This is a genomic window from Methanosarcina sp. KYL-1 (assembly GCF_024372725.1).
Taxonomy (GTDB): Archaea; Halobacteriota; Methanosarcinia; order Methanosarcinales; family Methanosarcinaceae; genus Methanosarcina.
Map to the genome: position 1 here is coordinate 57,672 of NZ_VOUA01000009.1, position 45,617 is coordinate 103,288.

Annotated in this window: 40 protein-coding genes (1 of these 40 only partly in view); 19 read left to right on the plus strand and 21 right to left on the minus strand. The window is 48.7% G+C overall.

The features are described 5' to 3' along the window. The 4 genes from FTO70_RS08525 to FTO70_RS08540 form a co-directional block, all read left to right on the plus strand. Positions 1–174 carry the end of a pirin-like bicupin family protein gene (locus FTO70_RS08525; RefSeq protein WP_255335326.1) on the plus strand. 591 nt of this gene lie to the left of the window's left edge, so the window shows 174 of its 765 coding nt (coding positions 592–765); its start codon lies off the left edge, out of view; the stop codon is at positions 172–174. A 27-nt stretch (positions 175–201) separates the two neighbouring features. Beyond that, complete coding sequence (locus tag FTO70_RS08530; RefSeq protein ID WP_255335327.1) at positions 202–369, plus strand: hypothetical protein; 168 nt, start codon at positions 202–204, stop codon at positions 367–369. Positions 370–548: 179 nt separating this feature from the next. Further along, positions 549–731 (plus strand): hypothetical protein, encoded by a 183-nt coding sequence (locus FTO70_RS08535; RefSeq protein ID WP_255335328.1) that lies wholly within the window; start codon positions 549–551, stop codon positions 729–731. 834 nt (positions 732–1,565) lie between these two features. After that, positions 1,566–2,984: a tripartite tricarboxylate transporter permease gene (locus FTO70_RS08540; protein WP_255335329.1), complete on the plus strand. Its 1,419-nt coding sequence runs from the start codon at positions 1,566–1,568 to the stop codon at positions 2,982–2,984. A gap of 22 nt (positions 2,985–3,006) precedes the next feature. Here the strand turns inward: FTO70_RS08540 and FTO70_RS08545 are convergent, their stop codons facing one another. Beyond that, on the minus strand, positions 3,007–3,729 hold the full coding sequence (locus tag FTO70_RS08545; protein ID WP_255335330.1) for a DUF169 domain-containing protein: 723 nt from the start codon (positions 3,727–3,729) through the stop codon (positions 3,007–3,009). Positions 3,730–4,152: 423 nt separating this feature from the next. Between FTO70_RS08545 and FTO70_RS08550 the strand changes: the two genes are divergently transcribed. From FTO70_RS08550 to FTO70_RS08560, 3 genes are all read left to right on the plus strand, one after another. Next, a complete protein-coding gene (locus FTO70_RS08550) occupies positions 4,153–4,671 on the plus strand; it encodes a PASTA domain-containing protein (RefSeq protein ID WP_255335331.1) in 519 nt (172 codons plus the stop codon). A gap of 329 nt (positions 4,672–5,000) precedes the next feature. Beyond that, entirely contained in the window at positions 5,001–6,212 is a 1,212-nt protein-coding gene (locus FTO70_RS08555) for a tetratricopeptide repeat protein (protein ID WP_255335332.1), read from the plus strand. 318 nt (positions 6,213–6,530) lie between these two features. Beyond that, positions 6,531–7,106 carry a tetratricopeptide repeat protein gene (locus tag FTO70_RS08560; RefSeq protein ID WP_255335333.1) on the plus strand — a complete coding sequence of 192 codons (576 nt, stop codon included), beginning with the start codon at positions 6,531–6,533 and terminating at the stop codon, positions 7,104–7,106. Between the two features lie 39 nt (positions 7,107–7,145). On the opposite strand, the gene FTO70_RS08565 is transcribed toward FTO70_RS08560, so the two are convergent. Continuing rightward, positions 7,146–7,871: a carbon monoxide dehydrogenase accessory protein CooC gene (locus FTO70_RS08565; protein WP_255335366.1), complete on the minus strand. Its 726-nt coding sequence runs from the start codon at positions 7,869–7,871 to the stop codon at positions 7,146–7,148. Here FTO70_RS08565 and FTO70_RS08570 point away from each other — a divergent pair. Then, positions 7,810–7,944: a hypothetical protein gene (locus tag FTO70_RS08570; RefSeq protein ID WP_255335334.1), complete on the plus strand. Its 135-nt coding sequence runs from the start codon at positions 7,810–7,812 to the stop codon at positions 7,942–7,944. The two genes, FTO70_RS08565 and FTO70_RS08570, sit on opposite strands and share 62 nt — an antisense overlap. A 247-nt stretch (positions 7,945–8,191) precedes the next feature. Here FTO70_RS08570 and FTO70_RS08575 read toward each other — a convergent pair whose 3' ends face one another. Continuing rightward, complete coding sequence (locus tag FTO70_RS08575; RefSeq protein ID WP_255335335.1) at positions 8,192–9,814, minus strand: asparagine synthetase B; 1,623 nt, start codon at positions 9,812–9,814, stop codon at positions 8,192–8,194. Positions 9,815–10,678: 864 nt separating this feature from the next. Beyond that, the gene (locus FTO70_RS08580; RefSeq protein WP_255335336.1) at positions 10,679–10,909 is read right to left on the minus strand and encodes a hypothetical protein; all 231 of its coding nucleotides are present in this window, start codon (positions 10,907–10,909) and stop codon (positions 10,679–10,681) included. 480 nt (positions 10,910–11,389) lie between these two features. Here FTO70_RS08580 and purS point away from each other — a divergent pair, with 480 nt between their 5' ends. Together purS and purQ are read left to right on the plus strand one after the other, a co-directional pair. Further along, a complete protein-coding gene (purS, locus tag FTO70_RS08585; protein ID WP_255335337.1) occupies positions 11,390–11,641 on the plus strand; it encodes a phosphoribosylformylglycinamidine synthase subunit PurS in 252 nt (83 codons plus the stop codon). 85 nt (positions 11,642–11,726) lie between these two features. Beyond that, positions 11,727–12,425: a phosphoribosylformylglycinamidine synthase I gene (gene purQ, locus FTO70_RS08590; RefSeq protein WP_255335338.1), complete on the plus strand. Its 699-nt coding sequence runs from the start codon at positions 11,727–11,729 to the stop codon at positions 12,423–12,425. A 143-nt stretch (positions 12,426–12,568) separates the two neighbouring features. On the opposite strand, the gene FTO70_RS08595 is transcribed toward purQ, so the two are convergent. Beyond that, positions 12,569–13,420, minus strand: coding sequence for a DUF6544 family protein (locus FTO70_RS08595; protein WP_255335339.1), 852 nt, complete (start codon positions 13,418–13,420; stop codon positions 12,569–12,571). Between the two features lie 478 nt (positions 13,421–13,898). On the opposite strand from FTO70_RS08595, the gene FTO70_RS08600 reads away from it, so the two are divergent. Then, positions 13,899–16,670 (plus strand): S8 family serine peptidase, encoded by a 2,772-nt coding sequence (locus FTO70_RS08600; protein WP_255335340.1) that lies wholly within the window; start codon positions 13,899–13,901, stop codon positions 16,668–16,670. A gap of 239 nt (positions 16,671–16,909) precedes the next feature. Here FTO70_RS08600 and rnhB read toward each other — a convergent pair whose 3' ends face one another. Both rnhB and FTO70_RS08610 read right to left on the minus strand, forming a co-directional pair. After that, complete coding sequence (gene rnhB / locus FTO70_RS08605; protein ID WP_255335341.1) at positions 16,910–17,572, minus strand: ribonuclease HII; 663 nt, start codon at positions 17,570–17,572, stop codon at positions 16,910–16,912. Continuing rightward, the gene (locus FTO70_RS08610) at positions 17,569–17,802 is read right to left on the minus strand and encodes a hypothetical protein (RefSeq protein WP_255335342.1); all 234 of its coding nucleotides are present in this window, start codon (positions 17,800–17,802) and stop codon (positions 17,569–17,571) included. The genes rnhB and FTO70_RS08610 overlap by 4 nt, the downstream gene beginning before the upstream one ends. On the opposite strand from FTO70_RS08610, the gene pheT reads away from it, so the two are divergent. Beyond that, positions 17,801–19,429: a phenylalanine--tRNA ligase subunit beta gene (gene pheT / locus FTO70_RS08615; RefSeq protein WP_255335343.1), complete on the plus strand. Its 1,629-nt coding sequence runs from the start codon at positions 17,801–17,803 to the stop codon at positions 19,427–19,429. The two genes, FTO70_RS08610 and pheT, sit on opposite strands and share 2 nt — an antisense overlap. 122 nt (positions 19,430–19,551) lie before the next feature. On the opposite strand, the gene FTO70_RS08620 is transcribed toward pheT, so the two are convergent. After that, positions 19,552–20,178: a restriction endonuclease gene (locus tag FTO70_RS08620; protein WP_255335344.1), complete on the minus strand. Its 627-nt coding sequence runs from the start codon at positions 20,176–20,178 to the stop codon at positions 19,552–19,554. Positions 20,179–20,329: 151 nt separating this feature from the next. Here FTO70_RS08620 and FTO70_RS08625 point away from each other — a divergent pair, with 151 nt between their 5' ends. Then, a complete protein-coding gene (locus FTO70_RS08625) occupies positions 20,330–21,364 on the plus strand; it encodes a DUF429 domain-containing protein (protein WP_255335345.1) in 1,035 nt (344 codons plus the stop codon). A gap of 86 nt (positions 21,365–21,450) precedes the next feature. On the opposite strand, the gene FTO70_RS08630 is transcribed toward FTO70_RS08625, so the two are convergent. Continuing rightward, the gene (locus FTO70_RS08630) at positions 21,451–22,260 is read right to left on the minus strand and encodes a winged helix-turn-helix domain-containing protein (RefSeq protein ID WP_255335346.1); all 810 of its coding nucleotides are present in this window, start codon (positions 22,258–22,260) and stop codon (positions 21,451–21,453) included. Positions 22,261–22,713: 453 nt separating this feature from the next. Here FTO70_RS08630 and FTO70_RS08635 point away from each other — a divergent pair, with 453 nt between their 5' ends. After that, positions 22,714–23,424, plus strand: a complete 711-nt coding sequence (locus FTO70_RS08635; RefSeq protein WP_255335347.1) for a formylglycine-generating enzyme family protein — start codon at positions 22,714–22,716, stop codon at positions 23,422–23,424. Positions 23,425–24,150: 726 nt separating this feature from the next. Here the strand turns inward: FTO70_RS08635 and FTO70_RS08640 are convergent. The 4 genes from FTO70_RS08640 to FTO70_RS08655 all read right to left on the minus strand — a co-directional run bounded on the left by FTO70_RS08640 (position 24,151) and on the right by FTO70_RS08655 (position 28,589). Then, positions 24,151–25,140: an MBL fold metallo-hydrolase gene (locus FTO70_RS08640; protein ID WP_255335348.1), complete on the minus strand. Its 990-nt coding sequence runs from the start codon at positions 25,138–25,140 to the stop codon at positions 24,151–24,153. A 916-nt stretch (positions 25,141–26,056) separates the two neighbouring features. Further along, on the minus strand, positions 26,057–26,653 hold the full coding sequence (locus FTO70_RS08645) for a DUF998 domain-containing protein (RefSeq protein WP_255335349.1): 597 nt from the start codon (positions 26,651–26,653) through the stop codon (positions 26,057–26,059). 205 nt (positions 26,654–26,858) lie between these two features. Then, the gene (locus tag FTO70_RS08650; RefSeq protein WP_255335350.1) at positions 26,859–27,065 is read right to left on the minus strand and encodes a hypothetical protein; all 207 of its coding nucleotides are present in this window, start codon (positions 27,063–27,065) and stop codon (positions 26,859–26,861) included. Positions 27,066–27,107: 42 nt separating this feature from the next. Next, the gene (locus FTO70_RS08655) at positions 27,108–28,589 is read right to left on the minus strand and encodes an ATP-binding protein (protein WP_255335351.1); all 1,482 of its coding nucleotides are present in this window, start codon (positions 28,587–28,589) and stop codon (positions 27,108–27,110) included. Between the two features lie 730 nt (positions 28,590–29,319). On the opposite strand from FTO70_RS08655, the gene FTO70_RS08660 reads away from it, so the two are divergent. Further along, complete coding sequence (locus tag FTO70_RS08660) at positions 29,320–30,798, plus strand: tetratricopeptide repeat protein (RefSeq protein ID WP_255335352.1); 1,479 nt, start codon at positions 29,320–29,322, stop codon at positions 30,796–30,798. Between the two features lie 608 nt (positions 30,799–31,406). On the opposite strand, the gene FTO70_RS08665 is transcribed toward FTO70_RS08660, so the two are convergent. From FTO70_RS08665 to FTO70_RS08675, 3 genes are all read right to left on the minus strand, one after another. Continuing rightward, positions 31,407–32,705 (minus strand): TIGR00341 family protein, encoded by a 1,299-nt coding sequence (locus tag FTO70_RS08665; RefSeq protein ID WP_255335353.1) that lies wholly within the window; start codon positions 32,703–32,705, stop codon positions 31,407–31,409. Positions 32,706–33,097: 392 nt separating this feature from the next. Further along, entirely contained in the window at positions 33,098–34,396 is a 1,299-nt protein-coding gene (locus FTO70_RS08670; RefSeq protein ID WP_255335354.1) for a TIGR00341 family protein, read from the minus strand. Between the two features lie 590 nt (positions 34,397–34,986). After that, positions 34,987–35,814 carry a winged helix-turn-helix domain-containing protein gene (locus tag FTO70_RS08675; RefSeq protein WP_255335367.1) on the minus strand — a complete coding sequence of 276 codons (828 nt, stop codon included), beginning with the start codon at positions 35,812–35,814 and terminating at the stop codon, positions 34,987–34,989. Positions 35,815–36,410: 596 nt separating this feature from the next. On the opposite strand from FTO70_RS08675, the gene FTO70_RS08680 reads away from it, so the two are divergent. Both FTO70_RS08680 and FTO70_RS08685 read left to right on the plus strand, forming a co-directional pair. Beyond that, positions 36,411–36,602 carry a CxxC-x17-CxxC domain-containing protein gene (locus FTO70_RS08680; protein WP_255335355.1) on the plus strand — a complete coding sequence of 64 codons (192 nt, stop codon included), beginning with the start codon at positions 36,411–36,413 and terminating at the stop codon, positions 36,600–36,602. Positions 36,603–37,316: 714 nt separating this feature from the next. Beyond that, positions 37,317–37,463 carry a hypothetical protein gene (locus FTO70_RS08685; RefSeq protein WP_255335356.1) on the plus strand — a complete coding sequence of 49 codons (147 nt, stop codon included), beginning with the start codon at positions 37,317–37,319 and terminating at the stop codon, positions 37,461–37,463. Between the two features lie 498 nt (positions 37,464–37,961). Here the strand turns inward: FTO70_RS08685 and FTO70_RS08690 are convergent, their stop codons facing one another. Beyond that, entirely contained in the window at positions 37,962–39,917 is a 1,956-nt protein-coding gene (locus tag FTO70_RS08690; protein ID WP_255335357.1) for a DUF790 family protein, read from the minus strand. Further along, a complete protein-coding gene (locus FTO70_RS08695; RefSeq protein WP_255335358.1) occupies positions 39,871–41,298 on the minus strand; it encodes a DEAD/DEAH box helicase in 1,428 nt (475 codons plus the stop codon). Before FTO70_RS08695 ends, FTO70_RS08690 begins: the two co-directional genes overlap by 47 nt. A 445-nt stretch (positions 41,299–41,743) precedes the next feature. On the opposite strand from FTO70_RS08695, the gene FTO70_RS08700 reads away from it, so the two are divergent. Both FTO70_RS08700 and FTO70_RS08705 read left to right on the plus strand, forming a co-directional pair. Further along, positions 41,744–42,394: an HD domain-containing protein gene (locus FTO70_RS08700; RefSeq protein WP_255335359.1), complete on the plus strand. Its 651-nt coding sequence runs from the start codon at positions 41,744–41,746 to the stop codon at positions 42,392–42,394. 111 nt (positions 42,395–42,505) lie between these two features. Continuing rightward, on the plus strand, positions 42,506–43,192 hold the full coding sequence (locus FTO70_RS08705; protein WP_255335360.1) for a 2,3-diphosphoglycerate-dependent phosphoglycerate mutase: 687 nt from the start codon (positions 42,506–42,508) through the stop codon (positions 43,190–43,192). 112 nt (positions 43,193–43,304) lie between these two features. Here FTO70_RS08705 and FTO70_RS08710 read toward each other — a convergent pair whose 3' ends face one another. The 3 genes from FTO70_RS08710 to FTO70_RS08720 form a co-directional block, all read right to left on the minus strand. Continuing rightward, positions 43,305–43,931, minus strand: coding sequence for a SagB/ThcOx family dehydrogenase (locus tag FTO70_RS08710; RefSeq protein ID WP_255335361.1), 627 nt, complete (start codon positions 43,929–43,931; stop codon positions 43,305–43,307). Positions 43,932–43,980: 49 nt separating this feature from the next. After that, entirely contained in the window at positions 43,981–44,283 is a 303-nt protein-coding gene (locus FTO70_RS08715; RefSeq protein WP_255335362.1) for an iron-sulfur cluster assembly protein, read from the minus strand. 137 nt (positions 44,284–44,420) lie between these two features. Continuing rightward, the gene (locus tag FTO70_RS08720; protein ID WP_369694351.1) at positions 44,421–44,810 is read right to left on the minus strand and encodes a metal-sulfur cluster assembly factor; all 390 of its coding nucleotides are present in this window, start codon (positions 44,808–44,810) and stop codon (positions 44,421–44,423) included. Positions 44,811–45,617: the final 807 nt, after the last annotated feature.

Consider the following 45,617-nt stretch of genomic DNA (forward strand, 5'->3'; position numbering starts at 1 on the left):
GGGCAAAGGCTCAAGAAAGGAGACCAGGCCCGGACCGACCTGGAAAAGACTCTCCACCTTGAAGCGGTTGGTCCCGGGACGGCTTTTGCGGAATTTGTTTTGCTTGACCTCCCTTCCTGCAAAGGAATGGGATACGGATACGACGAAAAAATACTGAAAAGCGCCGGAAAATAAGTCGATAAACGATGAACCCCGGGTCTTGTGGCCAGGAGTAAAGAGCCGGCTTCTGCAAAAAAATTGGGGGAAAATAAGGTGAAAAGAGGTAGAAATGAGAATAAAAAAGAAAGCAGGGGTAGAAGTGAAATAATCTTTGAAGTAAGAAAGGGTAGAAGTGCAAAGAAAGCTGGCTTGAGAAGCGTGCAGAAATGATGAACGAGTAGAAGTGAGAAGATAAACGACTAGAAGTGAGAAGCGTGCAGAAGTGCAATGAAAAACCGGATTGTGCACAGAATAGAAGTGAGAAAAGGTAGAAGTGAGAGAAAATAGAGAGGGATTTGTTTCTCACTTCTACAGTTGCTTTTGATGTTTTTGCGGAAGCCTGGGGAGGAATGGCAAAACCTCGTATCCCGGTTTCTGCATGTGAAGCCCCTGTCAGATCGGTGATTGAGGAATGGCATAACCTCATAGGCACCTTCCGGGGGTGGGCTTCTGATGTTTATGGAGGGCAGCAGGCAAGGATGGCGAACCTCAAACCACTGCTCTTTTGTTTTTCCACTAAATGCTACTCATGAACCCCATTCAAAACTAGCATTTAGAACTGCATATAATACATCATTTGTAAAATATATAACATAAATGGAATTGATTTTTCTTTTTCGTTGTTGTGATAAGCAGCCTTCAAAATTTTCAAGCGGCTTATCTGATAAGTAAACTCAAATTTAGTGCCCGAATTTCTCCTATTATTTAAATGTTTTCCTGTTGGTGGCATCCGAGCCTTAAAATGCCTTGATTTCAAATGGGAAACTTTTTATGCTATTATGGTTGCCGGGCATATCGGATTTTCCGTCCCATTCAATTTTACTTAAGTTACCTTATCTCTCTTACATACCCTTTTACATTTTCTTTTAAATTCTCTCCTATATCCCCTTTCCCTTTCTTTCCCTTTCCTGCATATAAGCTACACTTTTTTTGGAATTTATGTTAATTATTTAGCCCACATATCTTTAAAATATTAAGACTCTTCTTAAAAAACATATTAATAGTTTCAAATAGAATAACTTGTTATTATTTATAAAACACTTTCGTAAATATGTTCTACCCGGGGGCCTGCACAAAAAGTTTTGCAGGAATATTTCGCTGCGCGGTCAGAGTGGGATGCGGCAACCTTAAACTGAGGCCGGACTTAAAGTGTGGGCTTAAAGTGTGGGCTTAAAGTGTGGGCTTAAAGTGTGGACTTGACGGGTCCGGGTTTTGGGGCACGGGCGCTTCAGGTGGTGAAGGGGGTTCTGCAACCCTGTCTTTACGCCCGGTTACGGAATGTGGGTGAAAACCGGAAAAACAGGAGCCTTATTCCTTCAGCGGGAACAATAGTCCTGGGAGGGGGCCTTTTCAGGGGGGGCAGTCTAATGGCAGAAATCTCTTTACTCTTGCTCATCTTCGCTATTTTCGGAGGCTACCTGCTGGGCATATTTTCCGGGCTCCTGCCGGGCATCCACACAAATAATTTTGCCCTTGCCCTTGTCGCCCTTGCCCCTTTCCTGGCTGAGCGGGGCATTTCTCCTTTTTATATTGCCCTTATCATCCTTTCCAATGCTGTTGCACACACCTTCCATGACATAATCCCTTCTGTGTTTCTGGGGGCTCCGGACGGGGACACAGCCCTGGCCGTCCTGCCGGGACACAGGCTCCTGCTCGAAGGCGCAGGTGCGGAAGCCGTCCGCCTTTCAGCTCTGGGGAGTGCGGGCTCGGTGGTGGCATCCCTTGTCTTTGTGCTGCCTTTCTCCCTCTTTTTCGGGGCAGTGTATCCTTTTCTCGAACAGTACATGGCCTGGGTCCTGCTCACAATCGTCTTTTTAATGCTGGCCACTGAAAAAGGGGAACAGGTCAAGGGGCAGGGCTCGCTTGCGAAGTACAGGTACAGGGCTTTTGCCCTGCTTCTCTTTTTGATGACCGGGGCCCTGGGGCTCTTTGCTTTTTCCAGGGAAGCTTTCCTGGTCCCGGTAATCAGTTTCGGGACGGCTTCCGTGCTCCTGCCCCTCTTAAGCGGGCTCTTCGGAGCCTCCCAGCTTGTAATCAGCCTGTTCACGGGCTCGGAAATGCCAGAAGAATCCGTCACCGGGCTGCAGCTTTCTCAAAAAAGGATCGTGAGAGGGGTCCTTACTGGCAGCGCCGCCGGCTCCCTCGTAGCCTGGCTGCCGGGAGTCTCCTCTGCGATTGCCGCTCTCCTGGCAGGGCTTTTCGTAAAGGGTGATTTCGATAAAAATGGCCTGGAAAAGAGAAAGGACGGGGAAAAAGAAAATGGGAAGGAAACAGGAGAGGGCGGGCCCGGGGAGAGCAGGACCTTTCTTTATTCGGACCCTGAGGCCGACCCCGAAACGCTGGAAAGCTCAAAGGAGTTTATCGTCTCGGTCTCAGGGGTGAACACCTCAAACGCCATTTTCGGGCTGGTAGCCCTCCTGGTGATAGGAAAGACCCGAAGCGGGGCAATGGCTGCGGTAAATGAGATCCTTGGTCCGGAGTCCTTTGATTTTCCGTCCCTGCTGCTTTTCTTTTCCGCTATCCTGCTGACCTCCCTGCTTTCTTACTTCTCCACGGTCTGGATCGGAAACAACGCCCACCGCCTGCTCAGGAAGCTCGATTATGCAAAACTCTGTGCTTGCGTCCTCTTCGGGCTTGCATTGATGGTTTTTCTTTTCACAGGGCTCTTCGGGCTCTTCATCTTCATAATCTCCACCCCCATTGGCATGCTTCCGTCTTTCATGAAAGTCCGGAAGTCCCATGCCATGGGAGTCATCCTGCTGCCTGTAATTCTGTATTTCCTGTGAAGGACCCGGATTTTTCTGTTCTTTATGCGTGTGCCGGGGCTTTTCCGGCAATCGACCTGAGCCCTTCCACCAGGGTTTTGAGCAGTTTTGCGGGGATCCCGACCGTCAGTTCCGAGTCCTGGATGCCGGTATGTTTCCTGCTCCCGGTGCAGCCCACGGTTATCCCTATCTTTCCGCTCAGGTAGGGCTCGGCAACGGCATCGGAACAGAGGCTCTGTTTGCCTGCGAACTCGGCTTCAACCCTGCCTCCTTCATTATAGAGAATGGCCTGGGTCAGGAGCATCACCTGTTTCGGGGAGCAGATGATAACCACCACATCCGGCATGAAACTCGCACTTTCGAGGGGAGCGTAAATGGCTGACAGAATGGACTCGGCTTCCAGCATGGGGACTCTTTCAAGGGTTTTTTTGGAGGCTTCCAGGGTCTTGAAGTGTTTCAGCTTTTCATGGTAGAACTCTCCGCTTGCAAGTTTCGGGGGCATGTGCCCGAGCCCCAGGGCCGCTGCTCCTCCCTTGCAGGTCTGGTCATCAAGAAGGGTGTAAAATTCTTCTTTCGTATTGCGCACTCGGTCCACCATCTGGCAGTGTTTCATCCCCTCTTCGATCCTCTGCACTCCCGCAGGGATTTCTTCATCTTTCGGGACAAGGGCAACTGCCACAGGAGATGTTTCCAGTTTCAGTAATTCGATAATTTCCTTTCCGTACCCGTTTATCTCTTCAATCTGCTCAGGACTGGCTTTTTCCATATGAATCACCTCTAAGTCGAATAACTCCTCATTTAAGTTTAATTTCCTGAAGTCGCATTTAATATGTAGTCTGAGGCTAATGATTTAAATAGAATTCAGAAAAACGGGTTCTTTTTTCATTTTCGCATTTCAGGAAACCTGTTTCAGTCCTTTCCTGCGAAACTTCCTTACTGGTGGTGAAAAATATAAAACTTAAAATGTATTGGGTTATTAAAGACTGCTAAAAACACTGGATTGAAGTTCAAATACACTGGATTGAAGTCTAAATGTACGGGATTGAAGTGGTACATTAACGAAGGTACATGGAACAAAAACAAAAGGGTTGAATAAAAGGCAGGACTATTGATTAAATCAATATTAAATAAAAACTGAAGATCAAATCGAGATTTTAGCAGAAAGATATCAAAAAGGGGTTGCAGGACTATGGAAACACAGCTTGAACAGCGTTTAAAGGAGCTCAGGGCCGAATACGAATCAGGGCAGAATATCCTCAACGACATTGAGAATAAGCTTATCGAACTTGAAAACAGGAAAACGAACCTGAAAGAAACCCTCCTTCGGATCAGCGGGGCAATCGATCTCCTGAAGGAGATCCTGGGCGAGGGAGAATGTGTCACAGATGAACCTGTCGGGCAGGCTGAGGAAAAAGCCGTATCTCAGGCGTCGGTAGAAATTGTAGAGGTCCCGAATCTGATAAGGAAAACTCTTAAAGAGGCCGAGGTGCTTCTGGGCGAAGCCGGGCTTGAGGTAGGGAATATCAGCGAAAAGACCGGGATCTTCCCTATCGGGATCCGGTTCGGTGATATACTCCGCCAGGACCCGAAACCCCAGGCCAGGGTAGCCGCCGGCTCCCCTGTGGACCTTGTTATCGCGGTGAAGGGAGAATCAAAGCTCAATCCGGACGAAGGCTCGATGTGTAACCGCTTTTTCGACCGCGACTGAGCTGCGGTTTAATCGGATCGGCCTTTGAAGCCGGGCTTAAGAGCAGTGTTACCAGGAAAAGAAGGAAAATAAATAACCGGAATCTCATGTGAGGGCCTACCTTCCGGAAATACCTGCCTGCAGAGCCTCATAATCTGGCCACTAATCTGGCCACTAATCTGGTCCCGGAGTCTGGCCATGAATCTGGCCATGAATCTGGCCATGAATCTGGCCATGAATCTGGCTACGAATCAGGAAATAGAATCCAGGTGCGAATCAGGAAATGGAATCCGGGTGCGAATCAGGAAATAGAATTAGAAAAAGTGTGAATTTGATCCGCAGGGAATTTTATGGACGCTATGGAAGATAATCCGACGGATAAAATCAGCAGGTACCGGGCTGAACTTCTGGAACGCTGCAGGGCAGCCCTTTCAGCTTTTAACGCACTGAACCGGGCAAAAAGCCCCGCAGCCTTCCGGCTCTGCCTGCAGAAATTTCTCGGGGAATTTGAGGGCATTTCAACGGTTCTCTGGAGCAGGAGCAACAGGAAAAACCGAAAAGAACTCCGGTCAGTTCTTTACATAACAGATGACTCTCCCTTCAACCCGTCTACTTTTGGCCCTGGTTTTGCATCAGGACTGGAGAAGGTGCTCAAAGAAGAAGCAAAAGACGGGGAAGAAGACCCAGACAGGTCCAAAACTTCAGAGCCCGCCCCTTCAGCCCTTGCGTACAGTCCCTGTTCAAAAGTTCTTACTGTCAACGGGAAGCAGTATGAAGTCCTGCCCTTATTCCTGGCCGTCCGGAACCTCTATGCCACTCTCCCTCTTTACGGGGAGTTGAAGAGCTGCACGGAAAGGCTTGAGAAAGACCCTGAAGATGCTACCGCCCTCTTCCAGAAGGCTGTGCTGCTCTACAAAGCCACAAGGCATGAAGATGCCCTGCAGCTTACGGAAAGCTTGCTGGGAATTGCTCCTGAGGATTACAGGGTCTGGTACAACAGGGGTGTGATCCTCTCGGAAATGGGCCGGCTTGAGGACGCCCTTGAGGCGTATGACAGGACAATAGAACTCGACCCGTCCTTTCAGGTTGCAGGAGACAATAAAGGAGTTGTCCTGGCGAAGCTTGGCAGGTATGAAGAAGCCCTGGAAACCTACGAAAAAACTCTCCGGAAAAACCCGAAGTATGCCGAAGCCTGGGCCGGGAAAGGTTCGGTCCTGTCCGCCCTTGACAGGAAAGAAGAGGCCCTTGAAGCTTACAACTCGGCCCTTGAAATCAGGCCGGAATACCTGGAAGCCCTCGCCTGCAAAGGGAGCCTGCTGTCCAGGCTTGGCAGCTTCGAAGCTGCCCTTGAAGCATATGACCTGTCTCTCCGGCTCGCACCCGCAGAGCCCGGGCTCTGGCATAGCAGGGGGCTTGTCCTTTCCGAACTGCAAAAATATGAAGAAGCCCTTCAAAGCTGTAACAGGGCCCTGGAACTAAGTCCGGGTTTTGCCCCCGCGCTTGAATGTAAAGTCAGGGTCCTTTCCGAAATCAGCCGGAAGAAAACTCAGGTTCGGAAGTAAGCTCAGGTTTGGAAGTAAGCTCCTTTCGGTAAGCTTCCTTGACAGACTTTAATTCAATCTTCCCGTCCATGTATATGTGGAATGAGTTGTATTCAATAAACGTAGAACCGGTAAGAGTATATTTATCTGAAAACAGAATTGCTGAATATCGTTCTTCTGATCTCGTTCTTATATTACCCATGTATGTGAAACGGAAAAATTTCGGAATGCAAAACAAATTTTTAAATATAAAATTCTGGATAACAGATTCCGGATTGCGGAAAAAAAAGTTTGAGAAAGGGCCCCGATAAACCTGTACAGGGAACAAGAGGATTTCAAATGACAGAGGAAAACTCCAGCAAAGAAATATCTCAGTTAGAAGCTAAGGAGCAGGACGCCGGAGGAGAAGCGAAGGCGAAAAAGAATCTAGAGGAGCTCCTGAAAGCAGCAGGCGAAAGTAACGATTACGCCGAAAAGCTCAGGCTGTATGACGAAGCCCTGGCCCTTGACCCCGGATATCTGGATGCCTGGCTACAGAAGGGTTTTGCCCTTGACAGGATGGGGAGGTCCGAAGAAGCCATCGCCTGCTACGACATGGCGCTTGAGGTTGACCCGGAGAACTTCGGGATCTGGTGCCTCAAAGGCTTTGCTCTCAACAACTTAAAAGAATTTGAAAAAGCCGTGGAGTGCTATGAAGAAGTCCTTAAATCCAACTCCGAGGACGTTTTTGCCTGGTACCAGAAGGGCACTTCTTTAGAAAACATGGGTAGATACGGGGATGCGATGAAATGCTATGACATCGCCCTTGAAATTGACCCCACTGATGCTCTTATAAGAGAGAAGAGAATGAAACTGCTCGCAATCATCTATAAAAAAGGAAGTTTAACAGACTCTGAGGATAACAAATTGAATTGATTTAAAGGAGTGTGACCGGAATGTCCCGGTCCTTTTACCTTATTTTTTGGCTCCTTCCCCTTCTTTCCTTATCTCTTCAACGATTACCATCAGTTTTTCCTTGATTTCCTTGATGGCTTCTACGGCTTCACCGCCCACGTCAATGGGAGCCCGCTTTTCCAGGTCTGCCTGCATGAGCTGGAGGTCAAAGGGAATTTCCCCGAGGACCGGGATGCCAAGCTCTTCGAGTTTCTGGTTGACTTTCCCGGACCCGCCTTTATTGATAACAGCAGTGAGGCGTGTGACTCCTATTTCGGAAGAGAGCCTTTTTATCCTCTCGGCCGTTTCAAGGGATCTTGCCCCGGGCTCCACGACCACGATCATCAGGTCCATCCCGCGGGTGGTGCCTCTTCCAAGGTGTTCGATCCCGGCTTCCATGTCCAGGATCACGGCACTCTTTTCCCTGAGCATCAGGTGCCTGAGGAGGGCCCGAAGGAAGGCCGAGGCCGGGCACATGCACCCGCTTCCTCCCTTATCCACCGTGCCCATGACAAGCATCCTGACCCCATCAGGCCCGATGACCCCGTATTTGCCGGCGATGTCATCGACTTTGGGGTTGTAGATAAAGGCCCCGCCTTCGGCTCCGGCCCTTTCCTGGATCAGGTCCTTGTAATCGGTCAGGGGCCTCGGGGGGTTTTCTACCCCGAGGGAGGATGCCAGGTTCATGTCCGGGTCCGCATCAATTGCCAGTACTTCGTACCCGTCCCTTGCAAGCAGCCTTGCCAGGGTGCCTGAAAGGGTTGTCTTTCCAACGCCGCCTTTTCCGGTAATTGCTATTTTTATAACGAATTCCCCCTGAGAATTTGATTATAAATATAATACAATAATTTCTTTTTCTGGATATAACTATTAAACTGTTTATACTTATTCATTTGTGCCCGGCTTTTGCTTAATATCTAAAAAAGTTCATTTTTAAAAGTTGGCTTTAAAATCCAGTCTTTATTTATCCTTCACAGGTCTTATCACGAGTCTTTAGCCTCACAAGTCTTTAGCCTTCACAGGTCTTTAGCCTTCACAAGTCTTTAACCTTCACAGGTCTTTAGCCTTCATGAGTCATCATAACTGCCTTTTTCCTCCGCAGCTAGAAAATCAAACCCCTGTTCTCCTGCGACCCGCTGCAGGTATTTTTCGATGTGGTTTCCTTCCTTTTTCGAAAAACCGGCATCTCTGGCGAGCCTGTCAAGCACCTTCTGGACCCCGGTCCCGTATTGCATCGCCTTTTTCTCCTTCTCGAGGAGTTCTCTGGGGAGCAGCCCTTCGGCTGCCTTTCGCAGGACGTATTTCCTGGTGTACCCGCAGGCTGTTTTCAGGACCTTGAGTTCCGGGCTGATCGCAAGCCCCGTTTTTATGACTTCCTTATCCAGGAAAGGCACCCTGAGTTCCACGGCGTTTGCCATGGTGACCATATCGTCCCTTTCCAGGTTGATCCTTGAGATTTTTTCAATATCGGAGTAAATCTCCCGGTCGAGCACATCCGGTCCCTGTTCCAGAAAGCTCTCGTGCCGCCTGTATCCCCCGAAAAGTTCGTCTGCGCCCTGCCCTGTAAGAAGGACCCTCTTCCCATTCTCACTTGCGGTTTTTGCGACGATGTAAAGGGGAAGCCCTATGGCAATTTTCATCGGGTCCGCGGACTCGGTTGCGTAAATGACATGAGGGACTGCAGCTTCTATTTCTTCGGGCGAAAGGAAATGGACAAACAGGGAGTCTTTCATCCCGATCGCTTCGGCTGCGTACTCTGCCTGGGCAATGTCGTGGGAGCCGGGAAGGCCCACCGCATAGAGGGTCACCTCCGGGTTTATGCACTTTGCAAGGGCTGCAACAAAAACGCTGTCTATCCCGCCTGAAAATGCAATTCCTGCCCCTGATGTAAGCCTGAGCTCCACAGCCTTTTCGAGGGCTGCCCTCAAACATGAAGCAGCTTCTTCCTCCCCTGAAATCCGTTTACCCGGCGGCCTGATTTTAAGGGACTTTACTACTGTTTCCCCGGTTTTCGTGTTAAAACCCAGGACAGTTCCCGGGGGGAAAGCCTCGGTCTCAGGTCCAGTTTCAGGTCCAGTTTCAGGTCCGGCTTCAATCCCTCTCCCTAAAACTGCGAGGGCTTTTTTCTCGGAGGCGAAGTAGATTTGAGGTTTTTCCTTTTCTCCCCCATCTTCTGCTCCCTCTTCTTCCCTTTTTTTTTCTTCCTCTTTTTCTTCCTCTTTTTCTTCCTCTTTTTCCTCTTCTACTCCCTTCCTTATGCTGTAAAAAAGAGGTTTAACTCCCACCGGGTCCCGGGCAAGCACCAGTTCGTCGCCGCAGGTATATGCCAGGGCATAGTCCCCGTTTACGCGGGAAAGCACAGAGAAAACGGAATCTACAGGTGTTTTTCCTTCCTTTATCCGGGCCTCGATCATGGAAAAAAGCACTTCCGTGTCGGAATCTGTTTTGATGCCGTTTTCGGATGCCAGGTCCCTGAAATTAAATACCTCCCCATTGAGCACGAGCGCCCCCTTTCTCACCAGGGGCTGGGGCATATCCCCGGTAATTTTCAGCAGGGTGTTTCCTATGCTTATGTTTCCGGAACTATAGGTCCCACAGGCATCAGGTCCCCTGTGCCCCAGGATTGCAAGCATTTTTTTCACATTTGATTCCCTGTCAGGGATCCCGGCAGCTCCGGCTATTCCGCACATGGTCACACCTTTTTCGTTTCGATTCGGGTTATACAGGTTATCTATCCCTATTTATTATTTTGCCATTTTTGGAGTCAGGCCCGTTAATTAAGAACCCCTCCACATCCGGGACATGGGAAACTTGCTTTCCGCTTCAAGCTGCCCAGCCCGCGTTTTTGCTTCCAATAATCTGTTTCTCCGGGGTTCCTGTAAGATCGAGCCCTGAAGATCTTACCCGGTACACTCACCGGTTGCGCGGGCGCAACCGGCCCTTTCTTTAAATTTGGAAAAAAGCATAAATTATTCGGACTTGAAATTTGGGCCACGTCCTTGAGTTATTGATCAAATCTGAAAAAACGGGCACATAGCAGGCATATTAGCCGTTAATTTCCATACTTGAAATCCATTCCTCTGCTTACGAGTTTCAGTAAATGACCATGAAACCGAAATTCTTTTCGGCAATATCCTCTGGAAGACTGCATAGAGACTGTTATACTATCACGAAACACTATCTTTAAACGCGGAACTGCTGGTTTTGTAGCTTTTGATTTCCTCTTAGGGCTGCGTAGAGGCTGTGTATCCAAAGTTTCTTTTTTCAGGACTTCATGAAAAGGCCGGATACTTCGTATCCGGTGAGAACGCGGGGTTCTGCACGGTTTAAAATAAAAACGGAATCCCGGCTAAGCAGCTATAACTGTGAAAACAAAGGTTATCGGTGGATCTAATTAATCCTCTTAAAACCAGGGTTGTGATCCGGTCTTCAGCAGAAGTGAATGACTTTAAAAAAGAGAACAGTTCGTTTTTAAGCTTCGGACTCTGAATTTCGGGTTACAAATTTTCTGTCCTTAATTGACTTTCAAGCTTACCTGATCCTTTGAGCTTTTCTCATCCTCCTGACTCTTCCCGCACTAGCTCTACGGCATACAGGGGGTCTCCCTGCAGGGCTGCAAAGGGGTTCCTTGCGCTTTTTTCGTCGCCGAGCCAGATTGAGTTCGCACAGTAGAGGCAGCAGCAGCGTGTAGAATAAAGGTTGTTTACGGGTTTGTATTCCGTGCAGCAACTGCTGCCTCTCAGGATTCCGTGTTTACAGAGGACGAGTTGTCTTGTCAGGTGCAAATCCTATTCCATACTATCCTGTTTATAATCCAGGCTATCCGGTTCTTTGAAGTACAGAATTTCACCCCAATTATAAATTGGGTTTATATACTTTTAAAACTTTCTGAATTTGTACTTTAATTATATAATTACCTAGTTCGGGTTCATGGGGGCAGAAGGAGCAAAACAGGAAGCATCAGGCATTCAGGCTTTGAGGAATACATATATTGGCCCCGGCAAAGGAAGCTTTTTATGTGTGCTCTCCGATATACGCAACGTTTTTAAGCATCTTATATTTATTATTGTGCAGACCGGTAATTGTTTACCTGCAAAGTTTCCTTGACCGCGCATTGATCGAGCATCAGGTCCTCTAAGGGCAGGTAAATATCCAGTTAATTTGAAAATCCAGTAATTTAAAAATCCAGTTAATCTGAATATCCGATTAATTACCTGATTTAAAGATCCGATTGATTAATTGATCCAAAATAGAGGCTTACAGAGATGCAGTACCAGGCAACAGTAAGAATCGAACAGAAAGCAGGCATGCTTGACCCTGAAGGCACCACCGCAAAAAGGGCACTCGGACACCTTGGCTACGAAGTCAGCAGCGTAAAGACCGCAAAGCTGTACGAAATCGTTCTCGAGGCCGAATCCGCCGAAGTTGCGGAGAAGAAAGTCGATGAGATGTGCCAGAAGCTTATCGCAAACCCCATCATCCACAACTACACAATCGGGCTCAAGGAGCTTAACTGAGCAGGCTTTTGAGCGGATGTACGGCGGGATAAGGGACTGAAACGCTGAGAAGGCTTAACAGGCTGAAGAAAATCGAGGGATAAAAATGAAGATTGCCATTATTCAGTTCGGGGGCACAAACTGCGACTTAGACGTGCTTCACGTCTTAACGGAGGTCGTAGGTGTGGACGCCGAAACTGTCTGGTACAAGCAGGAAACCCTGGACGGTTTTGACGGGGTTGTGGTTCCTGGTGGTTTTTCCTATGGGGACTACCTCAGGGCAGGGGCCATTGCCGCCCGCACTCCGATCATGGACTCCGTAAAGAAGCTTGCAGCCGAAGGAAAACCCGTGCTCGGGATCTGCAACGGCTTCCAGGTGCTCACCGAAGCCCGGCTCCTTGAAGGGGCCCTGACCACCAACCAGTACCCGAAGTTCAGGTGCCACGGGACCTGCCTCAGGGTCGAGACAAAAGACACGCCCTTTACCTCGAAGTTCAGGAAAGGCGAGGTCATAAGGATGCCGATTGCCCATATGGAAGGCCAGTTCTACGCCGAAGAAGCCGTCCTGGCAGAACTTGACGAAAACGAGCAGGTCGTCTTCCGCTACGTGGACGAAAACGGAAAAGTAACGGACGAAGCCAACCCCAACGGCTCCCTGGAAAACATCGCAGGGATCGTAAACACGAACAGGAACGTCTTCGGGCTCATGCCCCACCCGGAAAGGGCCTCCGAAGCCATCCTCGGCTCCGACGACGGGCGCAGGCTCTTTGAGTCCATGGCAGACTACATCACCGGGAATTTCTGAAAACTGCAGAGAATTTTTGAAAATTCTCTCCTTTTTTCATTTTCAATTTAATTTTCTTTACTTTTTCTAATTCTTCTCTTTCCGGGTCTTTCCTTTCTGGATCTTTTCGTCTCTATTCTTTCCTTTCCTCTTCTTCTTTGAACTTACAGCTCATTATACCGGATTTCCGTTATCCGAAGCCGGGCATACTCTGACTCTCCGCCTGCAAGGTTCCAGGCAGCTATGGCTTCGGTCGGGACCAGTATCCCGTCGAACTCCCTGTAGTTATTGAAGTATCCGGTCCACTCGTCGAGATAATATTTTCCTTTAACTTCCCGGTATTTCTCCCGGGTCGTGACCTTCGTGACCTCGCCTTTCTCGTTGAATGTAAAGACTGCAGAAACTTTTAGCCCCCTGTCTCTGATGGTTGCCCGGGCCGAGTTTGAGTCTATTGCTTTCCATTCGATGTTGTCGGCAGCAAGGGCGGTCGGGAACCAGGGGGCTTCCGAGAGGTACCTGAAAAGCGAGGAAACGTCCATTTCAGGCCCCTTTGCATCTGCGGCAGTTATTGCTGAAAAAGGCTTTATCAGCATGTTTCCTTTACCGCTGTAGTATTTGTCCCGGGCGTCAATCCATACAGGGCCTTTTTTCACCCGGGCTTTCCAGATAAATGCGGGTTCCCCCGAAGTAAAATACTGCTCTGCAGAGAGGGGCATCCAGGCCTGCCCTTCTTTTGGCCTGAAAAGGCCGGTCTGCGTCAGAATGGCCGATTTGATATATGGCTGCCCGGCTTTCATCACATGCCTAAAATAGCGCTGCACAGGCTCGGGGTAAGCCTCAATTTGAGAACAGGAAAATGCTCTGTCAGGAGTTGAAGCTGAGATTTCGGCAAGGGCTTCTATCTCCTCTTCTATCTTCCTGTTAAATAGGTGGCTGTTTACCTCAAGCACAACAAAAAGTACAAAAATAAAGAAAAGAAAGAGGCCGAAAAGGAGCTCTATAATTTTTATTTCCATCATAGCTTATTTTTTATTAGTTGATTTTAAAAGTTAGCTTAATAAACATTTTTTCAATGTTTTCATATTGCTTGATTTTGATTTTCAATCTGTTTGGTTTTCATTTAAAGCCCGGGTAAAATTCCCTTCAATCGGGTTTTGTTGACCCCCTGGTAAGGATGTTTTTTCAGAATCAGTGCTTCAAAAGCTATTTCTTTCATTCTTCACGAGTATTACAACGAAATTATATTTCATGTTTTATTATTTTGAGGCTGTGCCGGACAGGAGCCAGGGCTCCACAGGCGGGTATTTGCAATGGGTCCGAACTTAAAGGGTTCTAACTGAAAAACAGATTCGGATGGAAAGGCCGGGACTAAAGGGATAAGGAAAGGGCCCGGGTAGGAAAGAACTTCAAGGGGTTTGCCGGGTGGAAATCGGAAGACAGCGGATTTTTTGCTTAATCGTGTTTTCTATTTTGCTGTCGGTTGCAGGTGTTTTCTTGAAGCCGGGCCCTGCAGCGGGAAATGTTTACAACTTCGATCCTGCAAGCTCTTGCAATAGCTCCGCGAATCTCAGCCAAAAAATCCCTGGAGAAAACAACTCTTTTTCTGGAAATTTTAAAAACCTGTCAGAGCTCTCAAACCTTACTTACGTCTCTTCCGTTTTTTGGAATGCCGGCGCCGGGGACCTGAGCCCTGCCCGGAAAAAGCTTTCATCCGACCTGCTCCAGCTTACGGATTCCAGCTTCCTGCCGGAAGGCTGCAGCCAGGAAGAACTGAAGGTGCAGATGGAATACTTAAAGCAGATGAAACGTTCAGGAGAGCCGGGAGGAGAACCTGAAGTAGAGACGGGAGTAGGGGCGGGAGGAGAACCGGGAAGAGAGCCGGGGGAAGAGCCTGGAGGAGAACCGGGAGAAGGACATTATGACATCCGGGATTTTAACGGGGGTTCGGGCTCAGGAGAACTTGTTCATGTGTATGTGCAGTTTTCTTCCGGGAGCACGCATGCTGCAGACTCTTACGTATCAGGAGTTACGGGCAGGGACGAAGCTAACGGCCTGCTTTCGGCCTGGGTGGAAACCGGAAATCTTGAACCCCTGGCGTCCCTGGAAACCGTGCGCTGCATCAGGCCGGTCATGCCGCCTGTCGTAAGGGCCGGGCCTGTTGTTACGGAAGGGGATATGATACTCAGGTCTGCCGAAGTCAGGAGACGCTCCGGCCTGACAGGGGAGGGCATAAAAATAGGGGTCATTTCGGATGGAGTGGACAGCTTCTCCGAAGCCGTGGCAGCCGGCGAGCTCCCTTCCGACGTGCAGGTCCTGAGCAATACGGAAGGAGGGGACGAGGGGACGGCGATGCTTGAAATTATCCACGACCTTGCTCCGGGGGCGGAGTTGTATTTCCATGATGCCGGAAACAGCACCATAGCCTTTAACGGCGCCGTCGATGAGCTTGCTGCGGCTGGCTGCGATATTATCTGCGACGACATAGGGTGGATCTTCGAGCCATTTTTTGAAGACGGTATCGTTGCCTCCCATGTGCGGGAAGAGGTCGAAAGAAGGGGCATCCTCTACGTCAGCGCTGCAGGCAACTCCGCACAGGCCCATTACCAGGGAGAATACCAGCCTCATACCTCCGGTTTTCATGATTTCAGCGGGGGAGAAGGGAACCTCAAGGAACTTTATGTAAACCTGCCCCCGGGCGGGCTAATCGTGGTGGTCCTCGAGTGGAACGACAGCTGGAATGCCTCTTCCAATAACTATGACCTCTTCCTTGCAGAGGTGGAAACAGGAGATCTCCTGGCCGCAAGCACCTTTGTCCAGGACGGAAACGCCTCCCCTCTTGAATATGTGGCATACACAAACGTTGGACCTGATTCTATCGATGCTGCCGTGCTTGTCCGGAAGGTCAGCGGCCAGGCAAAAGTGCTTGAGGTCTATATGTACCCCTTCGGAGCCGTCCCCTACGCCAATAACCTTGTCGAAAACGACTCCATTTTCGGGCACCCTGCGGCCCCCGGCGTAATCAGTGTGGGAGCAATCGATGCCGCAGACCCGGAAAATGATGAGATCGAACCGTATTCTTCCAGGGGCCCTGTGTCCATCTACTATCCCGCCTTCGAACTCCGGCAAAAACCGGACGTGTGCGGGGTTGACGGGGTAAAGGTTTCCGGCTCAGGCGGTTTTTCTTCCGGCTTCTTCGGGACAAGCGCGTCAGCTCCGCATATTGCAGGGCTTGCAGGCCTTATCTGGAGCGGTTATCCTGAAAAACCGGGCACGGAAATCCGGGCCAGTCTACTCGAAACGGCCCTCGGGCTCGGGGCCCCTGTCCCAAACAATGTTTTCGGATACGGACGTGCTGATGCCCTCTCCATGTACCTGGGGCTTCTGCCTCCCCTCCCGGCTGCAAATTTTACGGCAAACAGGACTTCGGGCTCCGCTCCTCTTACGGTGCAGTTTACGGACCTTTCTGAAAACGTGACCTTCCCGGAAAATACCAGCCTTGAAAATTCCACACTATATGAAAACTCCACCCTCTGGGAATGGGATGTTGACGGGGATTCCGTGCCTGACTACAGCATCCGGAACCCGGTACATACCTACACGCAGCCCGGTTCTTACAACGTTACCCTCACCGTGAGTAATGCCGCAGGCCAGGATACCCTGACAAAACCCGGGTACATAACTGTCCTGTCCCCGGTTGCGGAGGGGGAAAGACTCCTGCTCTACCCGGGCTGGAACTTAATCTCCGTGCCCTATTTCCTGAAAGATGCTTCCGCAGCCCATGTGCTGGAAGGAGTCGATTACGCTTCCCTCCTTTACTATGACGCAGGAAGCGGAGCCTGGGAAACACCCCTTACCCTTGAGCCCCTGAAAGCCTACTGGCTCCGGGTCAATGCCACGGAAGCCTTAACAGTCCCTTTTGAGAGGCTCGAACGCCAGCCTGCAGAAGTTCCGGTATCTCCGCCTTCGATCAGGGTCTACAAAGGCTGGAACGCCATAGGGTGCATGGACCCAAATGTCCCGGGGTACGCAGACCCGAACGGCATGATTTCTGCCGAGCTGGCCTTAAAGAATATCGATTCCTCCTATGTCTGTATCCTGGGACCCTGGGACCCGGTTAGCAAAACATACGTATACAGGGGCTGCAATGGGAAATGCGGGATGATTTCAGGAAAGTACATCGGGACAGATGTGTTTGAGATGGAACCCTATAGAGGGTACTGGGTCTTTGCAGTGGAAAACGCTACCCTGGCCGGTTTTACGAGTTAAAGTGGGGGTGTGAATTTAAATAGTGGATGTGATTCAGGTCGGTATCACAAATTTTTATACTATCCTTTTCCGAAAAATGAATAAAGCCCCGAGCACGCAATTTCTTTTTTATATTCTTTTTCAGGAAAAGGCCGGTTGCATACGCAACCGGTGAGTATGCGGGGTTCGATTTACAGGGAGATGCCAGCAGTTCAGTGAGTCTTTCCGAAGTATTTCATTCAGTTTCCGAAGTATTTCATTCAGCTTTTTTTCAGTTCGTCTTTTATGTTTTCCACAGTCTGCCAGGACTGCCTGACGATGTCCGGGAACTTTCCGTCGTGCTCACGGGCCCAGTCCAGCAAAAAAGCTCGGGTTTTCGGGTCCGAGGGGTACCCGCTTCCGAAGTCCATCTTCCATTCCTTTTTAAGTTCCTCGATCAGTTCGTCCCTGCGGACCTTGGCGAGGATCGAGGCTGCCGAGACTACGGGGTAGATAGCGTCTGCCTGGTGCATTGAGATGATTTCGATTTTCTTTGCGTGTGCGGGGCTGCTTTTTGCATACTGGCTGCGGAGGTTTTCTGCAAAACGTTCGGCTTTTACGTCGGCAGCGTCCGCATACACTTTATCGGGTTTGAGCTGTTCAAGGACTTTTGCGAAACAGACCACCATGATCTCGTTCATGGTCATGATTTTCCGGAGCTCATCGATCTGGGAGGGGCTGACTTCCAGGACGAAAAAGCCGTCTGCATGTTTTTTGATCTGGGTGGCTAGCTGCTCCCTTTTTTTCGGCGTAAGCTTCTTGGAGTCCGCAACCCCCAGCACCTTGAGGATATGGGATTTTGATTCGTCGATCTTTACGCCTCCGATGCACATTGGCCCGATTACCGGGCCTTTTCCGGCTTCATCGATTCCTGCGATTATCATAATAGGACTGTCTCCTGATTTAAGGGGAAAGAACGGTTTTTGCTTATTAATAATTGTTTCTTTTCCAGAGATTCATTTCCTGTCTTTACAGGTGTCTCTAGAGGTGTCCTTACAGGTGTCTTTATAGGGGAGAGTATTTTCCAGGCATGCCCGGAAACAAAAGCATTAAATCTGAAGTTGAATATTTTTGGGGTTAAGTTAGCTAGCAACAGATGAGATGAATTTTCCATGCCTATAATAACCTTGCAGTACGACGACCTCGAAAAACTCACGGGAACCGATAAGGAAACCATCATTAAACGGGCGCCCATGATCGGGGCCGATATCGAAAGGATCGAAGAAGATTACATTGATATCGAGTTTTTCCCTGACCGGCCGGACCTCTACAGTGTGGAGGGAGTAGCCAGGGCAATGCGGGGCTTCCTGGACCTTGAGACCGGGCTTCCCGAATACGGGGCAAAGCCTTATGAGGTTTCCATATCCGTAAGCGAGGATATCCTGAAGATCAGGCCCTTCCTCGGGTGTGCGGTTGTGCGCGGGGTCAGCTTTAACTCCGAGTCTATCAAGTCCCTGATGGACCTGCAGGAGGACCTGCACTGGGGGCTCGGGCGGAACCGGAAAAAAGTCTCAATCGGCGTCCATGACCTCAGGAACGTAAAGCCGCCTTTCAGGTACATGGCAGTTGACCCGGGCTTTGAGTTCGTGCCCCTGGACTACACCGAAAAGATGAGCATGACCGAAATCCTGGAAAAGCACCCCAAAGGCACCAGGTTCGCCCACCTTGTCCAGGGCTTTGACAAATACCCGATCATCCTGGACGCCCAGGACAACGTGCTGTCCTTCCCGCCCATCATCAACGGGACTCTTACATCCGTGACCGAAAAGACCACCGACCTTTTCATCGACGTAACGGGCCTCGGGGAAGCCGTCTACACGGCCTTAAACATCGTGGTAACAGCCCTTGCCGAGCGGGGCGGGCAGATCGAGTTTGTCCGGGTTATCCGGCCCGGAGGCGAAGAAATGGTCCTCCCCAACCTCGAACCCGAAACCAGGCTCCTTACGAAGGCCGAGGTAAAGTCCCTGCTCGGCATGGAACTTTCCGCAGAAGAGATCGTAAAGCAGCTTGAAAGGATGCGCTTCGGGGCAAAAGCCCTTGACGAAGAGACCGTTGAGGTAAAGGTGCCAGCCTACAGGGCAGATATCCTGCACAACTTCGACCTGATCGAGGACATCGCCAAAGGCTACGGCTACGACAAAATCAAGGGCAAGGTCCCCGAGACCTACACCGCAGGCAAGTCCCACCCGATTTCCCTCATGCGTTCCTCGTTAAACGCAATCCTTGTGGGGCTCGGCTACTATGAGGTCATGCCCTTCACCCTCACCAGTGAAAAAATCAATTTCGAGAACATGCGCAGGCCAAAGACGGACGATGTCACCTACGTGCTCCACCCGATCAGCGAAGACCAGACAATGGTCAGGACAATGCTTCTCCCGAACCTCCTGGAAATTCTCGCCTTAAACCAGCACAGGGAACTTCCCCAGAAGATCTTCGAGGTAGGAGAGATCGCAACCCACGGGGAAACCGGCCAGCACGCAGCTGCAGTCTCCATCCACCCGCAGGCGAACTTCACGGAAGTCTACGAAGTAGTAGACGCCCTCATGCGGGAACTTATGCTCCCCTACGAAGTAAAAGAGTCCGAAGACCCGGCTTTCCTTGAAGGAAGAAGGGCCGATGTCTACGTCAGAGGCAAAAAAATAGGGGTCTTTGGGGAATTCCACCCGGAAACCATCAACAATTTCGAGCTCGGATACGCCGTTGTCGGATTTGAGATCGACCTGAAAGACCTCATAGCGTAAAAAGGATAAAATAGCATAAAATGACTAAAATTTAGAGGGTCAATTTTTTTCTTGATCCTCTTTTCTCAATCTTTTTTAATTTCTATTCAATTTCATTCAATTTCCCTTCCCTTTCCTTTCCTTTACCTTTCCCGCAGCATCCTTTCCATTTCGGCTGCGATTTTCCTGACTTCAGGTATTTCTTCGGCTTCGGCCAGCCTGTACACGAGTTCGAGCATCCTTCCTCGCAGGGTTTCCAGGTCTTCAAGGGCGAAGTTCAGGTCGTTAAGAAGGGCTCCGATACTTTTTGTCTTCAGGAATATGGAAAGTTTTTCGGGATCGGCCTCTATCGGGGAGAGCGTTTCCGGGGAATTCAGGTCGACTTCGTATTCTTCTTCGAAGTCCCCTTTGGGGAGGGTTTTCATCCACCTGACGTTTCGGACATGGCTAACAAAATTGCTGACCTGCCTGTACTCGTAGTCCCCGCTAACCCTTCCTACAAGCACCTCGTTCCGGGTTTTGAGGGGGACTGCCACAAGGTCTCCTTTCTTTATTTCGTGCATAAAGGAGCAGATCTCCCCTGCCCAGGCCCCGCAGCGCTCATCGGGCATGCCGGGGTATTTTTCAAGCATGAGCTTTTTCATTTGGGCTTCTTCTTTTACTCCGGCCAGGTCCGGAAACTCGGACCACCCTATTGTGATTATGCTGTTTTCCAGAATTGCCTCTTCGTCTTCCTGTGTGCCTGCGGCTTTGAGCAACCAGAATTTCATTTTTGTTTCCCTCTCTTAACTTTATTTCGGACTTTAATGCCATTTATCTGACCCCGTTTATGCATGTAAGGTTAATTAATGGTTCTCCTGCTTCGGTGGGGCTTTGAGTAATAAAAGCTTTTTAAACCTGAGTCCCATAAAACCGGTAAGCATGAATCAAAAAGTCTTTGTCGGGGTCGACGGGTGCAGTGCTGGCTGGTTTGCTGTGTTTCTAACTGAACAGGCAGGGAAAAATTTCGATTGTCGGATCTGTGATAGTGAGATCTGTGATAGTGAGATCTGTGATAGTGAGATCTGTGATGATGGGAACTGCGATGGTAAGATATTTGAAGGTGAGAACTGCGGGTGGGAGCTGGGTGTTTTCCCCCGTTTTTCTGCCCTTTGTGACTTCCTGAAAGACAAATACGAAGACTATGAGCCCCTTGTCCTGATCGACATCCCCATCGGCCTGAAAGCCGGGGGGACAGGGGAGAGGCTCTCGGACCTGGGCGCCCGCAAAGTCTTAGCGGCCCGGAAGTCCAGCATCTTTCCCGTGCCCTGTCGGGAGGCTGTTTACACGGAAACTTACGAAAAAGCCTGTGAAGTCAATGAGAGGCTTACAGGAAAACGCATCTCGAAGCAGGCCTGGAACATACTTCCAAAAATCCGGGACGTGTACGGTTTTCTTCTCGAAAATGAGGAGTTCCGGCCCTTGGTGTGGGAGGTGGGACCTGAAATATGTTTCCAGGCCTTTGCAGGCCGCCCGATGAAGTACTCAAAGAAGCAGGAAGAAGGCTTTATCGAGAGGAAAGAAGTCCTGAATAAAATCCTGAAAACGGCCTGTTCACCTGTGAATGGGCTTCCCGGGGAAAGGCTGCATGTTAATGGGTTGCCTGCGGAAGGGATGCATATGATGCATATGAATGATATGCCTGCGGTTAAGTTGCCTGTGAATGATAGAATTTTGGATGATACGCCTGTTGACCGATTCACCGACGTTGCCCTTTCAAGGTACAGGCGAAAGGACCTCGCAAAAGATGACATTCTTGATGCCCTTGCTGCGGCCTTAACTGCAAAAATGGGGGCTTTATACGGGTTTGAGTATGTGCCGGAAGAGCCTGATACTGACGCTGAAGGTTTGCGAATTCAGGTAGTTTACTGTGATTATTTTCCAAAGGTTACAGGTATTTCAGGAAGGAAAAGGTAAGATGACAGAAGAAAAGATAAGGTTAAAGGGAGAAAAGATAAGGTGGCAGGGTAACGTCAAAGGGGCTTCTGGCATTGAATCCTATATTATCCGTGAATTACGGTGAAGAACCCTTTTTCGTCCAGGGGTTCGGACATATCCCTGTAATGCATGAAAAGCTCTTTTCCCCACTGCAAAGCCTTTTCTTCGCAGCAAAGGAGCATGCAGTCCCTTAATTTTCCTGTGTTTTCCAGAAGCTTCAGGACCATGAACCTATCTGTCACAACGAGTGAGGGCAATTTTACCGGTTTTTGGCAGATGAATATTTTTGAGTTTTCCGGTTTAGACAGCCTGGCTGCCTCTTCCGGGAAATCCTGAAACAGGCGTTCGGCAACTATTTCAGTCATGCAGAGAGTCAATTCCGCACCATTTTCTGCAATGTCTGCGTAGAGGGTTGGGGATTCCGGGTGGAAATAGGAGACGAAAGTCAGGACTTCTTTTGATTTCAGGATATTTTCCAGGAAAAAGTCAGGGGTTTCAAACATGTGTTCGGCATCAGGTTCCAGTATTTCATATTTACCCAGTTCTTCGATCCTTTCCAGGAGGTTTTCAGGGATTGCAGTAAGGTCATGCTCTGTCCAGTAATCGATATTTCCCTCGACCACCTCCAGCGTATCCACCAGGCCCTGCATGTTTTCGACTATTATTTCCCCGATGTCGGATAATCTCAAAACTCCCTTTTCTTCAAGGACAAGAAACGAACTTTTAATTTTCTTTATGTGCGGCTGGATAGAAGCGGAATCAACGTTAAGCTTCTTTTTGATTTCATCTATAGACTTCGGTTCTTCTTTAAGGAGAAGCAGAAGCTCTTTTCTTTTTTCCGAGAATAAGGTAAGTTCAATCAATGGCTGTTTCATTTTATTTCACTAAATACTCGATTTGCTTGAATCCCTTTTTAAGCCTTAAAAACTTTTTCATTTTCTAAATATATTTATCCTCTTTAGTCATATTTATTATTTTTTATCAGTTGTTGTTTTTAGCTGGATTCATTTAGATAGTTCTGTCCTTTATATAAAGCCTGCAGGTAGAAAAATCCTTATCAATGTTCCAGATCTTCATTTTTATGGAACTGATCCGGTGAAGAATGAGATCAGGAAAAGGCAGGGCTATACTGGAAAAAGGATGGATATCCCGGAAAAATGAAAAGTGAAAAGAAAGGAAATAAAAACCCGAACGAACACTTCTTAGTTCTTAATAATTCTCTTAATAGTTCTTTATAATTCTTAATACTCCTTATATCATTCAACCTGACGGTGAGAACCCTGAATTCAGACCGAACATTTCCCGGAACTTTTGAGAACTCAATCGGAATGAAATTTGTCCTGATTCCTCCTGGAGAATTCGACATGGGCTCCCCTTCCCGCGAAAAGCGCAGGAAACTCTGGGAAAGCCCCGTGCACAGGGTAGCTATCAAAAAGCCCCTTTACCTTGGCAGCTGCCCTGTTACGCAGGAGCAGTGGCAGCGGATTATGGGGAATAATCCCTCTTATTTCAAAGGTTCCCGGCTGCCGGTGGAAAATGTCTCCTGGGAAGAAGTACAGGCTTTTCTCAGGAAACTCAACACAATGGAAAAAACCTACGAGAGTGGCCCGGAGTACCGCCTGCCCACAGAAGCCGAATGGGAGTACGCCGCCAGGGCCGGGACCTCTACCAGTTACTTCTTCGGGGACGAAGCTTCCACACTCCTTGAATATGCCTGGTTCCTGGAAAACTCCGGGCTTGCTACCCACCCCACAGGCCTGAAGAAGCCCAACCCCCTGGGCCTTTATGATATGTACGGAAACGTCGGGGAATGGGTCCAGGACGAGTACCACATCAGCTACAAAGGCGCCCCCTCAGACGGCAGGGCCTGGGAAAGCTCCTTTTCCAGCGTATCCGTTCCTGTGAGGGTGAGGAGGGGAGGCGGCTGGAACGGAAATGCCGGCTGCTGCCGCTCGGCCGAGAGGCTTTTTGCGGCTCAGAACAGCCGCTTAAACAGCCTGGGGTTCAGGGTAGTGAAAGATGTGATCCGGGGTAGGTAAAAGTCTCCGTTTAACTTATTCAATTTCCTTAATTTCTTTAACTTCTTTATTATTTCTTTTTCATTTCTTGTGGTGAGGCGCCGCCAGGCAAGCTGGCGGAGGTGTTTTATATCATTTAGATTGAAAAACGGTTTCCGGGGTCAATGAAAGTATTTCTTGGAAAAGGTTGGGTATTTCTCTATATCATTCAGCTTTCTTGATAGCCTACGTATCCGGTCGTATGGTTTTGGCCTTTGTTTTTCTTCTGCTGGCAGGCTGGCTGCAGCCGCATGCGAGGAGGGAAAAAAGGCCATATAGAGATCGTTTTCGGATATTCCGGAATATCAACTGATTATAGTTAAGAACAGAATTCGTTTGTCTTAAAAAAGCGGAAGAAATCTGGTTTCAGGCAGGTATATACATGTAAAACCCCGCCGGTTTTATTTTGCACCTTCTGCCCCCGCCTGCTTTATTCACAGACAGGGACAAAAACAGATCTCAGGTGCTGCAGACATATTTAGGAGGCTTTTCTGAGTATTTGTGTCTGTTTCAAGTAGAGACACTTATTGAGACAAACATCTATACGTCTTTCATATATTTAACACTTTTGTATAAATTCGTGATACTAGGTGATAAGTATCTTCATTTTATTATTACATCTCCTATGTGCCGGGATCACCCTATAAACAGCTATGTGCTAAGTGATATCCTGTTTCAAGAAGGCCCATTTCAGGAAGATCCTGCGGTTCATTCCTGAGCTTCTAAATTCTCTCCGAACGTATAGGTCGTCCCGACCGTGTTGAGAATGAATTGCTCAGGCAGTTCTTCGGCGAAGCGGTTGATAGCTTTCCAGCCTGTACAGTGCATGGGCACGACGTAATCGGGGTTGATGCGTTTCAGTTCGTTAATTGTGGGCTGGATGATCGGGTCAAAGAGCTGCCCGGTCAGGTGGAAGCCTCCCAGGACTGCATGGACCTTTTCGGTCCCGGTGATTTTCTTTGCGTGCTCGATGGTATTGATAATCCCTGCATGGGCACAGCCGCTGATGACAACAAGCCCTTTGCCTTTGAGTTGTACCACAAGCCCCTGGTCATCCAGGAAGGGGTCGTAAACCCAGTTTCCGTCGATTTTTGCCTCAGCCCAGGGGAACCCTTTTTCGAATGGGATTGTGCGTTCCACTTCCCCGGTCGTGTGGACGAGCCCTCCGGCAAGCGGCAGGGCCTTTTCGGATTTGATGGGAAGAGCCCCGGCTTCTTTCAGGGCGCCTTCTTCAAGTGCAGGGATGGGGACAGGGCGCCCGATTGCCGGGATATTCAGGCGGCGTTCAAGAAAGGCATCGGGGTGGAGGTAAAGCGGGACTTTTTCATTCCTCTCTTTGCTTACCATTTTCAGGAACTCGAAAAGCCCGAGAAAATGGTCGGGGTGCCCGTGGCTCAGGACAACGGCTTCGATGCTGCTAGGCTCAGCCTTCAGGAGCTTTGCGTTATGAAGAAGGCAGGCAGGAGTAACAGCCGCATCCATCAGCACGGTATGTTCTTCGTCCCCTGCATATACTTTTATTAAACAGGAAAGCCCGTGCTCTGCGAGAAGTATATGCGGGAGAGGTAACTGCGGCCTCCTGTACACGTCCGTGTGCTCTGTCAGTAACATGTCCGTGTAATTATCCATCAGGATCGTTACTTCAAGCCGGTCGGCTTCCCTAATGTTCAGCCCATCCTTATTAACATCTTCAGGCACTCTTTAACACCTTCAACAATATTTAATTAATTTAAATGTAATTTTTCCTCAAACTTTCTCTCAAACAGCCTGTTTTTTCAACTTTTCCAGTAGGCTACACAGGGTTGAAGGTCGGGAAACTTGATAAGTTTTTCAAAAACAGCTGTACTGGAATTGGCAGCGTCTCTATATCTATTGATTTTCAAAATTTGCTGTATCGGTATCGGCAAGATTTCAAAAAATCCGATATTTTGGATAATTCAATGAAATTTTAATCCAGATGAAAAGGATTTGATCCGGTTATCCCGGACTGACAGGACAGGGCGACCTTAATTTCCCTTTTAAGTAATCCCAAAAACCTCTTTTTGAGTTGCTTTTCAGGTACCGGCACTCTCACCGATCTCGAAGACGACCGGCTTATCCAGAAAATACACTTTAATGGATAAAAATCGGAATCCATTGACAGAGAAAGCATACATGAAATTCTCCGAATGACAGGCACAAATAATGAAAGTACTGGAGAACACTTTCATGCCAAATACAGCATGCTTGCTCAAAAATTCATTCCTGTGACTTACCGGAATATTGTGTTTAGAGCAGGACTTCGAAGGCAGAATCTTGAGAGCAAGAAGTCAAAAGCAGGATGGAAAATCAGAGTTTAGAGCTCTCCCCGTCGGCAGTTTATTTTTCAATCATTTTTTCTCAGTGAATTCGAAAAAGACCGGTCGTGCAGGCACGACCGGTGAGAGTCCCGGGAACAATACAAAGCTCCGGACCGGAATTAATTTGGGGTCAGAAATCGGTCACATGCCGGGGACCTGTTCCAGAAAAAAGCAGAATTTCTACGAAGCCAATATTTCCGACATTATTCAAGCAATCCGATATTTCCGATATATTCAATAAATTTCTTTTGAAAGGGGAGGTTATTAGCAGAGAGTTATGATTGCGAATCCCCCATCAGGTAGCCGCCAAACCCTGTGACCCAGAGCAGGATAGGGTATGCAATCCACCTCTCCAGTCCTCCCAGGCCCAGTGCTGCAAAGGGGCTTGTCTCTCCCATAAAATAATAGAGAAACAGGTCAAGGAGCGCAATTCCTCCAAGTGCTACCGAGAAATAGCTCAGCGGTGCTCTTTCCACCCTGGAGCTTGCAATTGCCGATACTCCGCCTGCAACGAAGGCGAGAAGTGCAAAGATTCCGTGGATGTCCCCATAGCTCCCATTGAAGGTTCCTACTCCGAGGACCCCGGTCCCGAATAAACCCAGGGAACAGGTGACTGCGCGGTTCCCGAATACCCGGTGAATGCAGTAAGCGGCAGCGATGATCAGGATCCCGGAAACGGCCATTGTAGCCCCAAAGATGGTTGAAGAAGGCTGCATGATGATGCTGTTTGGCGGTTCCGTTGCACCCAGGTCGCTTATCATGTTCTGCGACGTGCTGTACCCGGGATAGAGAGTCTCAGCCGTAATGATCCCCAGGAAAGCCAGCACGCCCGTAATGAACAGCAGCGCTCCGGCAATGTTCCGGTACTGCATATTTGTTTGAGATTTGTCAACCATAGCAATCTGATAAGCCCAAGTATACCCGGATATTTATTCGTTACGTTGGGCTGTTTTTCCCGAGTTCCTCTGCACCTTTCATTAAATCTTTCTTCCAGCCACCGCTATCCAGTCCCCGCCTTCCGCGTACTCGTTCCCCGAAAGGTTGTTCCAGACCTGTTCGACTTCAAACCCGTTCTGCTCAAGCACCCAGCTTATGTCTCGAGGGAATAGTCATGCAGCCAGGTCTGTAGGTCTTTACTGTCCCGTCCTCGTCTGCAACGATGTACTGGTCCATCCAGGTGTCATTTTCCGGGTAGTCAACCCCCTCTTCCAGCACAAGGTGCTTCCCGGACCTCCAGAACCCACCTTCGGAGACATACCACCTGTTCTTGAGCCCAGCCCTCATTCGAAGAGCCCGTGCGGACACGTCGAAGATAAAAAGCCCGTCTTATAGAAGTAGCAAGAGGATAGAAATCGGCACTGTAGCATATTTTCCGTTGAAGTCATATTTGTTTTTTGAAACTAGAATTCCTCTTTCAAATGCTGTCAGGCCCCGATAATCACTGCTATTGATCTGGCTCTGGTATTTCAGTTCGATTCCAAGCAGCTGATTTCCATTTGTTTTCAGGACAAAGTCAACTTCCTTTTTGCCGCCCTTTGTTTTCAGGTAGAAGATGCAGTCGTGGGGGGAGAAGACGTCGCTTGGGTATTTTTCATACATGAAACGCACGAGATGGGAATGGAATACGGATTCGACGAGTTTGCTTCTGGTTTCGGGGCTGTTGAGGTAGAGGTTTGCGGATTCGAAGTAGTCAGTGAGTCCTGAAGCCCATGTATGCAGGGCATGGAAGATGAAGGGGTCCTGGAAATAGATTTTTTTCTCTTTTTTGAAACTGGCAGTTTTTTTAGGAAGGTCAAGGGGATAGAGCACGTTCAGGACAAAGGAATCTTCAAGGGCTGTGACGTATTTCTGCACTGTTACATGAGCCCCGATGTCCGTTTCGTCGGTGATGCTCCGCCAGCTTACCTGGGTCGTAAGCTTGCCGGATATGCTTCTAAGGACCTGTTTCACGGGCATCTCGGGGATATTCCAGCGGGCAAGGTCTCCTATGAGGGACTGAATATATATCTCGTATATGCTGCTGTCGATTTTGTTTTTTGAGAAAAACTCGTTGATGGCTCTTGGGATTCCTCCGGTGATCAGGTACTGGTCAAAGAGCCTGTCGAGTTCGGACTGGTAGACCAGGAGCAGGCTCAGGAGGGGGCTGGCTCTGCCTTCAAGCAGGGTTGAAAGGATTTCCTGTCTTTTTGGACCCTCAGTGAGGCCGTTTGCTTCCATGAACTGCTTAAGGTCAGGGTTCAGGGTTTCTGCATATTCGGAAAATTTCATGGGAAAGAAGATCTTGTCCAGGGTCCCCTCCCCTTCCCCTCTCCTCCCGGGAAGCCTTTCGATGCTGTTCTTTATATCAATTGAGTGCGAACCGGTCAGGACAACGGTTGAATTTTTCAGGGCTCCTGTATCGGCAATGTACTTGAGCCCCTTTTCCCAGTCCCTGACCGAGGAAATCTCATCCAGGAAAATGTATTTTCTCTCCAGCTTGAAAGCCGCCACCCAGTTCAGGTACAGGTTCAGGACCTCAAACAGCTCTTTTTCGTCAGCAACGAGGTCACAGGTAAAATAAAAAATACTCTGAGAATGCTCTGTTTTTGCAAGCAGTTCCCGAATTATGAGCTTGACCAGCGTGGTTTTTCCCACCTGCCTCGGCCCCCGGAGAGTATAGATCCTGTCCCTGTCAAACTTCAGTTCCGAGAGAAGCCGCGGGCTCCATTTCAGGATAGAATCTTTAATTTTTTTCAGTTTTTCATCGTCCCGGATAGCAGCAGGATTCTTCCACCAGGGATTCTGAACGGTGAGGTGCATCAAATCCATGTAATATAACCTATGTAATTTGTTGTTTATATAGTTTGGTTAGGTGCTTAACCATCTATTTATATATGGCTGGTTAGATGATTAACCAATTATTTATATATAACTGGTTAGGTACTTAACCACACATTTACCTGTGCGAGCCCTCAACTTTAAAAGGTGAGAATGTTCATCCTATATAAAAACAAAAAAGTGTATCTTGATGATTAATCAATCCGTTTCTTTTGATTTCTTTTGGAGAGGCGCCGCCAGGCAAGCTGGCGGAGACACTTTATATCGTCGGGATTGAAAAACGGTTTCCGGGGTTAAGTAAAGTATTTCTCGGATCAGGTGGAGTATTTCTTTAGGTGGAGTATTTCTTTATAGCATTCAGGTTCTATTCATGGGATTCAGGTGGCCATCTTGTTTATTATATATTTATGTACATTTCCTGACTGACAGGTAGCCTCCGGATGCATGCGGTGCGGGAACTAATATAGGGGGACGCCATTTTCGTACCTTCCGGAACTATTGGGGATGAAGCTTCCCGCTTCCGGAGAAGAATCACGCACCCGACGGCTTAGAAATGGTTCACAGGTCAATTTAAATAAGAGAAATGAGTCTGAAAGAAGATTTCTCATGGAATTTCTCCGGGAATGCGCCGCCCATCAGGGGGATGGGATGTACCGGATTCCCTTTACAAAATAAGGTTTACAAAGAGCTGCCCCAAGCAAAATAATACCGGACCGATATTATGGAAAATAACCCTAAAAGAAAGACAGGCAATAAAGGTAAAACAGGCAAGACTTACAGGACAGGCAAGCCCGGCAGGACAGACAAGGCTGACAGGAAAGGCAAAACATGTCAGACCTGCAGGACGGGCAAGCCCGGAAATACAGGCAAGCCCGGCAAAAAAGGTAAGACCGGCGAGACAGGTACTACTGCAGCTGAGCGCCTGAATAAAGCCCTTGCAGTCCATGAAAAAGCCCTTGAGAAAAACCCTGAGGATGCAGCCGCCTGGGCAGGCAAAGCCGCAGTGCTGCTGAGGCACCGGATGTTCAGGGATTCCCTGAAGGCCCTTGAAAAAGCCCTTGAAATCGAGCCCGAAAACCCCGGCTACCTCTATGAAAAAGGCTTCGTGCTCCTGCAGCTCAACAGGGATGAAGCTGCCCTGGAGACTTTTGGCAGGGTGCTTGAAATTAAGCCGGACAGCGACAAGACCTGGAACCTCAAGACCACAGTCCTCTGCAGGCTCGGGCAGCATGAAAAAGCCCTTGCAGCCTGTGATAAATCCCTTGCTGCCAATCCCCGGCTTCCAGGGGCCTGGCATGCGAAAGGCACCGTACTGGCTGACCTCGGCAGGTACGAAGAAGCCCTCAAAGCCTATGACGAAGCCCTCAAGCTCGACCAGAAGCTTGCGAGGGCCTGGGAAGGCAAGGGATTTGCTCTCTACAGCCTGGACAGGCCTGTGGAGTCCATAAAAGCATACGATACCGCCCTCGAAATAAACCCGGACAATGCAAAGACCTGGGTCGGGAAAGGGCTCGTCCACCTCAAGCTCGGCAAATATAGAAGAGCTCTTGAGACCTGCAGCAAAGCCCTCTCAATAAAGCCCGATTTTGCAGAAGCCTGGTGCTGTAAAGGCGCTGCCCTCTCCGGCCTGGATAAAGACGAAGAAGCCCTGGGTGCCTATGAAAGAGCCCTCAGGATCAAGCCGGACTATGCCGATGCCCTAAAAGCCAGAAATTCCTTAAACTCCAAACTCGGAATCGACCTTGATGAAGAAGAGGATGAGGAAACGGAGGAGGAAAAGCCGGAAGTGAGGAGGAGCGTATGGACCAGGAAAGAGCCAACAAGCGAAATCCTGAAGAAAAGTGGAGTCCAGAGTGGAGTCAGGGGAAGAGAGCAAAGAGGAGAGGGAACTGAGAAAAACGTGAGGGGGGGAAGAGACCAGAGAAGAGATGGGACCCGGAAATACGAGGGGAAAGGAAGAGAGCAAAGGGGAGAAGGAACCCGGAAATACGAGGGGAAAGGAAGAGAGCAAAGGGGAGAAGGAACCCGGAAATACGAGGGGAAAGGAAGAGAACAAAGTGGAGATGGGACCCGGAAATACGAGGGGAAAGGAAGAGAGCAAAGGGGAGAAGGAACTCAGAATAATTTTGGTCAAAGAAGGGAACAAAGAGAAGAGGGAACTAAGAGAAACGTATGGGCAAGGAAAGAGCCAAAGAAGTAACTTTCTCCGTTCCCGGCAGAGCCTGCTGCTTTAGAGGTCTGGCCTGAAGCTCAGGTCGAGATCCCCTCATGATTGAAGCCACGGAGCCGGTTCATAGGCCTGCAAGTTCTGGCAGGTAAAGCCTGAAACTGAAGCAGAAAAGGTAGTAGTATTAAACGTAAAATAATAGGCAAGAGGCTGCCAGGCGGCGGGTTGATCGGGTGCAGGTCAACCCGGGGGAGGTCGCTCAAAACCCTGGCAAGCGACCAGTTCAGGCTGTACAGATTATGAAGAAGTTCAAAGTCTCCGGCCTGGTCGCCTTAAACACACGAGAACATTACAGATTAAATATAATTTTGCTGGTTCCGGTGTAATAACCAAAAACATGGGAAGCCATTTACACCTGTGGCCAGTGTTCCAGATGCCATTTCCATCTACAGTAAGGTGTACTCCTTAAATCCCGGGAGATCAGAAACATTGTTGGATTTTCTTTCTTCCTCGGGAAGGCATTTTGAAATTCATTCACGGTCCTTCTGGCACGGGCTGCCTTCAGAGGTATCCAGCTGCGTACAGAATGGTACAGGACAGGCAAAAAAAGGACTCCCGGGGAGGAAGGGTATCCCGGAAGCTTAGGTGGCGACCTGCTGAGCCACGACGAAGCCTGCAGTGACTTCAACGTCTTTGCCTGTGGCCTTTTTCAGCCGTTCGCCAGCTACTTCGGCAATATCCGGAGGAATTTCTTCCCCGGCTTGATACCCCACTATAAACGTCACCCTTACCGGTTCACCTAACAGGAAGTCTGAGGGTGTATAATCGACCCTTACATCCTTACCCCGTCCAATCCCAGCTTCTACATACCGGGGTTCTTCAAACATATCCCATAACTCCTGGTCGACCTGCTGTTCAACCAGAGCTGCCTGGAAGGATGTGTAAGTGACAAGAGCGAGGACTACGGAGAGGAAGGCGATTAAAATGGCAAGGACTGCTGTGCGTGAGATCACCGCGGCGCGGGCACGGCCAACAGCCTCTTCTCCAGGTGGGCGAAAGCCTGAAATCCAGAACAGGATGAGGGCAGATACGTTGATAGCAAGCAGGTTTACGAGCACCAGTACAGCCGCTGTCAGCGCCACGCCGTAGAGTCCCCAGGCAAGCCCGAGCCCCGATGTTGCAGCCGGAGGAACGAGGGCCACGGCAATTGCCACGCCCACAAGGGTAGACCCGGAGCCCCGCATAATGCTTATGGCACCGGCAAGCCCTGAGCCCAGTGCAAGGAAGAGGGACAGGAAGTTCGGGCTGGTACGCTCGGCAATCTGGCCTATTTCACGGATATCGAGTCCCGGCGGCAAAAGCAGCGTTCCTTTCATGATTGCACCTATTGCGGCAGCGACCAGGATTGCAAGCAGGAGCCCTCCTACCTGCAGTCTAACCCCGCGGGCGGCGAGTTTCCGCTCATCGATGACTGTCCCGACGCTGGCTGAGATTGCCGGTCCCATGAGCGGGGCAACGACCATCGCCCCTATGATTGTTGCAGCAGAGTCAAGTAGCAGCCCCCCCGTGGCGATAATAGTGCTTAGAACAAGAAAAGCAACAAAAGTAGAAGTCGCGGGTGCGAGATCTTCCGCACGTGCTATGAGTTCTTCCCGGGAAATGCGAAGTCCGGAATAACGTTTCTTTAACGCTTCCAGACGTGAGGAAACAACCGTCTCGGGTGACAGGACGATTGTGTACGCATTCTTGCTGATTCCAGCTTCACGCAGCCTGGCCATCACCGGTTCGACGCCGATCGGAGGTATTGGAAACTGGACCAGGGCCTCGAAGTCCCCTCTCCCCGTTTCATCCCACACTGCATAGTCAATCTGTTCGTCGTCAAGCACGGCCAGTACTGGCTCTCGCTTCCCTTCCGGAATGAGTACCTGTACAATACGCATAATATAATTGTGCTACTATATTATATATATTTATTTTTATTTAATCCAGTTTGTAAATTGATAAACAGTAAATAATTAAAAAAGACAAGCTTATCTAAATATAATAAATATTAAAGAAGAACTCCTTTGCTGCTGCAAAAGCTATGACAAAAGTATGGGAAAAGCTACGGAAAAAGCCGAACCAGAATGCAAAAGAGGAGCGTTTTGGATACGGCACTCATTACTAAAGATTGGGAATTAACAGTAAAAATTAGTAAGGGGTTATGGCAAGGTTTCATGGGAGATTTATTTTCATAGAAGATATTTTTCCGGCTTGGACAGCTCTACGAAGCGGGAAACTGCCGTAAGGCAGGCTGTAAACCCGGATATTCCGGATCGGCTGCCCCCGTAGCTTAATCGGTGATCTGCTGAGCTACAATGAAGCCGACAGTGATCTTAACTTCTTTGCCAGTAGCCTCTTTCAGCCGCTCGTCAGCTGCTCTGGCAATATCCGGAGGAATTTCTTGCCCGGCTTGATACCCCAATAAAAAAGTCACCTCTACCGGTTCACCTAAAAGGAAGTCTGAGGGCCCATAATTGACTTCTATGCTCTCTCCCAGTATAAACTCTGCTTCTGCATACTCGGGTTCCTTGAACATTTCCTCCAGTTCCTGGTTTACCTCCTGTTCAACCAGAGCTGCCTGGAAGGAGGTGTAAGTGACAAGAGCGAGAACTATGGAGAGGAAGGCGATTGAAATGGCGAGGACTGCTGCACGTGAGATCACCGCAGCGCGGGCACGGCCAACAGCCTTTTTCTCAGCAGGGCGAAAGCCCGAAATCCAGAACAGGAGGAGGGCCGATACGTTGATAGCAAGAAGGTTTACGAGCACCAGCACGGCCGCTTCTATCGACACGTCGTAGAGTCCCCAGGCAAGCCCGAGCCCCGATGTTGCAGCCGGAGGAACGAGGGCCACGGCAATTGCCACGCCCACAAGGGTAGACCCGGAGCCCCGCATAATGCTTATGGCACCGGCAAGCCCTGAGCCCAGTGCAAGGAAGAGGGACAGGAAGTTCGGGCTGGTACGCTCGGCAATCTGGCCTACTTCGCGGATGTCGAGTCCCGGCGGCAAAAGCAGCGTTCCCTTCATTATCAAGCCTATCACGGCAGCGACCGCGATTGCCAGCAGGAGTCCCATCACCTGAAGCCTAACCCCGCGGGCGGCGAGTTCCCTCTCGTCGACGACTGTCCCGACGCTGGCTGAGATTGCCGGTCCCATGAGCGGGGCAACGACCATTGCCCCTATAATTGTTGCAGCAGAGTCAAGCAGCAGCCCTGCCGTGGCGATAACAGTGCTTAAAACAAGAAAAGCAACAAAAGTAGAAGTCGCGGGTGCGAGTTCCTCCGCACGTGCTATGAGTTCTTCCCGGGAAATGCGAAGTCCGGAATAACGTTTCTTTAACGCTTCCAGACGTGAGGAAACAACCGTCTCGGGTGACAGGACGATTGTGTACGCATTCTTGCTGATTCCAGCTTCACGCAGCCTGGCCATCACCGGTTCGACGCCGATCGGAGGTATTGGAAACTGGACCAGGGCCTCGAAGTCCCCTCTCCCCGTTTCATCCCACACCGCATAGTCAATCTGTTCGTCATCAAGCACGGCAAGTACTGGCTCTCGCTTCCCTTCCGGAATGAGTACCTGTACAATACGCATAGTATAATTTGTGTTTTTGTAATATATAGTACATATTATTAAATTTAAAATATAATTAAAAGCAGAAGAATATTTTCAGCCGTACTTCCTCAAATATCTTGGAAATTAATAAATAAATACGTCATGTATTGGTCTTTTTATCCGGTGAATGGATATTTGCTTTTTTATTCGACCAACGTATATTTTAGTATGTTAATAGATTTTTAATTCTGCAAAAATATATTTTTATACGTTATCGAGTACACGGATATGTCTATGTATTCTTATCTTCCGCCTTTTTACGCTCCCCGGGTCTTGATAAACCTTTCAAATAGATAATCCCTCCAAAATGGACGAAGCCTCCAAAATAGATCACCCCTACAATAATAGACAAACCCTCAAAGTCGACAAAAACTTCATCAGGATGATACGGGAAAAGCTGCACCAGGGGAGGAACAGGAAAGATTTGAAGGACGGGAAAAGGTTGAGATACCGTACGAAACTGTGCGCACAATTAAAGAAAAGCTAAAACATAGACCAGCGCCTTTCAAAAACCAAAAATCGTTCAGTCCCTTCTGAAATTATTTCCTTTTGGAACTCCGTCCAAACGCTCACTTTCCCACTGCAGCCACTTCTATCCGCTTACCTCTCTGCTGAGGCCCGTTTATCTCATCGGACAGCTTTTCATAATGCCTGTACAGTTCCCTGCCCCACTGCAAAGCTCCCGGGTCAAGGCTAATAATGAGCTGGTTCCTGAATTTCGTGCTCTCTTCAAAAAGGCGGATTGCCATGAAACGGTCGGTTGCCACGACTTCCGGGAGGGCTGCGTTTTCCCTGCAGATGAGGAGTTTTGCATGTCCGGAAGCCATTATCGCTTTCGTTTCGGCGGGAAAGTCCCTGGAAAATCTTTCAAAGACCTTTTCAGTCAGGCAGAGGGAGAGGTCCACGTCATTTTTGGCAAGGCCTGCATAGAGGGAGGGAGTTTCGGGGTGGAAGTATGAAAGGAAAGCCAAGACCCTTTTTGATTCCCGGATGTTCTCCAGAAACGCCCTGGGAATTTCGATAAGGTGTGCAGCGTCGGGTTTAAGGAGCTCGCATTGCCCGAGTTCATCGATTGAGTTTAGCAGGCAGGAGGGGATCGGAGTCAGGTTATGAGTTGTCCAGTAGTCCAGGTTTTCGTCGAAGAAATCCATGAAATCCATCAGTTCTTTCAGGTTTTCTACTATTACTTTTGCCATATCCGAAAGGCTGCATACACTGTCCTCTATGTCCAGGAGTCCGGCTTTCTTCAGTTTTCCTGTGTGGGTGAAGGCCGAAGCCGTGCTGAGGGAGAGCTCTTCTTTTATTTCCTCGAAGCTCTTTGGCTCATCTCTCAGAAGTAAGAGCAGGTTTCGCTTTGTTTCGGAAAGAACGGCAAGCTCGGTCAGTGAGAGACCCATTTCTACCACTTTTCCTTTTCAGGTTGTTGTAATGAATTCGCAGCTTGGCTGTCAGATCTTCATCGATTAATTACCTTCACTGATTAATTTATATGATAAATATTATATAACTCAACCCATGCTGCTTTTTCAAAGCCTTTGAATCAAATAACGCGATAGGCAACTTTCGTAGGCTTTAATTCTTCAATGGCCTTGAAAGTTTCAAGGTCTTCATTTTGCAGACCTGATAAATTTATCAACTATTTCGGGGTTGAAAAAAATGTTTTAAGGAAACATTTAAAAAATAATAACGTAGATGTTCGAATTCATTCGTCTTCCTGTATGGAGATCGCGAAACTTCTTCACAAGGGAAATTCTCAGTTTGGTAACACAGGCTGCAAGCCATGTCTGGAAAGTATTCTCTCCTCTGAGAATGTATACTTCTATAATTATAGATACATTTATATATTATAAGTGCAAGGTAGGCTCATTAAAAATAAAGAGATGTATAATCATCTGTTGTTAAAAAACCAATTTTTGTTTTTAAACAAAGAGTTCTATACAATCTTATTTTTAAACTATTAACCAACAAAACAACAAACAAAGGTGAAACAAAAATGGCTTTTAATGACAGAAATTTCAGAGGTAACAGTAACAATTTCGGCGCTCCCAGAGAAATGCACAAGACAGTCTGTTCCGACTGCGGTGTTGAAACCGAAGTACCTTTCAAACCTGACCCGGAAAGACCCGTTTACTGCAGAGAGTGCCTTCCTAACCACAGGGCACCCAGAGAAAACCGCAGATACTAAGTGTTATTTGTGTAACTGGTTTACACCAACACTTATTTCTTTTCTACTTTTTTTAAATAAACCATTACCTCGGAATATACTTTTTTCTTAACCCGTTATCTTTTGCAGCTTGAGAAGTAGAATTTTCAGGACCGATTAGTTTTACTTTTCCTCGATAGATTCCCACCGAGGCTGCTGTCAAATCATCAATATGATTTTTTAGCTGTACGGAAGCCTCCAGGTGCAGTTTTTTGGCACCAATAACTCATCATGATTCTAACCCATCATGATTCTTTTACAGTCTCCTTCGAAGGCAGCCTCCGGATACGGAGGCTTTACGGTATTTTTGGCACCGTAACCAGTAGCAGATTATTAGACAGGGTAATTTAACTGTACGATCCGAATGTCGTACTTGAATCGTAAGAGTATCGGCGTCGGCAAAATTTTGAGTAATCCGACATCTTATGGCCTTAAAGGTTTGTTCATTTTGCTTCACTCTTCGGAGCAACTTTCGAACAATCAGCTTGCAGGTCCCCTTCCTCTCACCGGTCGAGCCTGCGAGACCGGCCTTTTCAAAAGAGTAATGGAAAAAGATGTTTTAGACAAAGATACAAATGAATTTAAGATTTGAGTGGCAAAATGGTAATAAAGTGGTAACTGGTGGGTGACTCAAAACGACTATTGCATTATCAGGCCGAACAAAAAATAGATTACTACGGCAAAAAGATAGCAGAAATGGAACAGAAATACGGTATGGACTTTTCTGCTTTTGAAAAAAGAATGCATTCGCGGGTAGGGGAAGAGGATTTTGAAGAGTGGGATAATCTCATAATCTGGGAAAGCTACGTCAGAACATCCAGGTACCGGGAACAGTTCCGCTGATTGAGATCTCAATCTGTCGATAATTATACCATATCATCATTCACACCACATTTTTCCCCAATTGGAGGACTTACCATGTACCGCTTCCTTGTTGTGATCGAAAAAGCAAACAACAATTATTCAGCCTATTCTCCTTACATTTTTTTCCTTTATCTGTTAGAATGAAAGTAACGTGACTTGAAAAGTACTTTTGTTTCTTTTCGCCTGTAATTTGAATAATTTCATGTTTGTTTTTAAAAATATCACTATGTTCTTCTGCTTTAATTGAAGTTTTTAAGTAGAATAAGTAGAATCTATCCCAAAACTAATATTGTGTTGAAATTATAAATTTAAACTTATGTCCTTCAATGAAATCGATGATGTTCCATGGAATCCATAGAACCTTATTTCCCCCCAAAAACCACATCCCTGAAGACCTCATGCCGATCCAAGTTATCCGAATGACTATTCAGCTCCGGAGTAAACAGCTTCAATGAGGACCATTTCAAGGAGAAACCTTTAATCTTTTCCTTTTACCTTTTTAACTCGGGCGTCATCCTCACTGAGCCCGCACCAGCTGACTTTATACCCGAGGTGCTCGAGCACAGGGTAGTAGAGGCTCCTGTCAAACCCGAATTCCTCAAAGACCTTAACGGCACCGGCGTATGTGCCTGAAGTCCCGAGCTTTTCAAGCTCCAGGTCAATCTTTTCAAGGAGGGTACTGTGGAGCGCGTAATTTTCAAGCAGCACATAGTTCCCGATACCTTCCCTGGCACCTTTCCCGGTACTTTCCCCGACGCCTTCTCCGACACTTTTCCAGGCACCTGTTAACCTCCCGGAAAGCACCTCTTTTAAGGTTTCTGCCCAGGTACCTTTCTCCTTTGCCAGGGCTTCAAGGCTGACCAGGTCCCCTGAAAGGGGGATTTCCATATCCTGCAGTTTTTCCCTGTCTTCTGCGCGTTTTTCGTCCTCGTAGCGGCGCAGGACCTGCATGAGTTCGTAAACCGGTATTTTCTTTTCAAAGAAGATCACGTCCCTTGCAGGGAAGTCCTTTTCCGAGCACCTGAGCTTCCGGTTGATCAGCAGGACGACCGGTTCCCGGACCTCCTTCAATTTTTCGATCTTCTTTTCCAGGTATTCCGGGGTCCAGAACCCCACTATTTCCACATAGACCTTCACCCCGTCCCTCTGCAGGGCAAAGTCCGGGACAAAGGCGTACTTTCCGGCTTTCAGGACTGTGGGCTCCCTGCTCACTTTCCAGTTCCCGAAACTCAGGCTGCCGAATTCCTGTTCGAAGGAACTGTCGTAGGCTGCAATTTCTTCTTCGGGCTCCGGGACTCCCGGCACTCCCTGAACACCAGAGCCTTCGCCTTCGTCCTCAAATCCAAATCCGGCTCCGGCTTCGGTTTCGTATCCTTCCGTTTCGGTTTCGTACCCTTCCCTACCTTCACCGACCTTAAGCCCGGAAGGGTGAGGTCCTTTTTCCGGGTAGCCGGTTTCTCCGGGCAGCGGCCTGAAAACCCCTTCGGAATCGTCCAGGGTAAATTCCAGGACGCGCTTTCCCTGGTACCCCTTATGCAGGATTCCAGCTCTCAGCTCCCAGCCTTTTGATTTCAGGAGGGCCGGGAAAAGCCTGGCGAAAGAATTCCCGTAACGCTCTGACATCTTGAAAAGGGAAGCAGGCCCGTCCAGGTGCAGGTGTATTCTTTCTTCTTTTTTCTTTCCCCTTCTCGTTTTCCCTCCCTTTTCAGTTTCCTTTCCCTCTTCCGTTTCCTCTCCCTCTTCCGTTTCCTCTCCCTCTTCCGTTTCCTCTCCCTTTTCAGTTTTCTCTCCTTCTTCCTCTTCCTCTTCCTCTTCCGTTTCTTCCATGGAGTACATGAGCCCGGTTTTAAGGATTCTCCAGAGGATTTTCTGGTAATCCCCCGCTATCCGGATGTCCATGTCCACGGCTTTGAAAAGCAGGGTCTGGGTCAGGGAGATGTTGTATTTCCGAAGGAGTTCGGCAGGGGAAAGGGGCTCGAAACTTTTCAGGACCTGGTTTTCCTCAAGGTCGGCCCAGAGGGCTTTTTCAAGTTCTGGAATGGAGATTGAGAGTTTTTCGGCGGCTTTTTCCAGGGCTTTTTTCCTCTCGGACGGGGAGAGGGCCATGCCTCCGCAGGCTTCAAAAACGGCTGTCCTTGCGGAAGTAGGGTCTACGGCTGAAACGGTTTCGATCACGGCCCGCCTCCCGAGCAGCTGGGAGAGGCCCCGGACGAAGCGGTAGTTCATTTCCTCGTAGCCCTCAAGTTCGGCCAGCAGGTCCCCGTAGGGCTTTCCCACGTGCTGCTCGAAGGTCTCGATAAGGAGGGCTGCAAGTTCCAGGTTTGATGAGCCAAAATCCGCGTATTCGGGCTTTATCTTTCCGCGGGTGATTCGGGAAACGAGGAGGTCAGAGGTCAGCAGGGGACTCACCTCCTGATTTTTTTGCTTTGCCACTCCCTTTTCCGGCGGCAGCAGCAGGAAGGGCTTCTTTTCTCCTGCGGGCGGTCCCGGTTTCCGAGGTTTCTGCAGCTATGATCTCGTAGAGCACGGCTTCTTTTCCTTCTTTTTTCCTGAGGATGCGGCCCAGGCGCTGGACATAGGCCCGTTTGCTCCCGGTCCCGCTCATGATGATCCCTACGCTTGCTTCAGGGACGTCGATTCCCTCGTCGAGCACCCTTGAGGTTACCACTGCCCGGTAAGTCCCGTTTTTGAACCTGTCAAGAACGGCGTTCCGCTCTTTTACAGGGGTCCGGTAGGTTATTGCGGGGATCAGGAATTTTTGGGAAATCCGGTGGACAAGGCGGTTGTGTTCGGTGAAAATGAAGACCCTGTCTTCCCTGTGCTCCCTGAGGATTTCGGCCAGCTTTTCAAGTTTCGAGGCGCTGTTGAAGGCAAGGTCCCTGGCTGCGTTTCTTGCCAGGAGGGCTTTTCGGGCCTGGGGGTTCCGGCCGCTTTTCATGACCAGTTTCTGGAAGTCCTGCGGGCTCTTCATTATGATCCCGGTCTTTTTCAGGTAGTTTAAGAAGACGGAATAGTGCTCTTCGTACGCTTCCCGCTCCTCATCCGTTAGCGCCACATTTACTTTTTCGATCCTGTAAGGGGCAAGGTGCCCGCCTGCAAGTTCCGAGACCTTCTTTTCATAGACTTTTCCCCCGACCAGCCGGCTCAGTTCGGTATGCAGCCCGTCTTCCCGCTCGTAGGTAGCGGTAAGCCCGAGCCTGTAAGGGGCTGCGGAAAATTCGGCAATGCTCCGGTACCCGGCTGCAGGGAGGTGGTGCACCTCATCAAAAACGAGAAGTCCGAATTTGTTTCCTATCGCGCCGGCGTGGATGTAGGCTGAATCGTAGGTGGACACGGTTATCGGAAGCAGCTTCTTTTCCCCGCCCCCCAATTTCCCGATTTCCATGGAAAAGGCTTCTTCAAGTTGTTTTTTCCACTGTTCAAGCAGGTCAAGGGTTGGGACCATCACCAGGGCAGGGGTGTTGCACCCGGCAATTGCCCGGATCCCCACAAGGGTTTTTCCGCTCCCCGTGGGCAGGACAAGCACGCCCTTTTTTTCGTTTTCCCCCCAGGAGACGAGGGCTTCGGCCTGGTAGTCCCGGAGCTTCAGCTTTTTCCCGGAAGCCGAGTATGCTGCCTGCAGGTCCGGACAGGGTAAGAGGTCGAGGACGTTGTCCTCATAATCAATGCCGGAATTGTCAAGGTAATTTGTAATGTCCCGGTAGTGCATGGCAGGAGCCCTGAAGCTTTTGCTCCTCTCATCCCAGACTGCATTCGGGACTCTCACGCTGCCCTCTATAAGGAGGGTTCCCTGCTTGAAGCGGATTCTGACCATTGTTTATTAAGAGTTGGGGCATGGTATATAACGGTTAAGGAATGTAGGGGCTCTTATTTCGGGTTTTGAGGTCGGGTTTTGATAAGGGGTTTCAAGCCGGTTTTTAACCCGATTTTTAAGCGGGTTTTAAGGCAGAGTTTTAAGCAGGGTTTTGTAAGGCTGACTCAGGAGTTTTGCCTCTGTCTTCTGGTGAATTTTCGGGTTTTTCAGGTTTACAGGTTGGAGAGGAATGATTATGTCCTGAATTTCCTTTTTCAGGGCAGGATTTTTCTTTTCCAAAATATAATTTTTATATTTGTGGGACAGAAGCTTATTATTAGAGGGTCAGTATATTTTAATTCAGAAACTTAGTTACTTCCGGTTATATAAAAAACGGGCATCAAAATGAGTGATTATAAGTTTGTGATTATGAAAAGATTGGGAATTATAGTGAAAGGAATTCCACATGTGCCCGATAGACAATCCTGGATGGGAAAACAACAGTCGTGTAAGGGAAAATTTTGTTCCCGAACCCCTGCCCCTGGAGGCCCTCTATTATAAATATAGTATCGAGCGCAGCCATGCAGATAACGTCGCCCGGAATGCGCTTGAACTTTTCGACCTGCTTGCTCCTGTCCACGGGCTGGATGAAAAATACCGCCAGCTCATGGAAATCGCGGCTCTTGTCCATGATACGGGGGTTTCGACAGACCTGGAAAAGCATCACAAAGCCGGGAGGGACATCCTGTTTCGGCATCCTCCCGCCGAGCTCCCGGAACGCCTCCGCCCGGTCGTGGCCTGGACTGCTTTTTTGCACAGGAAGAAGGCAGGGGAGGATAAGCTGGAAAAACTCCGGAAAACCTCCTTTGCAGAAATGCCTGAGGAAATTCAGGATATCGCCCTGAAGGTAGCAGCCCTCCTGCGGCTTGCCGATGCCCTGGACTACAGCAGGCTGGAGAGCAGGCTGGGCAGTTCAAGGTTCGGGAAAAAAGTCGTTGTATTTAAGATAAAAGGTCCCGGCGCTGCAATTGATGCGGAACGCATGGCCAAAAAAGGGGACCTATGGGACCTTCTTTTTGACACAAAGCTCGAATTCAGTCCCGAATCGAAGAAATGAGCCGGAATGCAAATTTGAGATGATTTTGAGATGATTTTGAGATGATTTTGAGATGATTTTGAGATGATTTTGAGATGATTTTGAGATGATTTTTTTAAAAGGGTGGCTTAAATGACTTATCTGGTGCTTGTGCGTCACGGGGAGGCCAGGTTGAACCTTGAAAAAAGGTTTGCAGGCTGGCTTGACACCCCGCTTACCGAAGGGGGAATTGAAGATGCTTTGCGCTGTGCTTTGGACCTTGAGGGTATTGATTTTGATCTGGCGTTTACCTCAAAACTGATCCGGGCCCGTGAGACTCTTTTCCTGATCCTTTCGAAACAGAAAAAGGCCGGGTTCCTGGTGCATGAAGCAGGGGCAGAAGGTGAAAACGCTGCACACCGGGAGTGGTATTCCTGCCCGGAAAACTTCGAGGACGAAGTGATCCCGATTCATTCCAGCGAAGCCTTAAACGAACGCTATTACGGGATTTTACAGGGGAAGAAAAAGAAGAAAATGAAAGAAAAATACGGGGACGAGCAGATTTTCACCTGGTGCAGGAGCTTTGAAACCGGGCCTCCGGAAGGGGAAAGCCTCAAAGACATCTCTGCCCGTGCGGTTCCGTTTTTCGAAAAAGAAATCTTTCCGGCCGTGAAGGCCGGGAAAAACGTCATAATCTGCGCCCACCAGAACAGTTTGCGGGCACTTATAAAGCATATTGAGAATATTTCCGATGAGGAGATCCCATCAGTGGCGCTTGCAACGGCAACACCCCTTATTTACGGTTTTTCCGAAGGCAAACTGGTTAAGGAAAAAAGGTGAAGTGAAAAAAAAGGTGAAGTGAAAAAAAGGATGAAATGAAAAAAAGATGAAATGAAAAAAGGGCCTCTAATACAGGCTTTTTATCTGCTCATTTTTATCTCCGCACAGCCTTTCAGTAAAGGTGGCCAAGCGGCATTATATACAGCGGCTCTTCATTTACGGGCAGTTTGAGCACTTTTCTTACCTCTTCGTCTTCAAAGGCCCCGATTGCACAGGTCCCGATCCCAAGCTCGGTTGCCAGCAGGTAGACGTTCTGTGAGGCATGCCCGGCTTCCATATAGGCATAGCGGATTCCGCGTTTTCCGTATTTGCTTGTGATGCGGGGATAGACGGCGGTGATCACGAGCGAGGCAGGAGCGTTCCTGATCATGAGCTGGGAAAGGGCGGCTTCGGCCAGCTTTTTCCTCAGGTCTCCCGAGGTCTCCCGGATGAGGGCATTTTCTTCTGAGATATACCGGTATACTCCGGGTTCGAGCCCGCTTACCTCTCCCACCACGACGTGGACCTCAAGCGGGTAAAGTGCGCCTGCAGAAGGCGCTGTCCTGAATTCCTCCTCCGAACTTATTCCCTGGGCTGCCCAGAGGAAACGGGAGATGATCGGTTCGGAGAGTTCCCTCTGGGAGTAGTTGCGTACGGACCTCCTCTTTGCAAGGATTCCTTCCATCATGCTTTTGCCTGCAACTTTCGGTTCAGGCAGTTTGATTTTCATAGGCAGGTCGGTTATTCCCTGGTTTCCCATACTTTTCCCCCTTTTCTTTAAGGTCTTTTTTCTTCAAGGTCTTAAGACTTCATTCCGTTATCTTCTTCATTGCTTTTTCCGAGATCCTGTCCGGGGTCCAGGGTGGGTCCCAGACAAGCTCGACTTCGGCTTCCCTGATACCTTCGGTTGCTTCAAGCTTCCGCATCACGTCCTCGACCATAACTTCCCCCATCGGACAGCCCGGCATTGTCAGGGTCATTTTGACATTAACTTTGTCTCCCTCGACTTCCACCCCGTAAACAAGCCCCAGGTCCACGATATTAATCGGAATCTCGGGGTCGTAGCAGGTTTTGAGAACTTCGATAACTTCGTCTTTACTGACGATGTACACTCCCCCTTTTATAAAAAAACACAATTAAAAGTTAAATACGTTTCTGCTAAAAAATGTTGACTGGATGTAGTGTATGTAGTGTATGTAGTGTATGTAGTGTATGTAGTAATTCTTGCTTTAGCTCGGGATCTATTGGTCTATTTCATGCCCTTCTTTTTTACATCTTCCGGAACCCTGTCAGAGATCCTTTCTGAGATCTTTTCTGAGATCCTTTCCGGGGTCCATGGTGGGTCCCAGACCAGTTCAACCTTCGCTTGCTTCACCCCTTCGGTTGCTTCGACTTTTTTCCGGACTTCCTCAGTGATGAACGTGCACCTGGAACAGCCCACTTTTGCAAGTGTCATCCTGATATGCACCCTGTCCCCTTCCACTTCCACACCGTATACGAGCCCGAGGTCCACTATGTTGATTGGAATATCCAGGTTGTAGACGGTTTTGAGAACTTCGAGGATGTCGTCTTCGCTGACGGTGGTCTCACTTCCCGGGTTAAAATGTGCAGAACTGCTTCGAATCTGCTGTGATTTTATGTCCCCTCTTTAAGTATATGGCTGGAATTAATACGCTTATCGTTTTTCTTGTAAAGCTGGTTCCTTTCCCGAAAAAAAGGTTTTGATATTTCAGTAAACTGTGAAACTCAGAAACTCATGGTATCAAAAAACCATATAAACCTTTTTCAATTTGCTTTTCAGGTACCTTCGCTCTCACCGGCCGCAAGTGTAGCGAAGCAGCCGGCCTTTTCCATAAGTATATTGTATGACTGAAAATTGTATGACTGAAAAAGAATAGCATTCGCCAACTTTTGTGTAGTTGGTATTTCTTCGAGTAAATCGAAAAAAAGCTGTTTGACTCTGAATTCTAGCTTTTTTATTTCTTATGGGGAGGCGCCGCCAGGCAAGCTGGCGGAGGAATTCCTCTATCAGCCGGATAGAAAAACGGTTTCCGAATTAATTGAAACACCTTTCAGATAAGCTGGCGGGGACATGATCGCGCGCTTGACCTGAAAAACGGTTTCCGGGATCAAGAAGTATTTCTCAGGCAGCTGAAAAGGGAATTTGAATAACTGAAGAAATAGCCTGGGTGGATCTCTAAAAAGGGCAGTTGAATAACCAAAAAGGGCATCCTGATAACCCAAGCGAAGAGTTCGAAAATTATAAAGATTCTTTCGGAATCGGCACAGTAGTAAGTAAGAAGCAGTAAATTCAGAAATCAGTAAATTCAGAAATCAGTAAATTCAGAAATCAGTAAATTCAGAAATCAGTAAATTCAGAAATCAGTAAATTCAGAAATCAGTAAATTCAGAAATCAGTAAATTCAGAAATCAGTAAATTCAGAAA

What these genes read in the sequence shown, in the direction of transcription:
- FTO70_RS08705 (WP_255335360.1), top strand. Translation starts at nt 42,506, where the DNA reads ATGACTTATCTGGTGCTTGTGCGTCACGGGGAGGCCAGGTTGAACCTT.
- FTO70_RS08630 (WP_255335346.1), bottom strand. Translation starts at nt 22,260, where the DNA reads ATGAAACAGCCATTGATTGAACTTACCTTATTCTCGGAAAAAAGAAAA.
- FTO70_RS08540 (WP_255335329.1), top strand. Translation starts at nt 1,566, where the DNA reads ATGGCAGAAATCTCTTTACTCTTGCTCATCTTCGCTATTTTCGGAGGC.
- FTO70_RS08695 (WP_255335358.1), bottom strand. Translation starts at nt 41,298, where the DNA reads ATGGTCAGAATCCGCTTCAAGCAGGGAACCCTCCTTATAGAGGGCAGC.
- FTO70_RS08570 (WP_255335334.1), top strand. Translation starts at nt 7,810, where the DNA reads ATGTCCGGGTCCGCATCAATTGCCAGTACTTCGTACCCGTCCCTTGCA.
- purQ (WP_255335338.1), top strand. Translation starts at nt 11,727, where the DNA reads ATGAAGATTGCCATTATTCAGTTCGGGGGCACAAACTGCGACTTAGAC.
- FTO70_RS08655 (WP_255335351.1), bottom strand. Translation starts at nt 28,589, where the DNA reads ATGGATTTGATGCACCTCACCGTTCAGAATCCCTGGTGGAAGAATCCT.
- FTO70_RS08625 (WP_255335345.1), top strand. Translation starts at nt 20,330, where the DNA reads ATGAATCAAAAAGTCTTTGTCGGGGTCGACGGGTGCAGTGCTGGCTGG.
- FTO70_RS08665 (WP_255335353.1), bottom strand. Translation starts at nt 32,705, where the DNA reads ATGCGTATTGTACAGGTACTCATTCCGGAAGGGAAGCGAGAGCCAGTA.
- FTO70_RS08650 (WP_255335350.1), bottom strand. Translation starts at nt 27,065, where the DNA reads ATGAGGGCTGGGCTCAAGAACAGGTGGTATGTCTCCGAAGGTGGGTTC.
- FTO70_RS08670 (WP_255335354.1), bottom strand. Translation starts at nt 34,396, where the DNA reads ATGCGTATTGTACAGGTACTCATTCCGGAAGGGAAGCGAGAGCCAGTA.
- FTO70_RS08620 (WP_255335344.1), bottom strand. Translation starts at nt 20,178, where the DNA reads ATGAAATTCTGGTTGCTCAAAGCCGCAGGCACACAGGAAGACGAAGAG.
- rnhB (WP_255335341.1), bottom strand. Translation starts at nt 17,572, where the DNA reads ATGATAATCGCAGGAATCGATGAAGCCGGAAAAGGCCCGGTAATCGGG.
- FTO70_RS08660 (WP_255335352.1), top strand. Translation starts at nt 29,320, where the DNA reads ATGGAAAATAACCCTAAAAGAAAGACAGGCAATAAAGGTAAAACAGGC.
- FTO70_RS08535 (WP_255335328.1), top strand. Translation starts at nt 549, where the DNA reads ATGGCAAAACCTCGTATCCCGGTTTCTGCATGTGAAGCCCCTGTCAGA.
- purS (WP_255335337.1), top strand. Translation starts at nt 11,390, where the DNA reads ATGCAGTACCAGGCAACAGTAAGAATCGAACAGAAAGCAGGCATGCTT.
- FTO70_RS08545 (WP_255335330.1), bottom strand. Translation starts at nt 3,729, where the DNA reads ATGGAAAAAGCCAGTCCTGAGCAGATTGAAGAGATAAACGGGTACGGA.
- FTO70_RS08675 (WP_255335367.1), bottom strand. Translation starts at nt 35,814, where the DNA reads ATGGGTCTCTCACTGACCGAGCTTGCCGTTCTTTCCGAAACAAAGCGA.
- FTO70_RS08555 (WP_255335332.1), top strand. Translation starts at nt 5,001, where the DNA reads ATGGACGCTATGGAAGATAATCCGACGGATAAAATCAGCAGGTACCGG.
- FTO70_RS08560 (WP_255335333.1), top strand. Translation starts at nt 6,531, where the DNA reads ATGACAGAGGAAAACTCCAGCAAAGAAATATCTCAGTTAGAAGCTAAG.
- pheT (WP_255335343.1), top strand. Translation starts at nt 17,801, where the DNA reads ATGCCTATAATAACCTTGCAGTACGACGACCTCGAAAAACTCACGGGA.
- FTO70_RS08610 (WP_255335342.1), bottom strand. Translation starts at nt 17,802, where the DNA reads ATGGAAAATTCATCTCATCTGTTGCTAGCTAACTTAACCCCAAAAATA.
- FTO70_RS08595 (WP_255335339.1), bottom strand. Translation starts at nt 13,420, where the DNA reads ATGGAAATAAAAATTATAGAGCTCCTTTTCGGCCTCTTTCTTTTCTTT.
- FTO70_RS08645 (WP_255335349.1), bottom strand. Translation starts at nt 26,653, where the DNA reads ATGCAGTACCGGAACATTGCCGGAGCGCTGCTGTTCATTACGGGCGTG.
- FTO70_RS08635 (WP_255335347.1), top strand. Translation starts at nt 22,714, where the DNA reads ATGAAATTTGTCCTGATTCCTCCTGGAGAATTCGACATGGGCTCCCCT.
- FTO70_RS08575 (WP_255335335.1), bottom strand. Translation starts at nt 9,814, where the DNA reads ATGTGCGGAATAGCCGGAGCTGCCGGGATCCCTGACAGGGAATCAAAT.
- FTO70_RS08680 (WP_255335355.1), top strand. Translation starts at nt 36,411, where the DNA reads ATGGCTTTTAATGACAGAAATTTCAGAGGTAACAGTAACAATTTCGGC.
- FTO70_RS08685 (WP_255335356.1), top strand. Translation starts at nt 37,317, where the DNA reads ATGGAACAGAAATACGGTATGGACTTTTCTGCTTTTGAAAAAAGAATG.
- FTO70_RS08550 (WP_255335331.1), top strand. Translation starts at nt 4,153, where the DNA reads ATGGAAACACAGCTTGAACAGCGTTTAAAGGAGCTCAGGGCCGAATAC.
- FTO70_RS08700 (WP_255335359.1), top strand. Translation starts at nt 41,744, where the DNA reads ATGTGCCCGATAGACAATCCTGGATGGGAAAACAACAGTCGTGTAAGG.
- FTO70_RS08710 (WP_255335361.1), bottom strand. Translation starts at nt 43,931, where the DNA reads ATGGGAAACCAGGGAATAACCGACCTGCCTATGAAAATCAAACTGCCT.